At 66.6% G+C, this 55089-nt stretch carries 54 protein-coding genes and 1 riboswitch (2 of these 55 only partly in view); of the genes, 24 read left to right on the top strand and 30 right to left on the bottom strand.

The features are described 5' to 3' along the window. The 4 genes from cobO to ACP15K_RS08800 form a co-directional block, all read right to left on the bottom strand. On the bottom strand, nucleotides 1-164 hold the beginning of the coding sequence (cobO, locus tag ACP15K_RS08815; RefSeq protein ID WP_424990312.1) for a cob(I)yrinic acid a,c-diamide adenosyltransferase. Its footprint begins 460 nt before the window's first position; 164 of the gene's 624 nt are visible here — the first part of the coding sequence; the start codon lies at nucleotides 162-164; its stop codon lies off the left edge, out of view. A 94-nt stretch (nucleotides 165-258) separates the two neighbouring features. Further along, entirely contained in the window at nucleotides 259-975 is a 717-nt protein-coding gene (locus ACP15K_RS08810; protein ID WP_424990311.1) for an LrgB family protein, read from the bottom strand. Beyond that, nucleotides 962-1333, bottom strand: a complete 372-nt coding sequence (locus tag ACP15K_RS08805) for a CidA/LrgA family protein (RefSeq protein ID WP_193139991.1) — start codon at nucleotides 1331-1333, stop codon at nucleotides 962-964. Before ACP15K_RS08805 ends, ACP15K_RS08810 begins: the two co-directional genes overlap by 14 nt. A 116-nt stretch (nucleotides 1334-1449) precedes the next feature. After that, nucleotides 1450-2664, bottom strand: a complete 1215-nt coding sequence (locus ACP15K_RS08800; RefSeq protein ID WP_424990309.1) for a TsoY family (seleno)protein — start codon at nucleotides 2662-2664, stop codon at nucleotides 1450-1452. 107 nt (nucleotides 2665-2771) lie between these two features. Here ACP15K_RS08800 and ACP15K_RS08795 point away from each other — a divergent pair, with 107 nt between their 5' ends. Further along, nucleotides 2772-3116 (top strand): hypothetical protein, encoded by a 345-nt coding sequence (locus ACP15K_RS08795; RefSeq protein ID WP_193139986.1) that lies wholly within the window; start codon nucleotides 2772-2774, stop codon nucleotides 3114-3116. A 64-nt stretch (nucleotides 3117-3180) separates the two neighbouring features. Then, the gene (locus tag ACP15K_RS08790) at nucleotides 3181-4299 is read left to right on the top strand and encodes an endonuclease/exonuclease/phosphatase family protein (RefSeq protein WP_193139984.1); all 1119 of its coding nucleotides are present in this window, start codon (nucleotides 3181-3183) and stop codon (nucleotides 4297-4299) included. Here ACP15K_RS08790 and cobN read toward each other — a convergent pair. From cobN to ACP15K_RS08770, 4 genes are all read right to left on the bottom strand, one after another. Next, nucleotides 4296-8009, bottom strand: coding sequence for a cobaltochelatase subunit CobN (cobN, locus tag ACP15K_RS08785; protein WP_424990308.1), 3714 nt, complete (start codon nucleotides 8007-8009; stop codon nucleotides 4296-4298). The genes ACP15K_RS08790 and cobN overlap by 4 nt on opposite strands. Nucleotides 8010-8092: 83 nt before the next feature. Continuing rightward, a complete protein-coding gene (locus ACP15K_RS08780) occupies nucleotides 8093-8545 on the bottom strand; it encodes a GNAT family N-acetyltransferase (protein WP_193139980.1) in 453 nt (150 codons plus the stop codon). Beyond that, nucleotides 8542-9609 (bottom strand): cobalamin biosynthesis protein CobW, encoded by a 1068-nt coding sequence (cobW, locus tag ACP15K_RS08775; protein ID WP_193139978.1) that lies wholly within the window; start codon nucleotides 9607-9609, stop codon nucleotides 8542-8544. The genes ACP15K_RS08780 and cobW overlap by 4 nt, the downstream gene beginning before the upstream one ends. A 76-nt stretch (nucleotides 9610-9685) precedes the next feature. Next, entirely contained in the window at nucleotides 9686-10357 is a 672-nt protein-coding gene (locus tag ACP15K_RS08770) for an energy-coupling factor ABC transporter permease (RefSeq protein ID WP_193139976.1), read from the bottom strand. 35 nt (nucleotides 10358-10392) lie between these two features. Then, a riboswitch (cobalamin riboswitch) is annotated at nucleotides 10393-10605 on the bottom strand. Nucleotides 10606-10808: 203 nt separating this feature from the next. On the opposite strand from ACP15K_RS08770, the gene ACP15K_RS08765 reads away from it, so the two are divergent. Both ACP15K_RS08765 and ACP15K_RS08760 read left to right on the top strand, forming a co-directional pair. Next, complete coding sequence (locus tag ACP15K_RS08765; protein ID WP_424990307.1) at nucleotides 10809-14264, top strand: chromosome segregation SMC family protein; 3456 nt, start codon at nucleotides 10809-10811, stop codon at nucleotides 14262-14264. A 96-nt stretch (nucleotides 14265-14360) separates the two neighbouring features. Next, on the top strand, nucleotides 14361-14765 hold the full coding sequence (locus tag ACP15K_RS08760; protein WP_424990306.1) for a hypothetical protein: 405 nt from the start codon (nucleotides 14361-14363) through the stop codon (nucleotides 14763-14765). Between the two features lie 42 nt (nucleotides 14766-14807). Here ACP15K_RS08760 and ACP15K_RS08755 read toward each other — a convergent pair whose 3' ends face one another. The 4 genes from ACP15K_RS08755 to ACP15K_RS08740 are packed head-to-tail and all read right to left on the bottom strand — an operon-like array spanning nucleotide 14808 to nucleotide 18249. Continuing rightward, entirely contained in the window at nucleotides 14808-15983 is a 1176-nt protein-coding gene (locus ACP15K_RS08755) for a lytic murein transglycosylase (RefSeq protein ID WP_424990305.1), read from the bottom strand. A gap of 45 nt (nucleotides 15984-16028) precedes the next feature. Beyond that, nucleotides 16029-16943 carry an adenosylcobinamide-phosphate synthase CbiB gene (gene cbiB / locus ACP15K_RS08750; RefSeq protein ID WP_424990304.1) on the bottom strand — a complete coding sequence of 305 codons (915 nt, stop codon included), beginning with the start codon at nucleotides 16941-16943 and terminating at the stop codon, nucleotides 16029-16031. Further along, a complete protein-coding gene (gene cobD, locus ACP15K_RS08745; RefSeq protein ID WP_424990303.1) occupies nucleotides 16940-17884 on the bottom strand; it encodes a threonine-phosphate decarboxylase CobD in 945 nt (314 codons plus the stop codon). Before cobD ends, cbiB begins: the two co-directional genes overlap by 4 nt. Beyond that, nucleotides 17881-18249, bottom strand: coding sequence for a DUF1636 family protein (locus ACP15K_RS08740; RefSeq protein WP_193139963.1), 369 nt, complete (start codon nucleotides 18247-18249; stop codon nucleotides 17881-17883). The genes cobD and ACP15K_RS08740 overlap by 4 nt, the downstream gene beginning before the upstream one ends. 169 nt (nucleotides 18250-18418) lie before the next feature. Here ACP15K_RS08740 and ACP15K_RS08735 point away from each other — a divergent pair, with 169 nt between their 5' ends. Further along, nucleotides 18419-18781, top strand: a complete 363-nt coding sequence (locus ACP15K_RS08735; protein WP_193139960.1) for a response regulator — start codon at nucleotides 18419-18421, stop codon at nucleotides 18779-18781. Here the strand turns inward: ACP15K_RS08735 and ACP15K_RS08730 are convergent. Further along, nucleotides 18763-19752, bottom strand: coding sequence for a glutathione S-transferase family protein (locus ACP15K_RS08730; protein ID WP_424990302.1), 990 nt, complete (start codon nucleotides 19750-19752; stop codon nucleotides 18763-18765). The genes ACP15K_RS08735 and ACP15K_RS08730 overlap by 19 nt on opposite strands. A 295-nt stretch (nucleotides 19753-20047) precedes the next feature. On the opposite strand from ACP15K_RS08730, the gene ACP15K_RS08725 reads away from it, so the two are divergent. The 6 genes from ACP15K_RS08725 to cobJ all read left to right on the top strand — a co-directional run bounded on the left by ACP15K_RS08725 (nucleotide 20048) and on the right by cobJ (nucleotide 25786). Continuing rightward, the gene (locus tag ACP15K_RS08725) at nucleotides 20048-20278 is read left to right on the top strand and encodes a DUF6732 family protein (protein WP_193139956.1); all 231 of its coding nucleotides are present in this window, start codon (nucleotides 20048-20050) and stop codon (nucleotides 20276-20278) included. Between the two features lie 3 nt (nucleotides 20279-20281). Further along, the gene (locus ACP15K_RS08720; RefSeq protein ID WP_424990300.1) at nucleotides 20282-21367 is read left to right on the top strand and encodes a sirohydrochlorin chelatase; all 1086 of its coding nucleotides are present in this window, start codon (nucleotides 20282-20284) and stop codon (nucleotides 21365-21367) included. Nucleotides 21368-21439: 72 nt separating this feature from the next. After that, entirely contained in the window at nucleotides 21440-22081 is a 642-nt protein-coding gene (locus tag ACP15K_RS08715; RefSeq protein WP_424990299.1) for a precorrin-8X methylmutase, read from the top strand. After that, complete coding sequence (gene cbiE / locus ACP15K_RS08710) at nucleotides 22081-23283, top strand: precorrin-6y C5,15-methyltransferase (decarboxylating) subunit CbiE (RefSeq protein ID WP_193139950.1); 1203 nt, start codon at nucleotides 22081-22083, stop codon at nucleotides 23281-23283. Before ACP15K_RS08715 ends, cbiE begins: the two co-directional genes overlap by 1 nt. Then, the gene (gene cobI, locus ACP15K_RS08705; protein WP_193139949.1) at nucleotides 23280-23987 is read left to right on the top strand and encodes a precorrin-2 C(20)-methyltransferase; all 708 of its coding nucleotides are present in this window, start codon (nucleotides 23280-23282) and stop codon (nucleotides 23985-23987) included. The genes cbiE and cobI overlap by 4 nt, the downstream gene beginning before the upstream one ends. After that, nucleotides 23978-25786, top strand: coding sequence for a precorrin-3B C(17)-methyltransferase (gene cobJ / locus ACP15K_RS08700; protein WP_193139947.1), 1809 nt, complete (start codon nucleotides 23978-23980; stop codon nucleotides 25784-25786). The genes cobI and cobJ overlap by 10 nt, the downstream gene beginning before the upstream one ends. 112 nt (nucleotides 25787-25898) lie before the next feature. Here cobJ and ACP15K_RS08695 read toward each other — a convergent pair whose 3' ends face one another. Further along, nucleotides 25899-26198 (bottom strand): DUF1244 domain-containing protein, encoded by a 300-nt coding sequence (locus ACP15K_RS08695; protein WP_193139945.1) that lies wholly within the window; start codon nucleotides 26196-26198, stop codon nucleotides 25899-25901. A gap of 196 nt (nucleotides 26199-26394) precedes the next feature. Here ACP15K_RS08695 and pyk point away from each other — a divergent pair, with 196 nt between their 5' ends. Then, nucleotides 26395-27840: a pyruvate kinase gene (pyk, locus tag ACP15K_RS08690; protein ID WP_193139943.1), complete on the top strand. Its 1446-nt coding sequence runs from the start codon at nucleotides 26395-26397 to the stop codon at nucleotides 27838-27840. A gap of 10 nt (nucleotides 27841-27850) precedes the next feature. Here the strand turns inward: pyk and ACP15K_RS08685 are convergent, their stop codons facing one another. After that, a complete protein-coding gene (locus ACP15K_RS08685; RefSeq protein WP_193139941.1) occupies nucleotides 27851-28213 on the bottom strand; it encodes a DUF1428 domain-containing protein in 363 nt (120 codons plus the stop codon). A 196-nt stretch (nucleotides 28214-28409) separates the two neighbouring features. Between ACP15K_RS08685 and rpmI the strand changes: the two genes are divergently transcribed. The 4 genes from rpmI to ACP15K_RS08665 all read left to right on the top strand — a co-directional run bounded on the left by rpmI (nucleotide 28410) and on the right by ACP15K_RS08665 (nucleotide 32446). Next, nucleotides 28410-28610 (top strand): 50S ribosomal protein L35, encoded by a 201-nt coding sequence (gene rpmI / locus ACP15K_RS08680; protein ID WP_193139939.1) that lies wholly within the window; start codon nucleotides 28410-28412, stop codon nucleotides 28608-28610. 12 nt (nucleotides 28611-28622) lie between these two features. After that, nucleotides 28623-28985 (top strand): 50S ribosomal protein L20, encoded by a 363-nt coding sequence (gene rplT / locus ACP15K_RS08675; RefSeq protein ID WP_193139937.1) that lies wholly within the window; start codon nucleotides 28623-28625, stop codon nucleotides 28983-28985. A gap of 120 nt (nucleotides 28986-29105) precedes the next feature. After that, nucleotides 29106-29414, top strand: a complete 309-nt coding sequence (locus ACP15K_RS08670) for an antibiotic biosynthesis monooxygenase family protein (protein WP_424990298.1) — start codon at nucleotides 29106-29108, stop codon at nucleotides 29412-29414. A 104-nt stretch (nucleotides 29415-29518) separates the two neighbouring features. Then, a complete protein-coding gene (locus tag ACP15K_RS08665; RefSeq protein ID WP_424990297.1) occupies nucleotides 29519-32446 on the top strand; it encodes an error-prone DNA polymerase in 2928 nt (975 codons plus the stop codon). Nucleotides 32447-32629: 183 nt separating this feature from the next. Here ACP15K_RS08665 and ACP15K_RS08660 read toward each other — a convergent pair whose 3' ends face one another. From ACP15K_RS08660 to ACP15K_RS08615, 10 genes are all read right to left on the bottom strand, one after another. Further along, nucleotides 32630-33481 (bottom strand): SHOCT domain-containing protein, encoded by an 852-nt coding sequence (locus ACP15K_RS08660; RefSeq protein WP_424990296.1) that lies wholly within the window; start codon nucleotides 33479-33481, stop codon nucleotides 32630-32632. Between the two features lie 163 nt (nucleotides 33482-33644). Further along, the gene (locus tag ACP15K_RS08655; RefSeq protein ID WP_424990295.1) at nucleotides 33645-33770 is read right to left on the bottom strand and encodes a hypothetical protein; all 126 of its coding nucleotides are present in this window, start codon (nucleotides 33768-33770) and stop codon (nucleotides 33645-33647) included. 1 nt (nucleotide 33771) lies between these two features. Further along, a complete protein-coding gene (locus ACP15K_RS08650; protein ID WP_424990294.1) occupies nucleotides 33772-35067 on the bottom strand; it encodes a c-type cytochrome in 1296 nt (431 codons plus the stop codon). Then, nucleotides 35067-36293, bottom strand: coding sequence for a formate dehydrogenase subunit gamma (locus ACP15K_RS08645; protein ID WP_424990293.1), 1227 nt, complete (start codon nucleotides 36291-36293; stop codon nucleotides 35067-35069). Before ACP15K_RS08645 ends, ACP15K_RS08650 begins: the two co-directional genes overlap by 1 nt. Nucleotides 36294-36535: 242 nt before the next feature. Beyond that, on the bottom strand, nucleotides 36536-37129 hold the full coding sequence (gene fdh3B / locus ACP15K_RS08640; protein ID WP_193139925.1) for a formate dehydrogenase FDH3 subunit beta: 594 nt from the start codon (nucleotides 37127-37129) through the stop codon (nucleotides 36536-36538). Between the two features lie 11 nt (nucleotides 37130-37140). Beyond that, nucleotides 37141-40035, bottom strand: a complete 2895-nt coding sequence (locus ACP15K_RS08635) for a formate dehydrogenase subunit alpha (RefSeq protein WP_193139923.1) — start codon at nucleotides 40033-40035, stop codon at nucleotides 37141-37143. Nucleotides 40036-40186: 151 nt separating this feature from the next. Then, the gene (locus ACP15K_RS08630; protein ID WP_193139921.1) at nucleotides 40187-40378 is read right to left on the bottom strand and encodes a twin-arginine translocation pathway signal protein; all 192 of its coding nucleotides are present in this window, start codon (nucleotides 40376-40378) and stop codon (nucleotides 40187-40189) included. A gap of 55 nt (nucleotides 40379-40433) precedes the next feature. Next, nucleotides 40434-41042, bottom strand: a complete 609-nt coding sequence (locus ACP15K_RS08625) for a TorD/DmsD family molecular chaperone (RefSeq protein ID WP_193139919.1) — start codon at nucleotides 41040-41042, stop codon at nucleotides 40434-40436. Between the two features lie 15 nt (nucleotides 41043-41057). Continuing rightward, nucleotides 41058-41687, bottom strand: a complete 630-nt coding sequence (locus ACP15K_RS08620) for a DUF3306 domain-containing protein (RefSeq protein WP_193139917.1) — start codon at nucleotides 41685-41687, stop codon at nucleotides 41058-41060. Next, a complete protein-coding gene (locus ACP15K_RS08615) occupies nucleotides 41684-42223 on the bottom strand; it encodes a DUF3305 domain-containing protein (protein WP_424990335.1) in 540 nt (179 codons plus the stop codon). Before ACP15K_RS08615 ends, ACP15K_RS08620 begins: the two co-directional genes overlap by 4 nt. Nucleotides 42224-42516: 293 nt before the next feature. Between ACP15K_RS08615 and ACP15K_RS08610 the strand changes: the two genes are divergently transcribed. Next, on the top strand, nucleotides 42517-44475 hold the full coding sequence (locus tag ACP15K_RS08610; RefSeq protein WP_193139915.1) for a 4Fe-4S binding protein: 1959 nt from the start codon (nucleotides 42517-42519) through the stop codon (nucleotides 44473-44475). On the opposite strand, the gene ACP15K_RS08605 is transcribed toward ACP15K_RS08610, so the two are convergent. Beyond that, entirely contained in the window at nucleotides 44469-45206 is a 738-nt protein-coding gene (locus tag ACP15K_RS08605) for a hypothetical protein (protein WP_424990292.1), read from the bottom strand. The two genes, ACP15K_RS08610 and ACP15K_RS08605, sit on opposite strands and share 7 nt — an antisense overlap. Before the next feature lie 92 nt (nucleotides 45207-45298). Between ACP15K_RS08605 and ACP15K_RS08600 the strand changes: the two genes are divergently transcribed. From ACP15K_RS08600 to ACP15K_RS08570, 7 genes are all read left to right on the top strand, one after another. Continuing rightward, nucleotides 45299-45493, top strand: a complete 195-nt coding sequence (locus tag ACP15K_RS08600) for a DUF6494 family protein (protein ID WP_424990291.1) — start codon at nucleotides 45299-45301, stop codon at nucleotides 45491-45493. A 1-nt stretch (nucleotide 45494) separates the two neighbouring features. Continuing rightward, complete coding sequence (locus ACP15K_RS08595; protein ID WP_193139909.1) at nucleotides 45495-46562, top strand: Mrp/NBP35 family ATP-binding protein; 1068 nt, start codon at nucleotides 45495-45497, stop codon at nucleotides 46560-46562. Next, entirely contained in the window at nucleotides 46559-47281 is a 723-nt protein-coding gene (locus ACP15K_RS08590; protein WP_193139906.1) for a biotin/lipoate--protein ligase family protein, read from the top strand. Before ACP15K_RS08595 ends, ACP15K_RS08590 begins: the two co-directional genes overlap by 4 nt. 1 nt (nucleotide 47282) lies before the next feature. Next, nucleotides 47283-47765, top strand: a complete 483-nt coding sequence (locus tag ACP15K_RS08585) for a DUF6505 family protein (protein ID WP_193139904.1) — start codon at nucleotides 47283-47285, stop codon at nucleotides 47763-47765. Nucleotides 47766-47769: 4 nt separating this feature from the next. Beyond that, nucleotides 47770-49206, top strand: a complete 1437-nt coding sequence (locus ACP15K_RS08580) for an FAD-binding oxidoreductase (protein WP_424990290.1) — start codon at nucleotides 47770-47772, stop codon at nucleotides 49204-49206. Between the two features lie 79 nt (nucleotides 49207-49285). Next, the gene (locus ACP15K_RS08575; RefSeq protein ID WP_319022421.1) at nucleotides 49286-50056 is read left to right on the top strand and encodes an ATP-binding cassette domain-containing protein; all 771 of its coding nucleotides are present in this window, start codon (nucleotides 49286-49288) and stop codon (nucleotides 50054-50056) included. After that, complete coding sequence (locus tag ACP15K_RS08570; protein ID WP_193139901.1) at nucleotides 50046-50834, top strand: metal ABC transporter permease; 789 nt, start codon at nucleotides 50046-50048, stop codon at nucleotides 50832-50834. The genes ACP15K_RS08575 and ACP15K_RS08570 overlap by 11 nt, the downstream gene beginning before the upstream one ends. On the opposite strand, the gene ACP15K_RS08565 is transcribed toward ACP15K_RS08570, so the two are convergent. The 4 genes from ACP15K_RS08565 to ACP15K_RS08550 all read right to left on the bottom strand — a co-directional run. Then, nucleotides 50831-51637, bottom strand: a complete 807-nt coding sequence (locus ACP15K_RS08565) for a metallophosphoesterase family protein (protein WP_424990289.1) — start codon at nucleotides 51635-51637, stop codon at nucleotides 50831-50833. The two genes, ACP15K_RS08570 and ACP15K_RS08565, sit on opposite strands and share 4 nt — an antisense overlap. Beyond that, a complete protein-coding gene (locus ACP15K_RS08560) occupies nucleotides 51638-52372 on the bottom strand; it encodes a rhomboid family intramembrane serine protease (RefSeq protein WP_193139897.1) in 735 nt (244 codons plus the stop codon). A gap of 44 nt (nucleotides 52373-52416) precedes the next feature. Beyond that, nucleotides 52417-54024, bottom strand: coding sequence for a VPLPA-CTERM-specific exosortase XrtD (xrtD, locus tag ACP15K_RS08555; RefSeq protein WP_424990288.1), 1608 nt, complete (start codon nucleotides 54022-54024; stop codon nucleotides 52417-52419). 111 nt (nucleotides 54025-54135) lie between these two features. Next, on the bottom strand, nucleotides 54136-55089 hold the 3' portion of the coding sequence (locus ACP15K_RS08550) for a hypothetical protein (RefSeq protein WP_193139893.1). The gene runs 570 nt beyond the window's last position; the window shows 954 of its 1524 coding nt (coding positions 571-1524); its start codon lies beyond the right edge, outside the window — the gene reads right to left on this strand; it ends in the stop codon at nucleotides 54136-54138.

The following is a 55089-nucleotide window of genomic DNA, read 5'->3' as shown; positions in this document are numbered from 1 at the left end:
ATCCCGAAGGCGGCCGAGCTTTTGCCCTTGCCCTTGCCGGTGTGGACGATGATCAGCCCCTTCTGGTCCGACTTGGTGGCCATGATCTTGTCACGGGCAGCCTTCTTCTTGGCCATCTTGGCGGCGTGGCGGGCCAGATCGTCCTTCGGGGGCGTATCGGTCATGGGATCCTCGGGTCAGGGTGTTGGGCAAGCCGGGTGTCGCGGGGCAGAATACCCGCGCCTGCGGTGGCGTCCACCACCGTTGTTGCGCAGCGGGTCAGGCAAACAGCCAGCCGATGATATAGGGTGCGGCCAGCGCGGTGAACACGGCGTTCATGCCCATGCCGATCCCGGCGAAGGCCCCGGCGGTGGGGTGGACCTGCAGCGCCCGCGCGGTGCCGATGCCGCTGGCAGAGACGCCGGTGGCAAACCCGCGCGCGCGATAATCCTTCACCCCAAGCGCATTAAAAAGTGGCGTGACGATGACCGCGCCCAGAATGCCGGTCAGGATCACCAGTGCCGCGGTCAACGAGGGTGCGGCGCCGATCTTTTCGGCCACGCCGATGGCGATGGGGCTGGTGGCGGCCTTCGGTCCCAGCGACAGCAACGAGACCCCCTGCAGGCCCAGCAGCCAACCAACCCCAAGTGCCGTCAGCATCGATACCAGCGATCCCGCCAGAAGGGCGGCGACCATCGGCAGGGCGGTGCGCAGGATGAGATGGCGGTTCCAGTACAGCGGCAACGCCAGCGAGACCGTGGCCGGCCCGAGCAGGAAATGCACGAACTGCGCGCCTTCGAAATAGGTGCCATAAGGCGTGTCCGTGGCCAGCAGCAGCCCCGACAGCAGGATGATTGCGATCAGCACAGGGTTGACGGTGGTCTTGCCGCCCGAGGCCTTGAACAATGCGTCGCCCACCAGATAGGCGAGGATGGTCAGGGTCAGCCAGACCAGCGGCCCTTCCAGCAGGTAGATCCAGATGTCAGTTACCGGCACGGGGCGCCTCGTCGGTGTTGCGCAGCAGTTTCAGCATGCCCGCAAAGGCCAGCGCCCCGGCGCTCAGCCCGGCCACGGTCGACACCACCAGCGCCGCCAGCAAGGCCGGGCCGTCCGGACCCAGGCGGTCCAGATGCGCGACGACCCCGACGCCGGCGGGCACGAACAGCAGCGACAGGTGGTTCAGCAGCCCCTGCGCCAGATCCTGCACGATCTTGCCAACCTGAGGGACGGTCAACAGCAGGATCGTCAGGAAGATCATTCCCAGGACCGGACCGGGCACCGGCAGGCCAAGCGCCCCCGCCGCGACTTCGCCGGCCAGTTGGCAGGACAGGAGGATGGCCAGGGCGTGTATCATCGGGAAACCTGTTGAAAGAGCGTCCCGCCAGACTAAGGACCGTGGCCCGGAACACAAGCGAAGGCCCGCAGCCGGGGAAGGCTGCGGGCCCACGGGGACCTGCGTGTCAGGGTTCTTTATTCGGCAGGTTGGGCCAGCGGCATCGGGCTGGCCCGGAAGTGACGGCGGTTCAGGTAGAAGACCAGCGCCACCATCGCCAGTTGCACGCCCACGGCAAGACCCGAGATCGCCCAGTAGGCCGTGCCGAACTTGGTCACCAGACCGGCGGCCACCAGCCCCTTGTTCAGCCAGAAGTGCATCATGACCGACAGGCCGACACCGGGGCAGACCAGCGCATAGGCGCCCGCCGAGGTCGCCCGACCGACGACGAACCGCGACCAGTAGCCGATGCGCGCCAGTACGAACAAGCCGAAGATGGCGAACAGAACCTGCACCGACAGGATGCGCGACAGCATCACCAGGGTTTCTCCGGCGCTGCCATGAACCTCGAAGGTGGTGTGCAGCCCGTGATCCTGCCGCAGCATCAGGATGCCCAGCACCGTCAGGATCGGAATGATGATCATCAGCGTGGGGGCGGCCTCGGGGGCGACGCCTTTCTCCATCATCGCGTGAATGCCCATAACCAGCGCGATCACCGCGATGACGCCGGCGGACACCAGGAAGAAGGTCGACAGGACGACACTGACACCCACGGTCAGCGGATTGGTCGACATGGCGGCAGGCGCGGACATGCCGACGCCGACCATCGCCAGTGCGAAGGCGGGCAGTTTCTGCGCGAACGAGTTGTTGGCGCCGTGTTCAAACCCGCCCTTGCCGATCACCCGGCCGAGGAAGGCCCCCAGATGCCGGAAGGCCATCCAGCCGATGGCCAGGAAGGCGATCATCGCCAGCGGGAACAGGTATTCGGTGATCGTCCACAATCCGGGCACGAAGACCAGCCCGGCGATGAAGGCACCGTTGACCGCCATGGCCAGCGCCAGCGGCATCGCCATCATCTGGGTTTCGGCGTTCGAGGCCCGGAAGGCCGCGAATCCCTCGGCCCGGACAAAGCCGCGCAGGTGGCTCAGGTTCCAGACCAGCGCCTTGATGTTGAGGAAGAAAAAGACGGCGATCCCGGCCATGGCGAGGATGATCATCCCCTGCATGGCCGTGCTGCCGGTGGCAAAGGCGGCCATGATGTCTTCGAAGACGGGCACCGGCTTGCCGGGATGCGGCACCCAGAACATCAGCCACATGAAGAAGGTGACGGTCAGGCCGCCGGCCCCCACGGAGGCAAGGAAGTAAAGCGGGGAATAGGCCTGTGCGGCGGCCGGAGCGATACGGGAGGTCATGAGTCGTTCCTTTCATATTCGTATTTAAGAATATGAATAGCGATTCCGGCATGGATTGCAAGCCCCCCTTCACCCGCACTTAACCCGCATCGGTCAAAGCTGTGCGCATGTACCGGGTTCTTCTTCTTGTCGTCAGCTATTTTGCCTATGGCTGCACCAGCGCCAGTCTTCCGATGATGGGGGCCGACACCACGCGGCTTGCGATTGGTGGTCATGACTTCGTGGTGCGCCACACCGACCAGCGTGCCGAAGTTGTCCGGGCCAACCCGGCGGTGGCTGCGCGATCCGACATGCTGGCCCTGTCGAAACTGGCGATGGAACAGGCCTCGGGCTGCAAGGTGCGCGATGGCACGCTTTATGGCGATGCGGTGCTGGCCGAAGCGATGCTGGCCTGTCCGGCGGCACCCTCGGCTCGATTGCTCCCGGTGTGGACCTTCGATGATCGGCAATAACCAGCCCCTCGCGGCGGGACCGTGCTAGACTCGCCCCTAAGCTGTTGCCACGGGGGAGAGGCCCATGCCGTCCTATCACGACCTGCGCCCGGACGCGGATTTCGTCGACCGCGACTATGAACGGGTGTTTCCGCGCATGACCGTTCCCGAACGGGCCCGCTGCATCGACGGGCTGCTGCGCCTGCGCGCGGTGTTGAATGCAACGGTGGCGCCGCGCAAGACCGAAGGCAACCTGCTGGTCGCCAGCTGGAACATCAAGGAATTCGGCCACACGACCCAACGCCTGCCGGAAGCCTATTTCTACATTGCCGAAATCCTCGGCGCCTTTGACCTGATCGCCGTGCAGGAGGTGAAGTCGACGCTGACCGACCTGCATCTGGTGATGCGCCTGCTGGGGCCGGGCTGGCGCTATCTGGTCAATGACATCACCGATGGCACCAGCGGCAACAGCGAGCGGTCGGCCTATATCTTCAACGCCGGACGGGTGCAGCTGTCCGGGCTGGCGGGCGAAATTTCCCTGTGGGACGAGATCACCCGCGACAGTCCGCTGGGTCTGCGCCAGTTGAAACGCGCGCCCTATGTCACCGGGTTCCGCGCCGGCTGGAAGGAATTCGCCATGGTCAACCTGCATCTGCATCCCGGCGATGATGCCGACGACGTTGCCCTGCGCGGCGAGGAAATCCGGCTGCTGCTGAAAGCCCTGAAGGCCAAGCGGCGCGAGGTCTGGTCCGACAACCTGATCCTCGTGGGTGACTGGAACCTCTATGAAGACGACGATCAGGCCGCGCTGCAGGCGCTGGCCGACGCGGGCTATCGCGAGTGTTCGGGGTTGCAGGGCAAGCGGACCAACGTGTCGCGCTCGCAGGCATACGATCGCATGTTCTTCACCCATAACACCTACTTCCAGATGGAAGAGGCCAGCGACGGGCTGGAACGCGGCGACGTGCTGGACCCGTTCGATGCCGTCTACCGCGAGGGCGACCTGCGCGCCTATCGCCCGACGATGCTCGCGCAATACGGCGGGTCGCGCGATCTGGCCGGGGATGACGCGGCACTGGCGCGCTATTTCCGCCATCCGTGGCGCAAGAATCAGTTGTCCGATCACTTTCCGATCTGGGTGTCGCTGGTCACCGATCAGGCCGACAGGTTCCTGAAGGACAAGCGTGACGCGCTGGCGGGCTAGCCCGCCGCGCCGCCGCGCAACGCCTCGATCCGTGCGCGCGCCGAGTTTGACCGCGGCACCCAGAGGCCCCGGTCGATGGCCTCCTGCAAGCGGTCGGCAATCTCGCGCAGGGCCGGGGCGTTGTGATCCCCGATGAAACTGCGGGTGGCGTCATCTTCCAGGAAGGCGGCCTCGACAGCGTCAAAGTGATGGCCCTTCACCGCGCCGGTGGTGGCGGCAAAGGCGAACATGTAGTCCACCGTCGCGGCAATCTCGAAGGCCCCCTTGTAGCCGTGCCGCTTCACCCCCTCGATCCACTTGGGATTGACCACGCGTGAGCGCACGACGCGGGCGATTTCCTCGTCCAGCGTGCGGATGACGGGGCGTTCGGGGCGGGAATGATCGTTGTGATAGATCGGCCTTTGCACCCCTTGCAGATGCGCCACCGCCGCCGCCGCGCCGCCTTCGAACTGGTAGTAGTCGTCGCTGTCCAGCAAGTCGTGTTCGCGGTTGTCCTGGTTCTGCACGATGGCCTCGGTCTGGCCGAGGCGGGTTTCAAGCGCGGCGCGGGCGGGGGTGCCCTCGGCACCCTTGCCATAGGCGTAGGATCCCCAGGTCAGATAGGCTTCGGCCAGATCGACGGGATCCTTCCACAGCCGTTCGTCGATCATCGCCTGCAGCCCGGCCCCATAGGCCCCGGGCTTGGCGCCGAAGACCCGGAACTCGGACCCGGGGCCTTCCGTGCGGGCGCGGACAGCGGCGGGGTTGATGTCGTCGGGTTCGTCCAGCGCCATGACCGCGCGGGCGGCGCTGTCCACAAGGTCGATCTGCTGCGGGAAGGCATCCCGGAAAAAGCCCGACACCCGCAGGGTCACATCCACGCGCGGCCGCCCCAGCGCGGTGTGCGGGATGATCTCGAAGCCGGTGACGCGGCGGTTGGCACTGTCCCAGCGCGGCTTGACGCCCATCAGGGCCAGCGCCTGGGCGATGTCATCGCCCCCGGTGCGCATGTTGGCGGTGCCCCAGGCGGTCAGCAGCAGGCTGCGCGGCCAGTCGCCGTGATCCTGTAAATGCCTTTCGATCAACAGGTTGGCCGATTTCCACCCCAGCGCCCAGGCAGTGGGGGTGGGGACCGCGCGGCTGTCCACAGAGAAGAAATTCCGCCCCGTGGGCAACACGTCCAGCCGCCCGCGCGTCGGCGCACCCGACGCGCCCGGGGCGACGAAGTGCCCATCCAGGGCGGTGAGGAGCCCCGTCCCCTCCGCCGGGCCGCAGGCTGACACCATGGGCGCGACCTGTTCATGCGCCTCGGCCAGAACCGCAGCGCTGGCGGGGCCGGGGGCTTGGGCTGTTCCGTTCAGCAAGGCCGCCGAGAACAACTCCAGCCGTTCCACCGTGTCGCCATGGCTGCGCCAGCGTGCGCCGTCCAGGTCGGCCAGCGCGGCGGGGCGCGGCCCGTCCCAGGGCGCGGCCATGTCGCAATCCAGCGGATCGAAATCCATGCCGAAATCCCCCGCCAGCGCGCGCGGCAGAGATGCGTTCTTCCCGGCACCATCGCCGCGCGGCAGGCGCAGCAAGGCCTGCACCAGGTCGCGGTGCAGCCGTCCCTCCGGGGCCTTTCCAAAGATGTGCAGCCCGTCGCGAATCTGCGCCTCTTTCAACTCGCACAGCCAGGCGTCCAGCTTGGCCAGATCGCGATCTTCATCCTCGCCGGTCATACCCGCGTCCTGTCCAAGCCCGGTGGCGGAACACAACGAGACGATCTCGCGGCGCAGGTGGTCGATGCGGCGCGGATCGACACCTGCCGCTTCGTAGTATTCGTCCACCAGCGCTTCCAGATCGCGCAGGGGGCCATAGCTTTCGGCGCGCGTCAGCGGGGGTGTCAGGTGATCGATGATCACCGCTTGCGCGCGCCGCTTGGCTTGCGTGCCCTCGCCGGGATCGTTGACGATGAATGGGTAGATATGCGGCATCGGTCCCAGCACCGCCTCGGGCAGACAGTCCTCGGACAGGGCCAGAGCCTTGCCCGGCAGCCACTCTAGGTTGCCATGCTTGCCCATATGGACGATGGCCTGCGCACCCTGGTGCTGCCGCAGCCAGAAGTAGAACGCCAGGTAGTTGTGCGGCGGCACAAGGTCGGGACTGTGATAGGTCTCTTCCGGGTCGATGTTATATCCGCGCGCGGGTTGGATGCCGACGGTCACCTTGCCGAACCGCAGAATCGACAGGGCAAAGCCGTCGGGGCCCATAAACGGATCGGTCTCGGGGGCGCCCCAACGCTCCTCGATCCGTTGCCGCACGGCCAGCGGCAGGACGTCATAGGCGGTACGATAGGCGTCCAGCGACAGCCGTTCGCCACCGTGCCGTGCAGCGCGGTCGGCCAGCCAATTGGTCGGCCCCTTCAGGATGGCCTGCATCAGGGCGTTGGAATCGCCGGGTGCGTCCTGCACGTCATAGCCCGCCTTGGCGAGCAGGCGCAGGGCGTGCACCGTGGCCGCAGGGGTGTCCAGCCCGACGCCATTGGCCAGCCGTCCGTCCTTGTTGGGATAGTTGGCGAGCACCAGCGCCACCTGCCGGTCGGCGGGGGGCGTGTTGCGCAGCCGCGCCCAGTTGGCGGCCAGATCGGCCACGAATTCCACCCGGTCGCCGCGCGCGCGATAGGTGGCGATGGGGCATTCGGTGGCGTCGTCGAAAAACGCTTCGCCCTTGAAGCTGATGGCGCGCGTCAGCACCCGCCCGTCCACTTCCGGCAGGGCCACGTTCATGGCGATGTCGCGCGCTCCCAGCCCGGCAAGCCCCTGTTCCCAGCTGTCCTCGCTGGCGCTGGACAGCACCACCTGGAACACCGGCGCGCCCTGCGCGGCGGGGCCGGCGAGGGGGTTCGATCCCCCCGAGGCGGCCTCTCCCGTGTGCGGGCTGCCCACAGCGAAGGCCGTGCCGTTCAGGATCACGTCGGGCGGGGCGGCGTGGAACAATTGCTCCAGCGTCGCGACGCTGACCGGATCCTTCAGCGAGGCGACGAAGATCGGTAGCGGGTTCAGTCCACGTCGCGCCAGCGACCGGATCAGCCGGTTGATCGGATGCAGCCCGGCCCCCTGTACCAGCGCCCGATAGAAGATCACCGGCACCACCGGCGCGCCCTCGGTCCAGGTATTGCGGGCTGTGTCCAGGTCCGAGATGCCGGCGCCGGGCCAATAGACCCCGGCGCGCAGCAGGGGTTTCGCCGCTTCGGGGCGATCCGCGCGGTCTTCGATCATGGCCTGGGCGTAGTCCAGGAAATGGGTCGCGTTCGCGGGCCCGCCTTCGACCAGATAGGACCAGAGCGCCTCCCAATCGGCGCGGGGCACCGTGGACAGGCGCCACAGATCATCGTCGGGCTTGTCGTCGCCGGGCAGGGCGGCGAAGGCGACGCCGGCCTCGTGCAGATGGGCGGCGTATTGCTCCAGCCCATAGCGCCAGTAGCCCAGCCCCCCCAGCACCCGCGCCACCACCAGTTTCGACCGACGGGCGCAGGTCTGGATGTGCAAATCCACCGACATTGGGTGGCGCAGGTGCATCAGGTTGGCCAGCCGCAGGGAGGGGGCATCGGCGCTTTCCGCCCGCGCGGCGCTGAGGGCTGCCAGTTCGGTGTCGGCGGCGCTGAGCACCACCAGATCGGCGGGGGTCTGGCCCAGATCGACGGGTTCGACCCCGTCATCCAGATTTCCGGGTGTGGCGGCAAGCAGATGCATCGGCTGGGACTTTCAGATCGGGAGGCGGCACCCGTGGCGGGGGCGGGTGCCTCCGGCGGGAGTATTTGGGCCAAGAAGAAGGCTCAAGCCAGGCGCTTTTCGAAGAACAGGTTGTAAGGGCCGTCGGTATAGGCGCCAAATGGCGGACAGGGGCGGAAGCCCGCGCGGGCATAGAGGCGGTGGGCGGCAGGGAGTTTCGAGCCGGTCTCCAGCCGCAGGAGCGGCAGGCCAAGGTCGCGGGCGCGGGTCTCGACCGCGTCCAGCAGGGCTGCGCCGATGCCGGTGCCGCGGGCGGTTTCGGCCACGAACATGGATATTACCTCGCCGTAGCCGGGGTAGTGCGCGAGGGCGGCGCAGCCGACCGGGGTGTCGGTTTCGCCTTGGGCCAGGAAAAAATGGATGCCGGGCGCGCGCAGGGCGTCCAGCGACAGGTAGTGGTTGGCCTCTGCTGGAAACAGCGATTGCATCAGCGCGTGGCTGGCTTGCAGCAACGGACGGGCCGCCTCCGGCGTGCCGGGGACGACCCGCAGGGTCATGCCCGCAGCGCCGCGTCGATGGCGGCGCGGTCAAGGCCGCTTTGGCCGATGACCACCAGGCGGGTTTCACGCGGCTCTTCACCACCGAAAGGGCGGTCGAAATAGCTGTCCACGCGCGGTCCCACCGCTTGCAGGGTCAGGCGCAGCGGTTTGCCGCTCACGGCGGCAAAGCCTTTCAGCCGCAGGATGTCATGGCTGCGGATGACCTGCGCCACCTGTTCGGCGAACGCCTTGGCATCGGAGATTTCCGGGCGCGTGACGGTGAAGCTTTCGAAGTCGTCGTGGTCGTGGTGATGGTGGTGATCGTCGTGATCATCCTCGTCATCATGATCGTGGTGGTGATGATGCGGCGCGCTGCGCGCGTCCAGATCATCCTCGGCGCTCGCACCCTGGCCCAGCAGCACGTCGACGGGCAGCGCCCCCATGGCGGCGCGGATCACCTGCACCCCGGCGCGGGCCTCGGCTTTCAGCTTGCCGGTCAGGGCTGCGGCCTCGGCCTCGTCCAGCAGGTCGGATTTGTTCACCACGATCATGTCGGCGCAGGCGATCTGGTCTTCGAACAGGTCTGACAGCGGGGTTTCGTGGTCGAGGTTCTCGTCCAGCTTGCGTTGGGCATCCACGGCCGCCACCGAATGGGCGAACCGGCCTTCCGAGACCGCCTTGCCATCGACCACGGTGACCACCCCGTCAACGGTGACGCGGGTGCGGATCTCGGGCCAGTTGAAGGCCTGCACCAACGGTTGCGGCAGCGCCAGGCCCGAGGTTTCGATGACGATGTGGTCGGGGGCGTCTTCGCGGGCCAGCAGCTTTTCCATGGTCGGGATGAAATCATCGGCCACGGTGCAGCAGATGCAGCCGTTCGACAGTTCCATGATGTCATCCTCGCGGCAGGTCTCGTCGCCGCAGCCTTTCAGGATGTCGCCATCGACACCCAGGTCGCCGAATTCATTGATGATCAGGGCGATGCGCTTGCCTTCGGCATGGGCCAGCATGTGGCGGATGAGCGTGGTCTTTCCGGCACCGAGAAAGCCGGTGACGACGGTTGCGGGGATCTTGGCGGGCATGGGGGAATTCCTTGGTGCGGAAGGCAGAAGGCCGGAGCTGTCGCCCCGGCCCGGTCTGTCACCGATGGTGCCTGTTTCAGGCGGCGTTGTAGAGGCGCGGGGTCACCAGGCCGGTCCGGTCCAGACCGCGCAGCGATTTCGCGCCGGCCAGAATGGCCAGATCGACCAGCGGCTCGATTGCCACGACCAGCATGTAGGCCGCGCCGAAGCTGGCCACCGAAGCGAAGGCACCGAAGCCCTGACCGTAGAAGGCCCAGAACGCCACCCAGGCCACGACGCCGCCCTGGTAGGCAGTCGAAAGCGCCAGCGCCTGGCTGTACTTCAGGTCCACATAGGCGGTGCCGGGGGCGATGATGCGCGCGGCCAAGGCTTTCAGGGCAAACAGCGGCACCAGCAGCGTGGTCACGTTGATGAAGTATTGCGGCAGGTCGAGCGGGGCAAAGAACAGCCCCTGCAGCAGCAGCCCCAGAGCCAGTCCGAGCGCGGCAGGTGCAGCCCCCAGCAGCAGGAACAGGGTCGAACCCAGAATGAAGTGCACTTCCGACACGCCGACCGGGAAATGCGGCAGCAGCTGGAAGAACGAGAAAACAGCCGCCGTGGCCATGGTCGAGCGTGCCACCAGCGAGGCCAGGCCACCGCTGCGCAGGGCGTCCCAGCCCAGTTTCACGGTGACGCCCGCGGCGCCGGCGGCGGTTGCGTAGCTGAGCGCGATCTTCGCGCCGTTCACGATTCCGGGTTCGATATGCATATGTCTTGTCCCTCTTCACCGTCCACCCGACGGCTTGGTTGTTGTTGCGTGCGGCAGGTCTCCTGGCTCGCGGGTCGATGGGCGGCGCCGCCTTCCCGGGTTGCCCCAGTGGCCCTTGGCGCGCCCTCACCGCTGACAGTCGCGGGGGCGGCTGTGGCAGCCGGCCCCAATTGGGTCGCCGGTTCCACATTCCCATTTGATCCCCTGGCGCTTTGCGCCGTCAGGGAACCACACCCGGCGTTTGTCCGGCATGGCGGGATGCGGGTCAAGTCCGTTAGCGACACCAGCACGTGCGGTTGCGTCGGAGAGGGGCGGGTTTTTCACTGTGCTGTCAACAATATGTGGGTGTTTTGCGCGAATGGGAAACCAGATCGTGGGTTGAGCGTTGACAGAAGGCCGCACAGACCGAACAATTGGGGGCAATCAAGAATCAGGCTTCAGGCGGACCTTCGTGCAGTTTACCCGGCTCCGACTCAACGGCTTCAAAAGCTTTGTCGACCCGACCGATCTGGTGATCGCCGCCGGGTTGACAGGCGTTGTCGGCCCGAACGGCTGTGGCAAGTCGAACCTGCTGGAAGCCCTGCGCTGGGTCATGGGCGAAACCCGGCCCTCGGCGATGCGCGGCGGCGGCATGGAGGACGTGATCTTCGCCGGGGCCGCCACGCGACCGGCCCGCAACTTTGCCGAGGTCAGCCTGTCGATCGACAACGGCGAACGGCTGGCGCCCGCCGCCTTCAATGACACCGACTTGATCGACATCGCCCGCCGCATCACGCGCGACGCGGGCTCGGCCTATAAATGCAATTCCAAGGACGTGCGGGCGCGGGATGTGCAGATGCTGTTCGCCGATGCCTCTACCGGGTCCCATTCGCCCTCGCTGGTGCGGCAGGGGCAGATCTCGGAACTGATCAATGCCAAGCCCAAGGCACGGCGGCGGATCCTGGAAGAGGCGGCGGGGATCTCGGGCCTGTACCAGCGGCGGCATGAGGCTGAACTGAAGCTGCGCGCCACCGAGACCAACCTCGAACGGATCGAGGATGTGGTCGAACAACTGGCCGGTCAGTTGGCGCAACTGGCGCGGCAGGCCCGGCAGGCGGCGCGGTATCGGGCGCTGGGACTGGAACTGCGCACCGCCGAGGGGCTGCTTCTGTACCGGCGCTGGCGCGAGGCCGATCAGGCACTGCAAGCGGCGCGTGACGCCCTGCGCGGGCAGATGGTCGATGCCTCCCGCGCCGAGGCGGCCAGCCGCGAGGCGGTGGAGCGCCGCGAGACCGCCGAGGAAGCCCTGCCACCCCTGCGCGACGAAGCGGCCATCGCGTCTGCCGTCTTGCAGCGGCTTGAGGTCGAGCGCGACACGCTGAAGGCGCAGGAATCCCGGGTGCGGGATGAGATCCAGACGCTGGACAACCGCCTGACCCAACTGACCCGCGACCGGGAGCGCGAGGCGGAGTTGAACGGCGATGCCACCCAGACGCTGGCGCGACTGGCCGAGGAGCGCGAGGCACTGGCCGAGGCCGGCGACGGTCATGACGACGCCATGGAAGCTGCAAGCGAAGCCGCCGAGGAAGCCGCCGATGTTCTGGCTGAGCGCGAATCCGCCCTGACCGCCCTGACCGAGGATGTCGCCCGACTGGCGGCCCGGCATCAGGCCGTGGATCGCCTGCTGGCCGACAGCCGCACCACCCTGTCGCGCAGCGAGGCCGAGACCGAGAAGGCCCGCGCTGCCGTGCAGGAGGCCCGCGCCGCCGTCGAGGCTGGAGAGCTGGCCGAGGTGAAGGCCCGCGCCGATCAGGATGCCGCCGAAGAAGCGCTGTCGGAGGCCGAGGAGGCCCTGTCCGATGCCGATGCCGAACGCGCCCGCCTGCAAGCCACCGAAGCCGAAGCCCGCGCCGCGCGCAGCGAGGCCGAGGGCGAGGCCAAGGCGTTGCAGGCCGAGGTCGCCGCGCTGCGCCGCCTGGTGGCCCGCGAGTCCGGCTCCGGCGCGCAGGTGCTGGACGTGGTGCGCGTCGAGACCGGCTATGAAAAGGCCTTTGGCGCAGCCCTTGGCGACGATCTGAAAGCACCGATCCTGGGGCAGGGGGGCAGCAGCGGCTGGGCCGATCTGCCGGGTTATTCCGCGCCGCAGGATTTGCCCGCCGGGGTCACGGCGCTTGGTGCGCATGTGACGGTTCCGGGCGTCTTGCAGCGCCGGATGGGCCAGATCGGCGTGGTGACGGCCGAGGCCGCCCCCGCGATCCTGCCCAAGCTTCTGCCGGGGCAGCGGCTGGTGTCGCTGGACGGCGATCTGTGGCGCTGGGACGGCTATTGCGCGCGGGCCGAAGATGCGCCCTCGGCCGCGGCGCTGCAATTGGAACAGCAGAACCGTCTGGATGCGTTGGAAGCAGCGTTGGAGACGGCCGAGGACAAGGCCGAAACCGCCGCCGATCTGCACGCCGATCTGGCGCAGGCGCTGACCGATGCCTCGCTTGCCGACAAGGCCGCCCGCGAAGCCCGCCGCGCGGCTGACAGCCGCTTGGCCGAGGCCAGCCGCGCCCAAAGCCGTGCCGAGGCCGACCGCAACCTGGCGCGCGGCAAGGTCGACAGCCTGTCGCTGGCCGTGGCGCGGCACGAGGAAGCCGCCGAAGCCGCCCGCCGCCAGTTGCGCGATGCCGAGCGTCAGGCCGGGGATCTGGAAGACCTCTCCGCCGCCCGCGCCCGTGTCGAGGACGTGCGCACCACGGTCGAGGCCGCGCGCATCACCATGATGTCGCGCCGCACCGCGCTGGACGAATTGCGCCGCGACACCGTGGCCCGCAAGAACCGGCTGGCCGCGATCTCGCGCGAGATGACCACCTGGCAAACCCGGCTGGCCAATGCCGAAACCCGGATCGCCGAATTCGCCCAGCGGATCGAAGAAACCGAAGACGCGCTTGAGGTGGCCCGCGCCGCGCCCGAGGAACTGGAAGCCCGCGCCGAGGATCTGGCCGAGGGCATCGCCAAGGCCAGCGCACGCAAGTCCACCGCGCAGGCGCAACTGGCCGCCGCAGAAACCGCCTTGCGCGAGGCCGCCGAGCTGGAGCGCAGCACAGAACGCGCCGCCGGCGAGGCGCGCGAAACCCGCGCCCGTGCCGAAGCCCGCGTCGAGGCGGCCACCGAGGCCGCCGAAGCCGCCGTCGCCCGCATCCGCGAAGAAGCCGACCTGTCCCCGGCGGAACTGCTCGACACCCTTGAGGCCGACCCCGAGCGGATGCCGCCCTCGGAAGAGATCGAGGCCAGCATCGCCCGTCTGCGCCGGTCCCGCGACGCCCTTGGTGCCGTCAACCTGCGCGCCGAGGAAGATGCCCGCGACGTGCAGCAAGAGCATGACACCCTGCTGGCCGAACGCATCGACCTTCAGACTGCCATCGGCAAGCTGCGCAACGGTATCGCCGGGCTGAACCGGGAAGGCCGTGAGCGTCTGCTGACCGCCTTCGAACAGGTGAACGCCTCGTTCGCGACGCTGTTCACCCATCTGTTCGGCGGCGGCGAGGCCAAGCTGGCGCTGGTGGAAAGCGACGATCCGCTGGATGCGGGACTGGAGATCCTGTGCCAGCCGCCGGGCAAGAAGCTGGCCACCCTGTCGCTGCTGTCGGGCGGCGAGCAGACGCTGACCGCGCTGGCCCTGATCTTTGCGGTGTTTCTGGCCAACCCGGCGCCGATCTGCGTGCTGGACGAGGTCGACGCACCGCTTGACGACGCCAATGTCACCCGCTTCTGCGACATGCTGGACGAGATGACCCGGCGCACCCAGACCCGCTTTCTGATCATCACCCACCACGCGGTGACCATGAGCCGGATGGACCGGCTGTTCGGGGTGACCATGGCCGAGCAAGGGGTCAGCCAATTGGTGTCGGTCGACCTGAAGAAGGCCGAAGCCCTGGTGGCCTGACAGGGTTAACATACTGAATTACATATATTTGTTTGCGTTCTTTGTTTGAAGCGTGCGCGTGAATGGGTCACTTTCCGCAAAGGAAAGGGGGTCGATATGCGCAAGGTTCATATTCGACGCGTGGTGCTGTTTGTTCTGGCGATGACCTTTGGATTCACGGCGGCGGTGATGGTGCAATCGCAGGGGGTCACCGGACAGAAACCCAGCGACGTGTTTTTCACCGAGGATGGGCTGGAAAGCCAGATCACCGGTGTGCGGCTGCGGTTCCAGGATGGCGGCGAGGCGCGGTTCTTCGCGGATCATCGCTATGCCTATCTGCCCGGTGACGGGCGCGACGAGCGTCGCGGCACCTGGGAGGTCTATGATCGCGGGCAGGTCTGCGTGCGCTTCGACAGCGGTGCGGCGCGTTGCGACACACTGGTGCGCAGCGCCGACCGGATGGTGCTGATCGCCGCCTCTGGCGACCGCTTCCCGGTGCGGTCGCTGTTGTCGCTGCGGTAAGGGCGGGACGCCTCCAGCGGGAGTATTTCTGCCAAGAAAAACTCAGAGCCGGGCCAGAAGATCCGGTGTCGGCCAGGCATCTGCGGGCAGTCCGAGGCGCTGTTGTTCCTGTTGCACGGCGGCACGGGTCTTGGCGCCGAGAATACCGTCGATGCCGCCCACGTCATGGCCGCGCCGGGTCAGCTTCTGTTGCAGTTGTTTGACCTGGCCGGCGGACAGGGCGGGGCTGGGGTTGCCGGCGTTGAACACCGGGGCGCCTTCCAGCCGTGTCGCGAAATAGGCGGCGGTGGTGACATAGACGAAGCTCTTGTTCCATTCGAACAGCACGTGGAAGTTCGGGTAGGCAAGGAAAGCCGGGCCGTTGCGGCCCTGGGGCAGCAGCAGGTCGGCTTTCATGTTGCCCGAGGGCAGTTTGCCCCAGCGCGGCGTGACCCCGGCGCGGGACCAGTCGCGCACCGTCTGGCCCTTGCCCAGACCGCTGTCGGACCAGTCGAGGCTGGCGGGCACCGTGACTTCCTGCAGCCAGGGCTCGTTCTTGCGCCAGCCAAGGCCGCGCAGCATCTTGGCGCCGGAGGCCAGTGCATCGGCGCTGGAGGTTTTCAGCCGCACATGCCCGTCGCCATCCGCATCGACGCCGTTGGTCAGGATGTCTTCGGGCAGCATCTGCACCTGGCCAATTTCACCGGCCCAGGCGCCGGTGGTGGTGGCCGGGTTGAAATCGCCGCGCGCGGTCAGCTCGATGGCGGCGAAGACTTGCGGTCGGAACAGTTGCGGGCGGCGGCAATCATGGGAAAGCGTGAGCAGCGCGTTGCGGGTGTTGAAATTGCCCTGCACCGCGCCGTAGTCGGTCTCCAGCGCCCAGAAGGCCAGCAGGATGCCGCGCGAGACGCCCGGGTTGCGTTCGATCTGATCAAACAGGGCATCGTAGCGTGCAGTGTTCTTCGCGCCGTTCTGGATGCGGTTGGGGCTGATGACGCGCCGGGCGAAATCGGTGAAGGGCAGCTGGAAGATGCCTTGCGCGCGGTCGGCTTTCAGCACTGCAGAACTTTGCTGGGCGCCGGACAGAAAGGCTTCGGTGGCGCGGCGGTCCAGCCCCTTGCGCGCGGCCTCTTGCCGGATGCCGTCGAGAAAACCCGAGAAGCTGCCGCCGCAGGGGGTGGCGGCCTGCGCGGGCAGGGCAAATCCGAGGGCGAGGAGGGCGGCGGGGATGAGGCGCATGGGGGGGCTCCGGGCTGTTTTCCCGACCCTAGCAGACCAGGCGGCTCAGACCAGTGACAGGATCGCGAGTGTGGCCAGCAGCAGCGCCCAGACCTGCCACAGCACGCGGACCGCAGCGTCGATCTGGACCGGGCCGGGGGTGCGGATGCCCTCGGGCCAGACCCAGGGGAAGGGGCGCAGGGTGCCGTCATAGCTGCGCGGGCCCGACAGGGCCACGTTCAGGGCAATGGCCATGGCGGCTTCGGGCCAGCCGGCGTTTGGGGATCGGTGCAGGCGGGCGTCGCGCCGGATGGCCTGCCACTGACCCCGGCGCGGTTTGCGCAGGGCGATGAACGCGGCGGTCAGCCGGGCGGGGATCAGGTTCAGCAGATCGTCGAAACGGGCGGCGGCCCAGCCGAAGTCCTCATGCCGGGGGGTGCGATAGCCGATCATGCTGTCGGCGGTGTTGGTCACCTTATAAAGCAGCAGCCCCGGCAGACCACCCAGCAGGAACCAGACGGCCGGGGCGACGACCCCGTCGCTGAAGTTCTCGGCCGCACTTTCGATGGCGGCGCGGCTGATACCGGGGCTGTCCAGCGTTGCGGTGTCGCGCCCCACGATCCGGGCCACGGCGCGGCGTCCGTCCTTCACAGAGGTCCGCAGGGCGAGCGCCACATCCGCCACGTGATCAGCCAGGCTGCGTTGGGCCAGCAGGATGGCGGCCAGCAGAATCTCGATCACCGGGCCACCAGGCAGGGCAGCCAGCATGGTGCCCAATGCGAGGGCGCCTACCGCCAGGGCGGCCATCAGGACGCTGCCTTTCAGCCGCTTTCGTGTGCCAGTGTTGAAGCGCCGGTCGGCCCAGCCGATCAGCCGCCCCATCAACACCGCCGGATGCGGAAGGCGATCCCACAGCCAGCGCGGCTCTCCCAGTGCTGCATCCAGCAGCAGGGCCAGGGTCAGCGTCAGCGCTTGGCTCACAGGGCGGACTCCAGCCGGGTCCAGTCGGCCTTGGTGCCGGGCAGGCCCAGCCGCACCCAGCGGCGGGAATAGGGGAAGATGCGGGTCCAGATCCGGTGGCGCGCCAGCCGGTCCTGAAAGCGGGCGGCGTCTGCAACCTGGTAGAGCCGGAACAACGGCGTGCCGCCCACGATGGCGCCGTGGTTGTGCATCAGCCGGTCCAGACGTGCGGATTCTTCTTCCAGCCGGGTGCGCGTGGCCGTGGCCCAGGCGGAATCCTCCAGCGCCTGCCGCCCGATGTGCATGGCCGGACCGGACACCGGCCAGGGCCCCAGCATCCGCGCCAGTCGATCCACCAGCGCCGGATCGCCGATGGCAAAGCCCAGCCGCAGCCCGGCCAACCCCCAGAACTTGCCGAAACTTTTCAGCACAAGAGTATCAGGGCGGGAGGTTTCTGCGATCAGGCTGCGATCGGGCGCGATATCGCAGAAGCTTTCGTCGATGATGCGCAGGGCGGCACCGTCCAGATCAGCAGGGAGCCAAATGCGGCCATCGGGGTTGTTGGGGTGCACCAGAACCCGCGCTGCCGGGTCGGTTTCGGACAACTCCCATCCGTCCTGCACGAAGGCAGCGGCATGTTCGTTGTAGGTGGGGGTGGGGATATGCACGCGGGCCGCAGGGGCAAGTTGTGGAATGCGTGCGATCAGGGCCGAGGCGCCGGGCGCGGCCAGGGCCGCCGCGCGCGCGGGCACCGACCAGAAGCGCCGGGCGGCATTTACCAATGCCTCTTGCGCGGATGTGTCGGGCAGGGCGGTCCAGGCCTCGGGCGGGATCCGGGTTACCGGGTAGGGGCAAGGATTGATGCCCGTGGACAGATCCAGCCAGTCGCGCCGCTGCCCGCCATACCGGTTGGCGGCGGCATCGACGCCGCCACCGTGATCGCGCCCGCTTGTTTGGGTCATGTCTGTGGCAGGGGCGGGTGGCGGGTGGTGAAGTGCCCCTTCACCTCGGCGGGCCAGGAACGATAGGGCACCTGGCCGGTGTCGCTTTGGGCGTGCAGGGTCGCATAGGTCACCAGGGCGCGGGCAGTGCCCGCTTCGGGCACGAAAGCGCCCAGCGTGTAGTTCAGCTTGCCCTCGGCCTGGATCGTCACGTTGCAGGCGCGGCTGCACCCCATCAGGCAACTGTGACGGCGCACCGCAACCTCGGGCTGGTCGGCGGCGGCGGCCTCGACCAGATCGGCCAGCCGTTCGCCGTCTGTGACCGGATCCCCCTCCTGCCAGGTGTCGGTCTTGCAGGTGTCACACACCGTGATCCAGGTGGTCATAAGCGTCCTTCCGGCGGGCCGCGGGCAGGTCAGATAAATAAAATGTTATCTTTCCTTAACGGGCAGGCCATCATCCTTAACCAAGTGTTAATAATTTGGGCGCCATGTCGGAAAGATCGCTGCAAAGCGGAAACCGCTTTTGGTCCTTTTTCCTGCGCTGGACGCCTGAATGACCGTACTGATTGTCGAAAGCAACCCGCATCTTGCCGGGGTCTGGAGCCGCCATATCGAAAGATGCGGCCGCCGGGTGATGGTTGCGCACAGCCAGGAGCAGGCCATCAATGTGCTACAGCGCACGCCTGTCTCCATCATCCTGCTGAACGTCATGCTGGACGAGGGCAGCGCCATCGCCGTTGCCGATTACACCTCGTACCGGTTTCCCAAGGTCAAGGTGCTGTTTGTCACGGCCGCGAACTTCTTCTCGGACGGGTCGATCTTCAACCACGTGGCCAATGCCTGCGCCTTCATGCCGGTCAGCACGCCGCCAGATGATCTGGCGGCGATGGTCGAGCACTACGCCGCGCGCGACTGATCCCGCCCATGCGGTTCGGTCCAGTCGATCTCCGGGTTGATCGGCAGGATGCGGTTCGGATTGATGGTGTCGTGGCTGTAATGGTAATGGCGCACGAAGTGATCGGGCCGGACCGTCTCGGCCACACCCGGCCACTGGTACAACTCCCGCGTATAGGCCCAGAGGTTTGGATAGTCGATGAGCCGCTTGCGGTTGCACTTGAAGTGCAGGTGATAGACCGGGTCAAAGCGCACCAGGGTCGGGAACAGGCGCCAGTCGGCCTCGGTGATCCGGTCGCCCATCAGGTAACGGTTTGACGACAGGTGATCCTCCAGCCAGTCCAGCGTGTCGAACGCCGGATGCACGGCGGCGTCATAGGCCTCCTGCGAGGTGGCAAAGCCGGACTTGTAAACGCCGTTGTTCAGGGTGCTGTAGATGCGGGTGTTGACCGCTTCGATATCCTCGCGCAGTTCGTCGGGCCAGTAGTCCTGGGTGTTGCCGGTCAGCCCGTCGAAGGCGCTGTTGAACATGCGAATGATTTCGGCGCTTTCGTTCGACACGATGGTGTCGCGCTGGGTATCGTACAGAACCGGCACGGTGACCCGGCCACTGATCTTCGGATCGACATGGGTATAGACGTCGCGCAGGAAGTCGCGCCCGCCAAGGCTGTCGCCGGTGGCACCGGGAAAATCGGTGGAAAACGTCCAGCCATCGCCCAGCATGTCGGGATGAACCACCGAAACACCGATGTGATCGGTCAGGTCCTTCACAGCCCGGAAGATCAGGGTGCGGTGGGCCCAGGGGCAGGCGTAGGACACATACAGGTGATAGCGGCCACTCTGCGCCGGAAAGCCGCCCTCGCCCGAGGGGCCGGCGCTGCCGTCCGGGGTGATCCAGTTGCGGAAGGCCGCGGTGCTGCGCTTGAACGCCCCGCCGGTTTTCTTGGTGTCATACCAGGTGTCTTCCCAGACACCGTCCACGAGTTGTCCCATGACTTATCTCCATTTGCTGATCCATAGATAGGATATCGGGGGCGCCTGTCTCCCCCAGTGCAGGCGCAGCCTCCCTGCGTGGGCGCACATCTGCCTGCGTCGCTCGCGCGCGCCAGCTCGCCGCGAAAGCGATTGCGCGGCTGCGGGCAGCCACCTATACCGCCCCCAGACGACGCCACCGGGCCAGAGAGGTTGGCGAAGGACGGTCGACCCAATCAGGGGGCCTGAACTCGCATCGTCATGCATGTGCCGCACGCCGGACATGTCAGGCCCGCATTGAACCGGAGCCGACGCCATGCGCACTGTCCTTCTGTCCTGCCTTTCCCTGTTGGCCGCGGCCTCGATGGCCCAGGCCCATCCCGGCCATCTGGCGGACCTCGCCGGCCACGATCATTGGGTTGCGGGTGCGGCCATCGGGGCTGCCATCGCCCTTGGTGCATGGGCCGCCCTGAAAGGCCGCCGCAAGGATCAGCCCTCCCAGGGCGACGCCGATGACAACCCCGCCGCTGACCCGCAGGAGGCCTGAGCCATGACCAAGACAGGCGTGATGATCTGCGGGCACGGCTCGCGCAGCCAGTCGGCAGTGGATGAATTTGCCACGCTGGCGCAACAGCTTCCCGACTATCTGCCCAAGGACTGGCTGACCGACTACGGCTACCTCGAATTCGCCAACCCGGTGATCCGCGACGGGCTGGATCGGCTGCGCGAGGCCGGTTGCGACCGTATCCTCGCGGTGCCGGGCATGCTGTTCGCGGCGATGCATTCCAAGAACGACATTCCCACGGTGCTGAACACCTATGCCGCGACCCATGGGATCGAGGTTTCCTATGGCCGCGAGCTGGGCGTCGACCCCAAGATGATCGCCGCCGCCGCCGCCCGTATCGAAGCGGCCGAAGCGCAGGCCAACGCCGATCACGGCCCCGTCGCACGCCATGACACCTGCCTCGTGGTCATCGGGCGTGGTGCCTCGGACCCGGATGCCAACGGCAATGTGGCCAAGGTCGCCCGGATGCTCTGGGAGGGTCTGGGCTTCGGTTGGTGCGAGGTGGGCTATTCCGGCGTCACCTTCCCGCTGGTGGAACCCTGCCTGACCCATGTGGCCCGGCTGGGCTACAAGCGCGTCATTGTCTTTCCGTATTTCCTGTTCTCCGGCATTCTGATCGACCGCATCTACGGCTTCACCGACCAGACCGCCGCCGCGCACCCCGAGATCACCTTCGTCAAGGCCGGCTACCTGGGCGATCATCCGAAAGTTCTGGAAACCTTCGCCGAACGCATCACCGAACAGGTGGGCGAACAGCCCCCGGAAAACTGCGCCATGTGCAAGTACCGCACCCAGGTGCTGGGATTCGAGGGCGAGGTCGGCGCGGTGCAGGAAAGCCACCACCACCACGTGGAAGGGCAGGGCGCCTCCGCCCCCGGCTCCAACGTGGCCGATTGCGCGCTGTGCGACAGCTTCTGCACCGGCGAATGCCGCCTCGACGCGGACCCCCACCACCATCATCACGACCACGACCACGCTCACGGTCATGACCATCACCACCACCATCACGCCCCCTATCCCCACGCCGACCACCCGCTGGGGCCGGAAAGCGCCCGCAAGACCCGCGCCTGATTTCTTCTTGGCCCAAATACTCTCGCCGAAGGCGGCCCCCCGGCTGCCATTGGCGCAACCCTTCGGATCCGCATGCGCCCCTACGAAAAAGACCCCAAGGCCATCTACGCCCAAAGTTTCGCCACCGTGCGGGCCGAGGCGCGGCTGGACCGCTTTCCGGCCGAGATGGAATCGGTGGCCGTGCGCCTGATCCATGCCTGTGGCATGATCGAGATCGCTGATCGTCTGGCCTTCTCGCCCGACGCGGTAACCGCCGGGCGCGCCGCCCTTGCCGCAGGGGCACCGGTGATCTGCGATTGCGAAATGGCCGGGGCCGGCATCATCCGCCGCTACCTGCCGCCTCTTGCCGAGATCCTCGTCACCCTCAACGACCCGCGCGTGCCGCAGATGGCGCAAGACCTGGGCACCACCCGCTCGGCGGCGGCGGTGGAGCTGTGGCGCGACCGGCTTGAAGGTGCTGTGGTGGCCATCGGCAATGCTCCCACAGCCCTGTTCCACCTGCTGGAGATGATCGACCGGGGCGGCCCCAAGCCTGCCCTGATCCTCGGCTTTCCGGTGGGTTTCGTCGGGGCCGCGGAATCCAAGGCCGAACTGGCGGCGAACTCGCGCGGCGTCCCCTTCATTGCCCTGAGGGGGCGTCGCGGCGGCTCGGCGCTGGCATCCGCCGCCGTCAACGCGGTGGCCGCCGGTCTGCCGGAACTGGAGGGCGGGTGATGGTCGGAAAATGGCTCGATATCATCGGCATCGGCGATGACGGCATGGCCAGCCTGCTGCCCGGCGCGAAGGACCGCCTGCAATCTGCGGAACATGTCTTTGCCAGCGACCGCCTGCATGCGCTTACCCCGGGTCTGAGCGCCCAACGCCATTCCTGGCCCAGCCCGTTCTCGGCGCTGATCGACGATCTGACCGCCCTGCGCGGCAAGAAGGTCGCGGTGCTGGCCACTGGCGATCCGCTGTGGTTCTCGGTGGGCGCGCGCATCGGGCGCGACATCGACCCGGCCGAGATTCGCTACCATCCGCAGTTGTCGGCCTTCCAGCTGGCCTGTGCCCGGCTTGGCTGGTCGCTGGCGGATGTGGAAACCCTCACCGCCCATGGTCGCCCGCCCGAACAGATCCTGCCCTTCGTCGGTCCCGGCCAGCGCCTGCTGGTGCTCACCGCCGATGGCCAGACCCCCGCCCGCATTGCCCGCCTGCTCAGCGAACGCGGCTATGGCGCTTCGGTGCTGACAGTGCTGGCGCACATGGGCGGCGACAACGAGCAGCGGGTCGAGGGGCTGGCGTCGGGCTGGACCCAGCGCGTGCCCGATTTCCACACGCTGGCCATCGAGTGCATCGCCGATGAAAATGCCCAGATGCTGGCCCGCACGCCGGGTCTGCCCGATGATGTCTTCGACCATGACGGCAAGATGACCAAGCGCGAGGTGCGTGCCCTGACGCTGGCCAAGCTGATGCCCAAACGGGGGGCGCTGCTGTGGGACATCGGCTGTGGTTGCGGCTCGGTCGCCATCGAATGGATGCGCGCGGCCCGCGATGCCCGCGCCATCGGGCTGGACCCGAACCCCGACCGCCGCGCCATGGCCGCCGCCAACGCGCTGGCGCTGGGGGTGCCGAAGCTGGACCTGATCGACGCCGCCGCCCCCGACGGGCTGGCCGAATTGCCGGTCCCGGACGCTGTGTTTATCGGCGGCGGCCTGTCCGAGGACACCGCCGAGGTGGCCCTGATGGCGCTGAAGCCGCTGGGCCGGCTGGTGGCCAATGCCGTCACGCTGGAAAGCGAAGTGCTGCTGATCCGCCTGCACGCCCGTTTCGGCGGCGAGCTGACCCGCCTGTCCGTGGCCCGCGCCCGCCCGGTGGGCCGCCTGACCGGCTGGGACAGCTTCATGCCGGTCACCCAGTGGAGCCTGCTGAAACGATGACCGCACCCGGCACGCTCTATGGCGTCGGGCTGGGCCCCGGCGATCCCGACCTGATCACCCGCCGCGCCGCGCGTCTGATTGAAGGCGCGCGCGTGGTGGCCTATCCGGCCCTGGCGGGCGGTGACAGTTTCGCCCGCGCCATCGCCGCCGACCTGATCCCCGCCACCGCGCGCGAGATCGTCATGGAAGTGCCCATGACCCCGGCCCGCGCCCCCGCGCAGGCAGCCTATGATGCTGGGGCGGCCCGGATCGGCGAAGCGCTTCAGGCTGGTGATGATGTGGTGGTTCTCTGCGAGGGCGATCCGTTTTTCTATGGCTCCTTCATGTATCTGCACGCCCGCCTCGCGCCGCGTTTCGCGGTAGAGGTCGTGCCCGGCGTCACCTCGGTCACCGCCTGCGCCGCCCGCGCCGGTCTGCCGCTGGCGGCCCGCAACGAGACCCTGACGGTGCTGCCCGGCCCGCTGCCCGATGCCGAGCTGCGCGCCCGCATCCGCGACGCCGATACGCTGGTGCTGATGAAGGTGGGCCGTCACCTGTCGCGCCTGCGTGCACTGCTGGCGGACGAGGGCTTGCTGGGCCGCGCCGTCTATGTCGAACGCGCCACCCTGCCGATCGAGCGCCGCCTGCCGCTGGCCGAGGCGCCCGACCCCGCCCCCTATTTCTCGATGATCCTCGTGACGAAAGGCGCCGACCCGTGGCTGTAACCCCCGCCGTTCTCTGCATCAACCGCTCTGGCGAATCCGTGGCGCGCCGCATCGCCGATCATCTGGGCGTGCCCCTGCATGGCCGCGCCGGACGCGTCGATGCCCCGGATGTGACCTTTGACAATGCGCTCGACCACGTGCGCACCCTGTTTGCCGCCGGAACTCCGGTGATCGGGGTCTGCGCCTCGGGCATCCTGATCCGGGCCGTGGCGCCGCTGCTGGTCGACAAGCGCCGTGAACCGCCGGTGCTGAGCGTGTCCGACAATGGCGCGGTCGTGGTGCCCCTGCTGGGGGGGCATCATGGGGCCAACCGCCTTGCGCGCGACCTGTCCGACCTGCTGGGCGGCGTAGCGGCTGTGACCACCGCTGGCGACGTGGCCATGGGCGTGGCACTGGATTGCCCGCCGCCGGGCTACCGGCTGGCCAACCCCGAGGATGCCAAGCCGGCCATGGCCAGCCTTCTGGCCGGTGGCGGTGCCCGCCTGACTGGAGAGCATCTGTTCGATCTGTCCGATGCCCCGCAAGGCACGGTCGAGATCGCCGTGACCGAAGCCCCCACCACCCCCGGTCCCGACCGGCTGGTCTATCATCCGCAACGCCACGTGCTGGGCGTCGGTTGCGCGCGCGGCGCCGATCCCGCCGAGCTTTGGCGCCTCGTGCAGAACATGCTGAAACAGGCCGGGGTCGCCCCCGGCGCCATCGCCGCCGTCGCCAGCCTTGACCTGAAAGCGGATGAGCCGGCAATGCTGGATCTGGCCGCGCGGCTTGGTGTGCCCTTCCGGCTGTTCACCGCCGCCGAACTGGAAGCACAGACCCCGCGTCTGGTTACCCCGTCGGAGGTGGTTTTTGCCGAGGTCGGTTGTCACGGCGTCAGCGAAGGCGCGGCGCTGGCCTGTGCGGGCCCGGACGCGGAATTGCGGCGCGCCAAGATGAAAACCGCCAACACCACCTGTGCATTGGTCCGCGCGCCCGAGGTGCTGACCGATCTGCCGGGCCGGGCCCGCGGCAAGGTGGCGCTGGTGGGCATCGGTCCGGGGCAGGCCGACTGGCGCACGCCGGAAGCCAGCCGCCTTGTGGCCGAGGCCGAGGAACTGGTGGGCTATGGCCTGTACATCGACCTGCTGGGACCGATCGCCCATGGCAAGCCGCGCAGCGATTTCCCCCTTGGCGGCGAAGAGGCCCGCTGTCGTTATGCGCTGGAAGAAGCCGCCAAGGGCCGCAACGTGGCCCTGATCTGCTCAGGCGATGCCGGGATCTACGCCATGGGCGCGCTGGTGTTCGAGCTTCTGGATCGCGGTCCCGACGCCGGCGGCGTCAGCGATGCCGCGCGCCGGGTCGAGGTCGTCTCGGCCCCCGGTGTCTCGGCCCTGCAGGCCGCCGCCGCACGGGCCGGTGCGCCGCTGGGCCATGATTTCTGCGCGATCTCGCTGTCAGACCTGCTGACCCCGCGCGACGACATCGTAACCCGGCTGAAAGCGGCCGCCGAGGGTGATTTCGTCATCGCCTTCTACAACCCGGTGTCGAAACGCCGCCGGACGCTGCTGGCCGAGGCGCGCGAGATCCTGTTGCAGCATCGTCCCGCCGATACGCCGGTCCTGCTGGCCAGTTCGCTGGGACGGCCAGAGGAAACCCTGCGCTATCGCAAGCTGTCCGAACTGGATGTGGATGAGGTGGATATGCTGACGGTTGTTCTGGTGGGATCGTCGCAATCGCGGCTGGCCCAGCTTGGAACCGGTGCCCGCATGTTCACCCCGCGCGGCTATGCGCGGCGGATCGACGGCGATTTGCGCGCGGGGTAGGGGGCGCTGCCCCCGCCGCCCTGCGGGCGACTCCCCCGGAGTATTGTGGCCAAGAAGAAATGAACCAGGCTCTTCTTCTTGGCCCAAATACTCGCGCCGCAGGCATGAAATCTCAGCCGTGCGCCTTGTGGCTGATCTCGAAGGCGGCCTGCTGCTCGGGGCTGGCTTCGGTCTGGAATTTCTCTTTCCATTCGGCATAGGGCATGCCGTAGAAGGCCGTTCGCGCCGCTTCCTTGTCCATCTCGATGCCGCGCTCGCTGGCCGCGTCCTGATACCAGCGGCTCAGGCAGTTGCGGCAGAATCCCGCAAGATTCATCATGTCGATGTTCTGCACGTCCGTGCGCGTCGCCAGATGGTCGCGCAACCTGCGAAAGGCTGCGGCTTCAAGTTCGATACGGGTCTGGTCATCCATCTGCTGTCCTCCTGTGGGTGATTGAGATATAGGCACAGGGACGCGTGGTTGACAGGCGAAAGCTTGCCGCCTGTGACCCGGCCGCGACTGTTTGCGCGGCAAATGCGGGCAGATCGCGACTCCTGCGTTGTTTCCCGAACGGAAATGGGGCATGCAGGCGCCAGTTTGATAACGCTAACAGTCTGGGAGAGACCGGATGCGGCGCAGCCGAAATGTTAAAATCGTGGCCACCCTTGGTCCGGCCTCGAATGACTACGAGATGATCAGTGCCCTGTTCGAGGCCGGAGCCGATGTGTTCCGCCTGAACATGAGCCATGGGGAACACTCGGAAATCGCAGAACGTCACGCGATCATCCGGAAGGTCGAGCAGGACTATGGTCGTCCCATCGCGATCCTTGCCGACCTGCAGGGGCCGAAACTCCGCTGCGGAGTGTTCGCCAATGACAAGGAAATGCTGGAAGTCGGGCAGAGCTTCCGCTTCGACCTGGAAGACAAGAAGGGCGACGCCAACCGCGTGACCCTGCCGCACCCCGAAATCTTTGCTGCGCTGAAGCCGGGCAAGACGCTATTGGTCAACGATGGCAAGATCCGGGCCGTGGTCGAGTCCTGCGGTGCGGATTTTGCCGATTGCAAGATCATTGCGGGCGGCGAGATTTCCAACCGCAAGGGCGTGAACGTGCCCGACGTGGTGCTGCCGTTGGCGGCCCTGTCGGAAAAGGACCGCCGCGATCTGGAATTCGTCTGCGAGTTGGGGGTCGACTGGCTGGCCCTGTCCTTTGTCCAGCGCCCCGAGGATGTGACCGAGGCGCGGATGCTGACCAAGGGTCGCGCCGCGATCCTGTCCAAAATCGAAAAGCCCGCGGCGGTCGAATCCTTCGACGAGATCCTCGAAGCTTCCGACGGCATCATGGTGGCGCGCGGGGATCTGGGGGTCGAACTGCCGGTTCAGGCCGTGCCGCCGATCCAGAAGCGTCTGATCCGCAAATGCCGTTCGGTCGCCAAGCCGGTGATCGTCGCGACCCAGATGCTGGAATCGATGATCGAAAGCCCGATGCCGACGCGGGCCGAGGTGTCCGATGTTGCCACCGCCATCTATGAAGGCGCGGATGCGGTCATGCTGTCGGCCGAATCCGCTGCGGGCAATTTCCCGGTCGAGGCGGTTCAGACCATGAACAATGTCGCCATCGAAGTGGAAAGCGATCCAAACTATCGCGAAGTGATGGAAGCCAGCCGCATCTTTACCCGGCACAGCGTTGCCGACGGCATCGTGCATGCGGCGCGGGAACTGGCCGAAACCTCGGGCGTCAAGGCGATCTGCTCGTTCACCCATTCGGGCACCACCACGGCACTGGTGTCGCGGGAGCGGCCGCGGGTGCCCATCGTTGGGCTGACACCGTTCCGCAAGACCGCGCGTCGCCTGTGCCTGCACTGGGGCGTGAACTGCGCTGTCACCGGCGAGGTCGATCGCTTCAAGATGGCCGTTGTCAGCGCCGCCCGCACCGTGCGCGAGATGGATCTGGCCACCCACGATGACCAGATCGTGGTCACCGCAGGTGTGCCATTCAATCAGCCGGGCACCACCAACATCCTGCGCGTGGCCCCCTGTGAAGAGCGTTTGATCTTCGACAACGAACCGGGCTGATCCGGCGGGCTCAGTCGAGCCCGTCGATCAACACCTCGAAGCCGCCGAAGATCATCCGCTTCCCGTCAAAGGGCATGCCGTCCGCAAAGGCGGCCTGCCATCTTTCGTCCGTTTCCATCGCCTTGAAGGCGGCATCGGCGACGGCCTTGTCGGTCCATTCGATATAGGCGATGGCCACGGTCTCGCCGGCTTCTGCCTTCACCGCCATCGGGAAGGAGGTCAGCTTGCCGTCGGGAACATCCACGCCCCAGCACTCCTTGTAGCCGATGGCCCCGGCTTCCTTCCACAATGGAAGCATCTTGCGTGCCGTGTCGAAATAAGCGTCCTTGTTGGCATCCGGCACCGCTGCCAGCATTGCACTGATATAGGCCATGAGTTGTTCCCCCTGTTCAAACCATGGTCCAGCCTGCGGGCAGACCGGGCTTCAAGGCAAGGGAACTATAGCCGGATTTCCTTGTTTTGGGCTTGCCTCCCCACCGCACCGGGGCTATACGCGCGCTTCGACCACGCGTCCGGCCATGTGGCATGCCGAGTCGCGTGACAACCGCCCCAATGAAGAGGATCCGGAAATGCCCAAGATGAAGACGAAATCAAGCGCCAAGAAGCGCTTCAAGGTGACGGCAAACGGCCGCGTCGTGGCTGGCCAGGCCGGCAAGCGCCACGGCATGATCAAGCGGTCGACCAAGTTCATCCGCACGGCCCGCGGCACCACAATCCTTTCCAAGCCCGACGAGAAGACCGTCAAGGGCTACATGCCCTACGCGCGCTAAGGAGGTCGGAATATGTCTCGAGTCAAAGGCGGAACCGTCACCCACGCGCGTCACAAGAAGGTCATCAAGGCGGCAAAAGGCTATTACGGCCGTCGCAAGAACACCTTCAAGACCGCAGCCCAGGCCGTCGACAAGGCGAATCAATACGCCACGCGCGACCGTCATAACCGCAAGCGCAACTTCCGCGCCCTGTGGATCCAGCGCATCAACGCCGGCGTGCGCCTGCACGACGCCGACCTGACCTATTCGAAGTTCATCAACGGCCTGTCGAAAGCGGGTATCGAGGTGGACCGCAAGGTTTTGGCCGATCTGGCCGTGCATGAGCCCGACGCGTTCAACGCGATCGTGGACCAGGCCAAGGCCGCCCTGGCCTGATCCCGCTGCACAGCGATGCCTTTTCAAAGCCGCCGGTTTTCCGGCGGCTTTTTCGTGTCGTCGGAGGTCGGCGCCGACCTGTGCTAGACTGATAAGGCACTGTCACAAAGGAGGTGCCGCATGATCATCCGTATCTTCCGCGCCGGCATTGCCCCCGACCGGGCGGCCGAGTTCGAGACCTTCCTCAGGGAGACCGCCTTGCCACTGGTGCGCGACCAGGACGGCTGCCTGTCGGTCCACGGCGGCGTGCCGCTTGAGGGCGCCGAGACCACCGAGTTCTGCGTCGTCATGGTCTGGTGCGATGAAGACGCCCTGCGCGCCTTTGCCGGCGATGACTGGCATCAGCCTCATATCCTGCCCGAAGAAGAAGATCTCGTCCTCACCCGGGCCCTGCATCACTATCGCAGCACCGACAGCGTCCTGCTCTAGGTCTTTCTTCTTGGCAAAAATACTCCCGCCGGAGGCGCCCGCCCTAGGGGTGAGAACAAAACGGGAATATACTGCGGTGTCCCTGGGGATTCGGAGCCGCCTTCATGTCCGTGGAACTCTGCATCACATCGAATTTCACCTTCCTGACCGGTGCTGCGCATCCCGAGGAATACGCGGCGAAGGCGGCGGAGCTGGGGTTCGAAGCCTTTGCCATCGCCGATGAGAACTCGGTGGCGGGGATCGTGCGCGCACATGTGGAGTTGCGCGAAATCGCCCGCCATGTGCGGGACCGGGCGACGGCGCTGGCCGAATACGGGCCCATCGGTCCGCCGCTGCCTGCGGGCCACCCGCATCGGCTGGCGCCGATCCTGACCTGCGTGCCGCGCCTGCTGCCGGCGGTGACGCTGGCCCTGCGCTGCGGCAGCCGGGTGCTGGCCCTGCCACGGGATCGCGCGGCCTGGGGGCGGTTGTCGCGGCTGTTGTCGCGCGGGCGGCTGCGGGTGGACAAGGGGTCTTGCGATCTTGGGCTCGAGGATCTGCTGGAGCTGGGCGCGGGGTTGGAGCTGCTGCTGCACCCTCCACGGGATCTGCCGGTGCCGGGCGGCGCGGGCGGGGGCTGGCCACAGGCGGAACGACTGGCGCGCCGCTTCCCGCAGGCCTGCGCGGTGCTGCTGACCCCGCAGTACGACGGGCAGGACCGGCCCCGCTTTGCCGCCATTGCTGCGCTGGCCGCGCATCTGGGCCTGCCCACCGTGGCCGCCTGCGCGCCGGTGTTGCACGACGCCCGCCGCCGCAAGCTGGCCGATGTGCTGACCGCCATTCGCACCGGCTGCAAGGTGGCCGATCTGGGCCGCGCCGCACAGGTTCATGCCGAACAGCGCCTTCGCAGCCCGGCCGAGATGGCACGGATCTTTGCCGGCCATGAAGACGCGCTGGCCCATGCCCGGACCATCGCCGGGCGCATCGGCTTCTCGCTCGACCAGTTGCGCTATGACTATCCTTCGGAAACCCGCGATGGCGAAACTGCGCTGGAACGCCTGACGCAACTGGTGCAGGCCGGTCTGTCCTGGCGCTATCCGGGCGGTGCGCCCGACAAGGTGCACGCCCAGATGGCGCATGAGCTGCGCCTGATCGGCAAGCTGAACTTCGCCCCCTATTTCCTGACCGTCCATGACATCGTCGATTTCGCCCGCTCGCGCGGCATCCTGTGTCAGGGCCGCGGCTCGGCGGCCAATTCGGTGGTCTGCTACCTGCTGGGGGTGACCTCGGTATCGCCCGAGATCGGCACCATGGTGTTCGAACGTTTCGTCTCCGAGGCGCGCAACGAGCCGCCCGACATTGATGTCGATTTCGAACACGAGCGGCGCGAGGAGGTGATCCAGCACATCTATCAGCGCTATGGCCGCCACCGCGCCGGGCTGACCGCCACGGTCATCCATTATCGCGGCAAGCGCGCCGTGCGCGAGGTGGGCCGCGCCATGGGCCTTTCCGAGGACACGCTGGGCGCCATGTCCAGCCAGATCTGGGGCTGGGGCGGCGGGGCGGGCTCGGCGATCAGCCGGATGCGCGAGATCGGGTTGGATCCCGACGATCCGCGCCTGATGCAGACCATGGCGCTGGTGCAGGACATTCAGGGCTTCCCCCGGCACCTGAGCCAGCACGTCGGCGGTTTCGTCATCACCCAGGACCGTCTGGACGAACTGGTGCCCATCGAGAACGCCACCATGGAAGACCGCACGGTCATCTGCTGGGACAAGGACGACATCGACGCGCTGGGGATCCTGAAGGTCGATGTGCTGGGGCTGGGCATGCTCAGTTGTATCCGCAAGGGCTTTGACCTGGTGGCGCTGCATCACCGGCGCGACCTGACGCTGGCCAGCCTGCCGCCCGAGGATCCGGCGGTCTACGACATGCTGTGCCGGGCCGATGCCATCGGCGTCTTTCAGGTGGAAAGCCGGGCGCAGATGAACTTCCTGCCCCGGATGAAGCCGCGCTGCTTCTATGACCTGGTGATCGAAGTCGCCATCATCCGCCCCGGCCCGATCCAGGGCGATATGGTGCATCCCTACATCCGCCGCCGCAACGGCGAGGAGGAGGTGCGCTTCCCCTCGGACGACCTTGGCCAGGTGCTGGGCAAGACCCTGGGCGTGCCGCTGTTCCAGGAACAGGCGATGCAGATCGCCATCGTCGGCGCCGGGTTTTCCCCGGAAGAGGCTGACCGCCTGCGCCGGTCCCTTGCCACGTTCAAGAAGCACGGCAATGTCTCGGAATTCCGCACCCGGTTCCTGAAAGGCATGGCAAAGAACGGCTATGACCGCGATTTCGCTGAACGCTGTTTCGGGCAGATCGAGGGTTTCGGCTCCTACGGGTTTCCCGAAAGCCACGCGGCCAGTTTCGCGCTGCTGGTCTATGCCTCGGCCTGGCTGAAATGCCATCATCCGGGGATCTTCGCCTGCGCGCTGCTGAACTCGCAGCCGATGGGCTTCTATGCTCCGGCACAGATCGTGCGGGACGTGCGCGCCCATGGGGTCGAGGTGCGCCCTGTGGACGTGAACGCCAGCTTCTGGGACAGTGTGATGGAACCCGACGGGCGCGGTGGGCTGGCCCTGCGGCTGGGGTTTCGCCAGATCAAGGCGCTGAAGGAAGAGGACATCACCTGGCTGACCGCCGCGCGCGGCAACGGCTATCGCAGCCTGGCTGACGTCTGGCGCCGCGCCGGGGTGCCGCCGCGCCAGATCGCCCGGCTGGCCGAGGCGGATGTCTTTGCCAGCCTCGGGCTGAGCCGTCGCGAGGCGCTGTGGGAAGCCCGCGCCATCACCGCCGAGAAGCCCTTGCCGCTGTTCGAGGGCGATCTGGACGGCGAGGGGATCTTGGAGCGCGCCGCCGATCTGCCGCAGATGACGTTGGGCGAGGAAATGGTCGAGGATTACGTCGCCCTGCGCCTGTCGCTGCGCGCCCATCCCATGGGATTGCTGCGCGAAACGCTGACGCCGGGATGGCGGGTGGCGGCGATGCTCGGGTCTCACCAATGAACAGGCCCGCCTGTGCGCCAGAGCCGCCATCGCGCTGTGTGGCCTGACCGAACCGCCCCGGCCCCGCAAGGGCAAGCGGGCGCGCGCGCCCGGGCTGCGCCCCCTTGCAGGCCCGCGCCGGTCCGGCCCTGTCGGCCCCACGCGACGGCGGCTCCGGCGAACAGGCTGAGGGCTGTGCCCCTGTCAGAGCCGGGCCAGAAGTTCCGTCTTCTTGGTTTCGAACTCTGCATCGGTCAGGATGCCCTTGTCGTGCAGGCTGGCCAGTTGTTCGATCAGCGCGAAGATCTCGCTGCTGTCGGCGCCAGCGCCCGTGCGGGCCGGTGGGGTGGTCTCGGCTGGCTTGGGCGCAGGTTCGGGTGTCGGCTTGTCTGCGGCCGGGGCCGGGGTCGGGTCTGCGGCAGGCGGTTGCGGCGCGGGCGCGCTGCCCTGGGCCGGAACGACCGGCAAGTCGGCAACGCGCACCAGACCGTATTGGCTGGTGAAGGTGATCGACTGGTCGCCGCCCTGCTGCTGGGAAAAGCCGCTGATCTGGTGATCGCCGATGTCATAGACGGTGATCTGGCCATTCAGGTCGATGGCCAGCCGCCGGGTGTTGGGAAAGACCGCATAGCGCAGGTTGTTCTGGCTGCCGACCGAGGAGGGCGCGCCAAGGTCCTGTGGCCAGCCCGCGCCGCCGCCATAACCGCCCTGCACCGAGAAACTGCTGCCATTGCCCTGGCTTTGCGACTGGCTGGACATGGGCGTCGGGCGTGTCGCGGGCTTGAACAGTTGCGTCCCGGCCAGCGCGTTGGACAGTTCGGTGCAGACCTGGTCGACGGTGAATTTCAGCGAGATGTTGAACATGTCGCCGACCATCACCATGCCGCCCATGGACCATTGGCCCATGCCCCCCAGTTCGGGGTGCGAGAATTGTGCCTGCATGCCGCCGCCGTTGTTGATCGCCACCAGCAGGGTCAGCACCGCATCCGGGGACAGCCCGTAGCGGCTTGCGATGTCATTGACGGTGCTGGTGCCGTCGGGGGTGAGAAGTGCCATTTGGCGTGCCTTTCCGGCCGGGGTGGGGGCGAGTCGCCCCCTGTTTCCCCTGCGCTAGCACGCGGACCGTACTCGGGCCATGGTTTTCGCTAGCCGGACGCCGATGCCTGCAGATGCGGCGGTTCCCGGCCACGAATGCCCCGGGTCTGGGCAAAAAAGGCGCCTATTTCAGCCGTACCGAGTCGCTGATGGTGCGTTCGGCCGCGGAAAACCCTGCACGCTGCAGGATCTGGTCTGCCGCAATGGCGATGACGATGACGGCGGCAAACGCCAGGAACATGATTTTCATGTCACTCTCCGGTCGGTGAGGTGGCGCGGCGCAGGAAGGCGATGAGATCGGCACGATCCTGCGGGGCGGTGATCCGTTGCATGGGCATCTTGGTGCCCGGAATGAAGTGGTCGGGGCCGAGATCGAACAGCTTGTCGATGGTGGTTTCATTCCAGGCGAAACCGGCCTCGATCAATGTCCTGGAATAGCTGTAACCGGGCAGAGCGCCGGCCGGGCGACCGAACACACCGTGCAGGCTGGGCCCGGCGCGCCGCGCGCTGTCGGGGGTCAGGCTGTGGCAGATCGAGCATTTGCGGGCGAACTGACGTTCGCCATTAGACATCTCGGCGGGGTCGCGCAGATAGGGACGGTCGGGGGCGGCCATGGGATCCTGATCGTCCAGTGTGTCCAGCGGCCAGGAATACACCGTCGGATCCAGTCCGGCGGCATGGATGTTCTGCCCGTCGGGCGAGAACGCCAGCGCCCAGATCGGTCCGGTCAGCGAGGCCCGGAAATCGCCCGCAATGCGCCAGGTCTGGGTATCAAGTACCATGATGTAACCTTCGCCGTCGCCCACGGCCAGCCGCTGCGCGGCAGGGCTGTAAGCCATGGCCAGGATCGGGCGGCGGTCCAGGGTGAAATCGGCCAGGGCTGCACCGGTGTCGGGATCGACGATGCGCGTCACCCCGTCCACCGCGCCATAGGCCAGCCAGTCGGGCGTGGCGATCAGGGTGTTGACCCCGAACCCATTGGTCAGAAGCTGCCGGGTCTCGGCGCCCGTGCTGGTATCCCAGTAGCGCACGGTGCCATCGACCCCGGCCGAGATCAGGCGGCGACCCGCTTCGGCAAAGCTCACCGCGTTGACGCCGCTGGCGTGGCCGCGCAGCAGGGTCGGGGGCGTGTCTGAGGTCAGGTCGAGCAGGGCGATGGTGCCATCCCAACTGGCGCTGGCGGCGCGGGTGCCATCGGTGCTGACCGCCAGTCCCATCACCTTGCCCTTATGCTGGAAAAGCTCGGTGGCGGTGCCGCCGGGCAGCGACCACAGCACCACCCGGAAATCGTCGCCGGCCGAGATCAGCCGGTCGCGGCCCGCGAAGGCCACGGTGTTCACGGCGGCACGATGATCGTCCAGCCAGCGCGGGGCCGTGCCCTGCCACAGGCCCACGGCATTGTCGAAACTGGCGCTGGCGATGGTGCCGTCCGGGGCCACGGCCAGCCCCTTGACGGGGCCGCCATGGCCTTTCAGCGTGAAGAACTCCGACGCTTGCGCCAGCCCCGGCAGGGCCAGCGCCAGAAGCAGGGCCGCGGCACGGGGCATCACTCGGCGGGGCTGTGCTGTCCGCCGGAGGCGGTGGCGGTCTTGCCCTTCTCCTCCAGCTCCTTGACCCAGAGGCCGTGGTGTTCCCGCGCCCATTGTTCCTCGACCTCGCCCGAGCCCATGGCGTCGAACGCGCCCTCCATGCCGACCGAGCCCAGGTAGATATGGGCGATGATGATGGCCATGAACAGGAAGGCAACGATGGCGTGCCAGGCCTGGCTCAACTGCATTTCCTGATGCGGCGGCATCTGTTCGGGCAGGGTGCCAAGGCCCAACCAGCCGGGGATCGGCGTGTCGTTCAGCACAACGAAGGTCTTGGCGAACATCGGCAGTTCGAAGGGAAACAGCAGCGACAGGCCGGAAATCGAGATCGACACGCCAAGTACCACGCAGGACCAGAAGATGATCTTCTGGCCGCCGTTGAACTTGCGGGCGGGCGGATGGACGTTTTTCGAAAACAACCCGCCGGCGACGGCGAACCACTTCAGGTCATGGCGGTTGGGAATGTTGTGGACCAGCCACATGACGGTGATCATCACCAGCCCCAGCATGAAGGCCCAGGCCACGTTGTTGTGAATCCATTTCGAGATCAGCGCCAGTTGCGCATAGGCATCCTTGCCCAGAAGCGGGATCAGCCCCTTGCGCCCGAAAAATACGATCAGCCCGGTGAAGGCCAGCAGCAGGAAAGAGCCCGCGAACAACCAGTGGCCGAAGCGTTCGATGCTGGAAAACCGCAAGATCTTGCGGCCGGTTTTCTCGCCATCGATGCGGATCTTGCCGCGCAGCAGGTAGAACAGCAGCAACAGGCCGATCATGCCCAGCAAGGCGTAGCCGCCATAGGTGGCCAGCGGACCCTGGCGGAACTCCAGCCATCTCATGCCGCTGTCCTGGATCAACACGTTCGAGGCCGGGCCGTCGTTGGACACCGTCACATCGGCACTGCCATAGCGCAGGGCGCGGTAGACTTCCGAATCCGAGGCCCCGCCCAGGGTGCCCAGTTGCGCGGCAATGGCCGCTGCGGCATCGGGATCGCCGGTGGCGTTGCGGCGGAAGCTGTCGTCGATCTTTTCGCCGCGCTGGCGGGCAAGGATGTCTTCCAGCGTCTGGGCGCCGCCGGTGCCACTTCGGTCCGGCGCGGCGGTGGTTTCGGGGGTGGCCTCCTGCGCAGCGGCGGCCGTCAGGCTGCCCAGGCAAAGGAACAGGGCCAGAACTGCGTGTTTGAGCATGGTCACTCTCTCCATGACATCGGTGTGCCGCATGGGGCGCGGTGGGATCGGGTCGGACCCGGCCTTTCCCTGGCGTAGCAACCGCGGGGCGCTTGCCCAGCGGGGTCAATTCGGGGCGTGGTCGCTGCTGTCAGGATCAGGATCCGGGGCAGGGCCGCGCGAAAAACGATGGGTCAAAGGGTCGGGCGGCGGCCCTTGCAGGAAGGGCCGCCGCCGTGTTTCAGCCTTGGAAGAAAGCCGGCTCAGCCGCCTTTCTGGTCATAGGCGGTGCCCCAGCCCCAGGCGCCGGAGCCGAAGCCACGGGCCACCACGCGTTCGCGGTAGATGGCCGAGACCACGTCACCATCGCCGGCCAGAAGTGCCTTGGTCGAACACATCTCGGCGCAGAGCGGCAGTTTGCCCTCGGCGATCCGGTTGCGTCCGTACTTCTGGAATTCGGCGGTGGAGTGGGTCTCTTCCGGGCCACCGGCGCAGAAGGTGCATTTGTCCATCTTGCCACGGGATCCGAAATTGCCCGCCTGCGGATATTGCGGCGCGCCGAAGGGGCACGCGTAGAAGCAATAGCCGCAGCCGATGCACAGATCCTTGGAATGGAGCACCACGCCTTCTTCGTTCTGGTAGAAGCAATCCACCGGGCAGACCGCCATGCAGGGCGCGTCCGAACAGTGCATGCAGGCGACCGAGATAGATCGCTCGCCCGGATTGCCGTCGTTGATGGTAACGACCCGTCGCCGGTTGATGCCCCAGGGCACCTCGTGCTCGTTCTTACAGGCCGTGACGCAGGCGTTGCATTCGATGCAGCGCTCGGCGTCGCAAAGGAACTTTGCTCGTGCCATTGGTGTCCTCCTTATGCCGACCAGATTTTGCAGAGAGTGGTCTTGCTCTCCTGCATCTGGGTCACGCTGTCATAACCATAGGTCTGGGCGGTGTTGGTGGATTCCCCCAACACGTAGGGATCGGCGCCCGCGGGGTATTTCGACCGCTGGTCCTCGCCCTGGAAGTGGCCGCCGAAGTGGAAGGGCATGAAGGCAACGCCTTCGCCCACCCGGTTGGTGACCATGGCCATGACCTTGACCTTGCCGCCCTCCGGACCTTCGACCCAGACCTGTGCGCCGTCCCGCACGCCAAGATTGTTGGCGTCGCGCGGGTTGATCTCGACGAACATGTTCTGCTGAAGCTCGGCCAACCAGGGGTTGGACCGGGTTTCATCACCGCCGCCTTCGTATTCGACCAGCCGCCCCGAGGTGAGGATCATCGGATATTCCTGGCTGAAGTCGTTCTTCTGGATCGACGCATAGAGCGTCGGCAGACGATAGAACTTCCGATCCTCATAGGTGGGATAGTCGGCCACCAGATCGCGCCGCGGCGTGTACAGAGGCTCGCGGTGGATCGGCACCGGGTCGGGGAAGGTCCACACGACCGCACGCGCCTTGGCATTGCCGAAGGGCGCGCATTCATGGGCGATGGCGACCCGCTGGATGCCGCCCGACAGGTCGGTCTTCCAGTTGGTCTTGGCACCGGCCACGGCGTCGATGGCGGCCCGTTCCTCGTCGGTCAGATCGCCATCCCATCCCAGGTCCATCAGCATCTGCATGGTGAACTCGGGATAGCCGTCCTGGATTTCCGATCCTGCCGAATAGACACCTTCTGCCAGAAGGTTGTCGCCGTCGCGTTCCACGCCGAACCGGGCGCGGAAGGTCAGGCCGCCTTCGGAGACCGGCTTGGACATGTCATACAGGTTTGGCGTGCCCGGATGCCCCATGTCGGCCGTGCCCCAGCAGGGCCATGGCAGGCCATAGTAGTCGCCGTCGGCCGGGCCACCGATCGCCTGCAACGTGGTGCGGTCGAAGGTGTGCTGGTTCGCCATGTGCAGCTTGATCCGCTCTGGCGACTGGCCGGTATAGCCCACCGTCCACATGCCGCGATTGAACTCGCGGGTGATGCTTTCGACGTTGGGTGTTTCGGGATCTTCCATCTCGATGTTGCGGAAGAACCGGTCGCCCCAGCCGAACTTGTTGGCGAATTTGGCGATGATGACGTGATCGGGCTTGGACTCGAACAGCGGTGCCATCACCTGGTCACGCCATTGCAGCGAGCGGTTCGAGGCGGTCACCGATCCGCGGGTCTCGAACTGGGTCGTGGCCGGCAGCAGGTAGACGCCATCGGTACGATCGTGCAGCACGGCCGAGACGGTCGGGAAGGGATCGACCACGACCAGCATGTCCAGCTGCTCCATCGCCGTCTTCATTTCCGTCATCCGGGTCTGCGAGTTGGGCGCGTGGCCCCACAGAACCATGGCGCGCACCGCATTGGGCTGATCGGTGTTGGCCGGATCTTCCAGAACCCCGTCGATCCAGCGCGACACCGGGATGCCGGTCAGGTTCATCAGGTTCTTGTCCTTGCCATCGGCGCCCTGCACCGTGGCAAACTGGCCTTTCAGCCATTCGGGATCTTCTTCCCAGACACGGGCCCAATGCGCCCAGGCCCCGGCTGTCAGACCGTAGTAGCCCGGCAGCGTATGGCTGAGAACACCCAGGTCGGTTGCGCCCTGCACGTTGTCATGGCCGCGGAAGATGTTTGTGCCGCCGCCCGAGGTGCCCATGTTGCCAAGGGCAAGCTGAAGGATGCAATAGGCACGGGTGTTGTTGTTGCCGTTGGTGTGCTGGGTGCCCCCCATGCACCAGATCACGGTGCCGGGGCGGTTGTTGGCCAGCGTCCGCGCCACCCGGCGCAACTGGCTTCCGGGCACGCCGGTCACACGTTCCACCTCTTCAGGGTTCCATGCGGCAACTTCTTCGCGGATCTGGTCCATGCCCCAGACACGGGTGCGGATGAACTCGCGGTCCTCCCAGCTGTTCTCGAAGATGTGCCACAGGATGCCCCAGATCAGCGCCACGTCGGTGCCGGGACGGAACCGCACGTATTCGTCGGCATGGGCTGCGGTGCGGGTGAACCGCGGGTCGCAGACGATGACGGGTGCGTTGTTCTGTTCCTTGGCGCGCAGGATGTGCACCAGCGAAACCGGGTGGGCTTCGGCCGGGTTGCCGCCGATCACGAAGATCGCCTTGGAGTTGTGGATGTCGTTGTACGAGTTCGTCATCGCCCCGTAGCCCCAGGTGTTCGCAACACCTGCAACCGTGGTCGAGTGACAGATCCGGGCCTGGTGATCCACGTTGTTCGTGCCCCAGTAGGCGGCGAACTTGCGGAACAGGTAGGCCTGTTCGTTGTTGTGCTTGGCCGAGCCGAGCCAATAGACGCTGTCAGGGCCGCTTTCTTCGCGGATCTGCATCATCTGGTCGCCGATCTCGTCGATCGCCTGTTCCCAGGAAATCCGGACCCATTCGCCGTTTTCCTTTTTCATCGGGTACTTCAGGCGACGTTCGCCATGGGCATGTTCGCGGACCGCAGCACCCTTGGCGCAATGGGCACCCAGGTTGAACGGGCTGTCCCAGCCGGGCTCTTGCCCGATCCAGACCCCATCGCTGACCTCGGCAATCACGGTACAGCCGACCGAGCAGTGGGTGCAGACCGATTTGATGGTCTCCACTGCGCTGCTGATGGCGGCCTGGGCCGATGCGCGGGTCACGGTTCCGCCGGTGGCGCCAATGGCCGCCAGCCCGCCGATGGCCAGTCCCGATCCGCGCAGGAAGGCGCGGCGGTCGACGGATGTCTCGGCGATGTTATTCAGGATACTTGTCCGCTGGGAGCGTCGCGCAACCCCGTTGGTCTTTTTCCTCAGCATGTTTCTCTCTCCTCGCTGGCGCAGGCACGGGGCCGTTGCGGGCTTGGTGTTGCAAATCCTTGAAGCGGTCGGGCGTCACGCAACCAGTTGCCTCAGGGTCGGGGGTGTCAGCGTCCGGTCGGGCCGGGCGGCAACGGATCGGGCAAGCCGGTCAGAACCGGGCGCTGTCCAGATAGGCGCGGGTATGCGCGGTGTCCTGCATCCGGGTTTCACCGGTGGGCGCCTCGTCAGCCTGGGCGGCCGTGCCGCCCACTGCCGCAGCAGCAATCGCCGCCGGGGCCGAAACCGAAGCAAGCTTGAGGAAGTCGCGCCGGCTGGCACCGTCCTCTGTCTTGTCGCTCATCGCGTTTCTCCTTTGGTTGCACCGCGCTTGTCGGCACGGCAGGAATGGCAGGGCGTCACGCCTCTGCCGTCATTCGGAAGGCTTCGCGCTCGATCTCCATGAACACCCGGCCGATGGTGCCGACCGAGGCATAGAGAACCGAATGTTGCGCCGCTTCCAAATCTGAAAAGAAATGCCCGGCCCAGGGGCCGATATGCTTGTTCCAGAACGTCTTTTGCACATTCAGGGCTGCCGGCGCCCCGAAGCGGCCCAGGATCAGCCCGGACATCATCTCCATCAACGAGGCGATGTTGTCTTCGGGTTCATAGACGTTTTCGGCCCGCGTGATCTGTTGCGCGGCCATGTCCTGACGCAGTTGCGCCAGCGGTTTCTCGTTCAGGAAACCGGTCAGGTAATAGCTGGCATAGGGCAGCAGCTCGCCCCGGCCCAGCCCGATGAACAGTGCGTTGAACTCGGTCTCGACGGCCTTGGGCTTGGAGACCCTGGCTACCCGTGCCAGCGTGCCGATGGCTTGTCCCAGATCGCTGTCATCGCCCGAAAGCCCGGCGCATTTCTTCAGCATGTCCACCGAGGCCGGCGCCGCCAGAAGCGCCCCCAGAAAATCGTAAAGATCGGCGCGTAGCCGGTCTTCTTCAGCAATCTCAAGGGCCGTGGCCATGGTCATCGGGTCTCCTTCCGGTCAGTCGGCAAAGGCAAAACGCATCCGCCGCCGCGTCGGGGCGGCCAGCGGATCGGGATCAACGGGGTCGGGTCGTGCTTCGGGTGCGTCCTGCGCCAGCGCGACGGTGTGCTGTTCTGGGTTGGTGGGCTGTTGCGATGTATCGGCAAGGTCTGTTGCTTCGACCTCGTCCTCCTCCTCGGTGGCCTCGGCCGCGACGTCTTCGGCGACCGCGTCTTCCGGTGCGGCCTCCTCGTCCTCGCCGGTCAGCATCCGAACCATGCCCTTGCCGACCTGATAGACGGTTTGCATGTTTTCGACGATGGTGGCGGCATCGGTGTAATCCTCGCCATAGTCCACAAGCTCGTCGAGGTTGGCCAGAACGGGGTTGCTCAGCCACAGCTTGCGCAGGGCGCGGCGGCGAATGCGTTCGGGCACGCGGCGGGCGAGAAAGGCGGTGAAGTCGTCGCCTTTGGACAGGCTGTCGGGGTCGGGCAGATCCAGTTCGGCCAGAATCTCGGCGTCGGTCTTGTCGTCCAGCGCGGCCTGTTCATCGGACTGTTGTGCGGCGTCCACGGCCTGCAATTCAGCCGCCTGTTCGGCTTCAACGGCAGCTTTGCGACGGGACCAGAAATCGCTGCGCGCGGTCATTGCAGACCCGCCTTCCGACGCGGCGCACGGTAAACGTCGGTCAGTTGTTCGATGCGCGAGTCGCCGATGCCATCCTCGACCAGATCCACCCGCTTCTTGTCGCGGCGGCGCTTGATGAACACCTCGTCCTCGTGGTGGGCAGTGATGAAGTCCTGCACCCAGGCGATCAGACCGGCGCTCATCGGCACTTTCTCGACGATCTCTTCGCCGCTGTCGGCATAATCCTGCGCCTCGTAGGGCGAGGCGGTCATCAGATGCACCTCATAGGGCATCCGGGCGTCCGTCGCGGTGGCTTCGCGCAGGACCACGTAGATGCACGGCGGGCTGTCGGCCAAGGCTACGAGATAGGCCTCGGTGTCCGTGGCCCAAAGGGTCAGGGGCACCGTATCTGCATGGTATTCCACGGCGTCGCCGTCGCGGCGCAATTCGCGCCAGTCGACCGCCTGCGCGCCGGGCAGGATGCCGGACGCGGTCCAATGCCACTTTGCCCACCGGGTGACCCCGGGGGTGCGGCGCATGACGACACCCAATGGCATCGCCTTCGATGGCGTTGCAGAATGCAAGCCGGACCTCCCTGACGCGCATTTGGTGCGCTGTCTGAAAACTATGGCGCGTTCGCCCCGCTTCCGGCAAGAAAATTGTGCCAAATCCTAACCATCCGTGACGAATGGACCCGCGATTTCACCGCTCGAGATGGAAAGTTCCGGACAGGGGGCGACGAAGGTCCTATCCGGCGGGGGTGGCGCCGGTCGGCGCTTTACCCTGCCTCGGGAATGTGCCTACCTGCGGCAACGACGCGGCGGGTAACGCTGCGAGGGGGGAAAGACACATGACGAAATCGGTCCTGCTGTGTACCTGTCTGGGCAGCCAGACACTGGACGCCAAGGCATTGTCAGAGGCCACCGGCCTGCCCTGCGCGCGTCCCGTCGAAGCGCTGTGCACCCGCAATCTGGAACAGGCCGCGCAGGCGCTGGAGGCGGGCGAGGTTGTACTGGCATGTCAGCAAGAGCATGCTTTGTTTGAGGAATTGGCCGAAGAGCTTGGCGCCCCCGAACCGGTTTTCGTTGATCTGCGCGACCGCGCCGGTTGGTCGGACGAGGGGGCGAAAGCCGGCCCGAAGCAGGCCGCGCTGCTGGCCGAGGCGCTGCTGCCGCGCGCCGCCCGCAAGACCCTTGATGTGACCTCGGAAGGGCTGTGCCTGATCGTCGGCGCGGGCGAGGGGGCGGTGCAGGCCGCCGAACAACTGGCCGCTGCCCTGAGCGTGACCCTGTGTCTGACCGACGCCACCGATCCGCCGGAAACCCGCGATTTCGACGTGGTGCGCGGGCAGATCAAATCCGTTTCCGGGGCGCTTGGCGGCTTCGATGTGCGCCTGGATGCTCTGCAACAGATGGAGCCGGGCGGTCGCGGGGCGCGCCGATTCGGCCCGCCGCAGGATGGCGGGCGCTCCCGATGCGACCTGCTGATCGACCTGACCGGCGGCCCGGCCTTCGTTCCGGCACCGCAGAAACGCGAAGGTTACCTGAGGGCCGATCCGCGCGATCCGCTCGCCGTGGCCCGTTTGTTGACCGAAGCCGTTCAAATGTCGGGGATTTTCGAGAAACCGCTTTACCTGCATCTGGAACCGTCTTTATGTGCGCATACCCGCGCCGGGCAGGTTGGCTGTTCCAAATGCCTGAATGCCTGTCCGGCCGGAGCTCTCACCCCCGATGGCGATCATGTCAGCGTCGACCCGATGGTCTGCGCCGGCTGCGGCATGTGCACGGCCCTGTGCCCGTCGGGTGCGATCAGTTTCGAGGATCCGTCGTTTGAAGATCTGACCCGCCGGATCGAAGTTCTCTCCCGCGCGTATCGCAGCGCCGGCGGCACAGCCCCCCGGTTGCTGGTCCATGACGCGGACCACGGCGCCGAGATGATCCGTCTGGCCGCGCGGCATGGCCGTGGGTTGCCCGCCGATGTGCTGCCGCTGGAACTGGATCGGATTTCCGGGTTTGGTCATGCAGAACAGCTGGCGGCGCTGGCCTGCGGCTTTGTTGCCGTCGACCTTCTACTGGCCCCCACAACCGAACGCGAGGCGCTGGAAAGCGAAACCCACCTGGCCGCGGCCATCGCCGGGCCGGGCAAGCTGCGGCTGCTGGACCCGGCCGAGCCCGACGCCCTGTGCGATCTGCTGTACGGTGTCGCCCCGGCGGCCCCGGCGCCCGCGCCGGTTCTGCCCATGGGCAGCCGGCGGCAGGTGGCGCGTCTGGCCGCCCAGGCGCTGAACCCCGGCATCGAAGCACCGCTGCCACTGCCCGACACCGCGCCCTATGGCGCAGTCCTGGTGGACACCGATGCCTGCACCCTGTGCCTGTCCTGCGTGTCGCTGTGCCCCTCGGGCGCGCTGCTGGACAATCCCGACCGGCCGGAACTGCGGTTCCAGGAGGACGCCTGCCTGCAATGCGGCATCTGCCGCACGGTCTGCCCCGAGGATGCCATTACCCTCAAGCCGCAGCTGGACCTGTCCGACGCAGCCCTGTCACAGCAGGTGCTGAACGAGGAAGAACCCTTTGCCTGCGTGGAATGCGGCAAGCTGTTCGGCGTGAAATCCACGATCGAGAAAGTCACCGAGAAACTGGCCGGCCAGCATGCCATGTTCGCCCGGCCCGACGCGCTGCGGATGATCCAGATGTGCGACGACTGCCGCGTCAACGCCCAGTTCAAGGCCACCGACAATCCCTTCGCCATGGGCGAGCCGCGCCGCCCGCGCACCACCGACGACTACCTCTCGGACCGCAAGGATCACTGATGCTGCAAGGGCGCGCCCAGATCGGCCGGTGCCAGCACGGACACGAAGGCCAGGATGGCTTCCAGATCGTCGAGGCTCATCTCGACCGGCGCGATCGGCGACGGCAGGGTCTCGGGGAAGGGCGGGGTGACCCCGGCAATCTGGGTGAAGGCGCCATGCGGGTTCAGGGCATAGAAGGCTTCGAACCGCCGCGACCAGTCGTCCATCGACCGCAGCACGCCGAAAGACGGGGTCGAGCCCAGCCCGTTCATCCGGTTGCGCGCGCCGACCACATGGCAACGCCCGCAATGGGAATAGGACAGAACCTCGCCCCGTGCCGCGTCGCCGTCGAACACCGGTGTGGTGTCATCCACGGCCCCGGCTTCGGGGGCGCTGAAGGCGATATCGCCGTCCTCGGGTGTGAAACTGGCAATGGTGCGGCGACCCACGTCCGAGCGCAGCCAGTCGGCAAAACGTGCCGCGTGCGGGCCTTCGACGCGGGCCACGGCATAGCGCGCCTGCGGCGATTGCAGCACCGCCGCCCCGCCCGGCGCGGCGGTCAGTTCCATCTCGCCATCCGCGCCCAGCGTCACCCGTACCCCGGTCTTCAGGGCGAAACGCGGCAGGATGTACCGCCACAGCCCGCTGTCGGCGATCTCGGACGGGACCGTCAGCAACAGGGTCTTGTCCTGCGCCAAGGCGGGATGGAAAAAGGTCAGGCTCAGCCCGAGAGCGAGCATTTTCAGCAACATGCGCAACAGGCTTCTCCCTTAGACAGCCTGCGCATCAGGCTAGGCGCGAACAGCCGCGTCCGTCAATTGGCACGTAGAACCGGAGAGACCCGATGAACGACGACTTCAACATGAGCATGCGCAAATTCCTCAAGCAGGTGGGCGTGACCTCGCAGCAGGCCATCGAAGAGGCCCTGCGCGACAAGGGGGCCGCACCGGGCCAGTCCTATGAGGCCAAGGTGGTCCTGACCGTCGAAGGGCTGGATCTTGAACACGTGGTGACCGGCAAGATCGGGTCCGGGTCCTGAGATGGCCGCGACGCGGGACGCTGTACTTGAGGCGCTGAAATCCATCCATGTGCCCGGTGGCGGCACCGACATCGTGGCCGCAGGCGTGGTGCGCGCGCTGGATGTTTCCGACGGGGTGGTGCGCTTCGTGCTGGAGGTGGCCGCGCAGGAAGCCGCGGCCTATGGCACGATCAAGGAGGCCGCCGAAGGCGCGGTGAAGCGGGTCGAAGGCGTCACGGCGGTGTCCATCGTGATGACCGCCCATGCCGCCAAGGCCCCGCCGCCGGACCTGAAGCCGGGACGGCGGGCCGAGCCGGATGGCCCGCAGCCGGTGCCGGGCATCGCCCGGATCATCGCCGTAGCCTCGGGCAAGGGCGGGGTCGGGAAATCGACGGTCTCGGCCAACCTGGCCTGCGCGCTGGCCGCCGAAGGCCGCCGCGTCGGGCTGCTGGATGCCGATGTCTACGGCCCCTCGCAACCGCGGATGCTGGGGGTGTCGGGCCGGCCGGCCTCGCCCGACGGCAAGACCATCCTGCCAATGCGCAACCATGGCGTCACCATGATGTCCATCGGCCTGATGACCAACGACGATCAGGCGGTGGTCTGGCGCGGCCCGATGCTGATGGGGGCGCTGCAACAGATGCTGACGCAGGTGCAGTGGGGCGCGCTGGACGTGCTGATCGTCGATCTGCCGCCCGGCACCGGCGACGTGCAGCTGACCCTGTGCCAGAAGGCGAAGATTGACGGCGCGGTGATCGTCTCGACGCCGCAGGACGTAGCGTTGATGGACGCGCGCAAGGGCGTGGACATGTTCCGTCAGTTGAACACGCCGATCCTTGGCATGATCGAGAACATGTCGACCCACATCTGTTCGCAATGCGGCCATGAAGAGCATGTCTTTGGCCATGGCGGTGTTGCTGCCGAGGCCGCCAAGATGGGCGTGCCCCTGCTGGCCGAGATCCCGCTGGATCTGCAAATCCGGCTGGCCGCCGATGGCGGTGCGCCGATCGTGGTGACCCAGCCCGACGGGCCGCAGGCGCAGGGCTTTCGCGATGTGGCCCGCAAGCTGGTGGAGGCCGGGCAGGCATGACCGATCTGGACGCTCCTCCTGGCGACCCGGTGTTTCCGCCGCTGTTTTCCGGCCTGGCGGTCACCGGCGCAACCGATCCGTTCGATACCGCCCGGATGCAGGCCGCGCGCGGCTGCGATGCCGGGCTGGTGGTCCACAACGTGCAGGCCGACCGGCTGCGCGCCGCCGTGGTTCTGGCCCCCGAGGTGCCGCTGGCACAGGCATTGTCCATGCTGCCACTGGCGGCGGTGGGGTTCCAGAATGCCCTTGGCGCGCTGGCTCCGCCCGAAGTGGCGGTGCATGTGGGCTGGGACGGGGCGCTGTACCTGAACGGTGCGCGCTGCGGTGGTCTGCGGGTGGCGGCGGCGACCGATGCCGCCGATGCCGTGCCCGACTGGCTGATCCTCGGGCTGGATCTGCCGCTGATGGAACTGTCGGAAGATCCCGGCCTGACCCCAGATACCACCACGCTGTATTCCGAAGGCTGCGTCGACGTTCAGCCGGTCCACCTTCTGGAAGCCTGGACCCGGCACATGCTGGTCTGGATCAACCGTTGGGAGGACGGCGGCGCCCGCGTTCTGCATGACGACTGGCGCGGCATTGCCCGTGACATCGGCGAACAGGTGGACATCCGGGGTCGCCGCGGCACCTTCCTGGGGGTGGATGAGGACTTTGGCCTGTTGTTGCGCGATGCCGAGACCACCCATCTGATCCCGCTGACGACGCTTCTGGAGGACTGACATGAAACTCGCCCGCGCCATCCACTTCGACGATAGCGACCGAAACGTGTTCCACACCCCCGCCCGCACCGGCGAATGGGCGGTCTCAGGCGGGTTTGAATTCTCCAACTGGTCCGAGGCCGATCTGGCCGGCAAGGCGCGACAGGCCTTTGCCAACGGCTGGCTGGGCATCGAAACCTTCGGCCGGGTTACCGTGGTCGCCGTCACCCAGGTCGAACCCGCCGAACGCACCGCGCTGGAGCAATGCCTCGCCGCGCATTTCGTGGCCTATTACGGCGCGCCCTCGGTCGAGGCCGCCCTGCCGGTGGCGCGAGAAGAACTGGACCACATGGCGGCGCTGTGCGACGAGCATCCCGCCAACACCTTGCTGACTGTCAGCCGCGAGTTGACCGAGGCCGGCGTCCGGGAAAGTTATCGGTTCATCCCGCCGCAACAGGCCGGGCTGGACCAGTTCGCCATCCACGGGGATGCAGAGCCGGAGTAGACCCATGCCTTCAGACACCGTCACCCTGCCGCCGCGCGACGCAGCGGCAGTTGCCGGCGTGATCGACACCCTGCGCGGCCAGATGGGCGACCGGGTGCAGACCGGCGCCGCGATTCGCGCCCAGCACGGCCACACCACGACATGGCTGGCAACACAGGCCCCCGACGCGGTGGTCTTCGTCCACAACACCGAAGAGGTGCAGGCGGTGGTGCGGGCCTGTGCCGCCGCCCGCGTGCCGGTGATAGCCTATGGCACGGGAACCTCGCTGGAAGGGCATCTGAACGCGCCCGCCGGTGGCATCAGCATCGACATGTCGGCCATGGACCAGGTGCTGGAAGTCAACGCGGCCGATCTGGATTGCAGGGCGCAGCCCGGCGTGACCCGTTCGGCCCTGAACTCCTATCTGCGCGACACGGGGCTGTTCTTTCCGGTCGATCCCGGCGCCGATGCCTCGCTGGGGGGCATGGCGGCGACGCGGGCCTCGGGCACCTGCGCGGTGCGCTATGGCACGATGCGCGACGCGGTGCTGGGGCTGAAAGCGGTGCTGCCCAACGGCGAGGTGATGACTTCGGCCCACCGGGCGCGGAAAACCTCGGCCGGCTATGACCTGACGCGGCTGCTGGTCGGCTCGGAAGGCACGCTGGGCATCATCACCGAACTGACCCTGCGGCTGCACGGCATCCCCGAATCGATCTCGGCGGCGACCTGTTCGTTCCCAACCGTCGAAGACGCCTGCAACACCGCCATCGAGGCCCTTCAGATGGGGCTGCCGATCGCGCGGATGGAGTTGATGGATGCGCTGTCGGTGAAAGCTGTAAACCTGCATTCCAAACTGGGCCTGCCGGAAACGCCGATGCTTCTTCTGGAATTCCACGGCTCGGCGGCTGGGGTGGCGGAGCAGGCGGAATCCTTTGGCCTGATCGCCGAGGAACACGGCGGGCAGGGGTTCCGCTGGACGGCCAACCCGCAGGAACGGGCCAAGCTTTGGCAGGCACGCCATGATGCCTATTGGGCGTTCCACACCCTGATTCCGGGGCTCAAATCGGTCTCCACCGATGTTTGCGTTCCGATCTCGTCGCTGGCCGATTGCGTTGGCCGCGCCCGGGACAAGGCCGCCGGGATGGGCCTGATGACGCCGGTTCTGGGCCATGTTGGCGACGGCAATTTCCACATGCTGGTGCCGTTGGACGACAGCGATGCCGGTCAGGTAGAGCGGGTAAAGAGCTTTCTGAACTGGCTGGCCGATCTGGCCATTTCCCTCGACGGGACCTGTACCGGCGAACACGGGATCGGACAGGGCAAGATGCCCTACCTGACGCGCGAACTGGGGCCCGAGGCCATCGCGGTCATGCGGGCGATCAAGGGGGCGGTGGATCCGCTGAACATCATGAACCCCGGCAAGATTTTCGATCTGGGCAATGGCGGGCCGTTGCAGGCCTAGGGCAACCTGCGAAACGGAATGGACATTTGCGCCGGGTCCCGGCATGAAGATGCGCCTTGGGAACCCGGCGGAGGTGCGCGTGGCCCTGTTATCTGCAAACTCGGTTTCGGTGTTCCGGGACAGCCGTCTGGTTCTGGACGGCGTGGACATGAGCGTCGATCGCGGCGAGATCGTGACCATCGTCGGGCCGAACGGCTCGGGCAAATCGACCCTGCTGGAAACGCTGATCGGGGCGATCCGGCCGGACCGGGGCAAGGTGGTCCGGGCGCCGAAGCTGCGCATCGGCTATGTCCCGCAATCGCTGCACATTGATCCGTCGATGCCGATGCCGGTGCATCGCTTTCTGGCGCTGCCGCACCCGCATGACCGGCTGTCCCGCGCCCGCGCGCTGGCCCAGGTCGGGCTGAGCGACGCGGTCGAGGATCAGCCGATGACCGGCCTGTCGGGCGGGCAGTTCCAGCGCGTGCTGCTGGCCCGCGCCATCCTGATGGAGCCCGATCTTCTGGTGCTGGACGAGGCCACCCGCGGGCTGGACCAGCCCGGCACCGCCGCCTTCTACGAAATCGTCGAAGATCTGCGGCAGGTGCTGAACTGCGGGGTGCTGATGGTCAGCCACGATTTGCACGTTGTCATGAGCGCAAGCGACCGGGTGATCTGCCTGAACGGCCACATCTGTTGTCATGGCACGCCCGAGATCGTGGCCTCGGCCCCGGAATACCGGGCGCTGTTCGGCATGGGCACGCGGGGCACGCTGGCCCTGTATCGCCACACCCATGACCACGCCCATGATGCGGACCACAACTGCGGTCACGATCATTCCCATGGTGACGGGGACCATCATGCTGGATGACTTCCTGATCCGCGCGGCCATCGCCGGGGTCGGCGTCGCAGTGGCCGCAGGTCCGCTGGGCTGTTTCATCGTCTGGCGTCGGATGGCTTATTTCGGCGATGCCACGGCCCATGCCGCCCTTCTGGGGGTGGCCCTGTCCTTCGCCTTTTCCTTTTCGCTGTTCGCAGGCGTGTTGGCGGTGGCGCTGGTGCTGTCGCTGGCGGTGACTGGCCTGTCAGCGCGCGGCTATCCGGTGGACACGCTGTTGGGCGTCTTTGCCCATGGCGGGCTGGCGGTGGGGCTGGTGGTGATGGCCCTGATCCCCGGCCTGCGCGTGGACCTGATGGGGGTGCTGCTGGGCGATATCCTGGCGGTGGGCAAGGCCGATCTGGCAGTGATCTGGACCGGTGCGGCACTGGTGCTGGGGTTGCTGGCCTGGCGGTGGGCGCCGCTGCTGACGGCGACGCTGAACGCCGATCTGGCCCATGCCAGCGGCATCGACCCGCGCCGCGAGCAATTGATCCTGACCGTCGCGCTGGCGGTGGTGGTGGCGGTTTCGCTGAAGGTGGTGGGGGCGCTGCTGATCTCGGCCATGCTGATCATTCCGGCGGCGACGGTGCGGCCCTTGGCGCGCACGCCCGAATGGATGGCTGCCCTGGCCGTGGCCGCCGGGGCGCTGTCGGCGCTTCTGGGGTTGTGGTTGTCGATGGTGGCGGACACGCCGACCGGGCCGTCGATCGTGGCGGTGGCCACCGGGCTTTTCGCCCTGACCGCCGGGGTCCGGGCGCGCCGGGGCTAGGCCGTGGCCTGCAGAAACCGGGGTGCTGCGCCCGGTGCCAGAACCGCGCAGCTCAGCACGCCATAGGCGAAAGCGCCGGTATCGACGCTGATTCGCCCGGCTTCGGCCACGGGCGGCACGGTGATGCGATGGCCGTAGGCGACCCAAAGCCCGTCCCGCCGCGCAACCTGGCGAAACAGCGGCGCTTCCCACAGCAGGTCGACCTCGGTCTGGTCCTCGGGCGTGCGGTCCGGATGCAGCCCGGCATGGGCGACCACCAGATCGCCGCTGCGCCAGAGCAAGGGCAGATCGCGCAGCCAGTCTATCACCGTCGCCGGGATCGCCGCGCGGGCCGCAGCGGCCAGGGCCTCCAGTTCCTCGGGATCGGACAGGCGGCGGGGGACGGTCACGCCGAAGTTCAGCAGGGTCTCGCGGCCGCCGTTGTGCAGCCAGGTCGGGCCGGCGCGGGCAGGATCGGCCAGGAAGTCCAGCATCATCGCCTCGTGGTTGCCACGCAGGCAATGCACCCAGTCCGGCGCTTGGGACTGGCGCGCCATGAGATCGGCCAGCACGGTCCGGCTGTCGGGGCCGCGATCCACGTAGTCGCCGACCAGCACCAGATCCGCGTCGGACCAGCCGCGCGCCGCCTTGTCAGATTCGATGGAGGCCAGCAGGGACGACAGCAGGCCAGCGCAGCCATGAACGTCACCCACAACATAGGCGGGGCGGTCTGGGGAAGGGGCGGACGCGCCGCCGAAATCCCGTTCGGCGCCGGGACGCAGGGCGGCAAGACCGCGCCGCAATCTGTCAATCGGGAGGGCCATTCACGCGTCGGGACGCTCTTCCGAGCCAAAGCGGCGGCGGCGGCTTTCCGGCAGAACCCGGCGGCCCCAGTAGATCGCCAGCAGCCAGCCGGTGACGAAGCCGCCCAGATGGGTTTCCCAGGCCAGGCTGCCGTGCAGCAGCAGGAAGAACACGAGATTGTACAGCACCAGGAACACCAGCGCCCGCAGCGTGACCCACAGCGGGTCGCCATAATGGCGGCGATCCAGGTAGTCCCAGCAGACCCAGATGCCCACCAGGCCGAACAGCGCCCCCGAGGCGCCGACCATCGGGGCCGGACTGTTGCTGAGCAGGCCAAACCCCGCAGCGCCACCGATGGCGCACAACAGATAGGCCACCAGAAACCGCTTCTGTCCGATGCGCTGGACGATCACCATGCCGAAGCTGGCCAGTGCCACCATGTTGACGATCAGATGCACCGGCCCGCCGTGGATGAAGGCATAGGTGATGAACATGCTGACGCTCTGGCCCGGGAACACCTCGCGGGCGCCATGCAGAAGCGAGTTGTGGAACGCCCCCAGCAGATAGGCAAAGCCACGGGTCGCGGTGCCCAGGATCAGGTTGTGGTCGCCTGCCGTCAGCGCGGCCTCGATCAGGATGGTCAGGACCATGATCGCCAGAAGCGAGATTGGCATCCCCCACAGCAGGAAGCGCGGCCCCCTGGCCGCGCCCTCGGGCCCCCAATGCTGCCCGCCGCGATAGCGGCGCGGGATCATTGCAGCCAATCCACGCCCCGAGGTGGGGTTTCGGGTACTGTCGCTCACTCGGGCACGTAGCGCGGCAATTTCTTGAGCGCTTCCGCCATGAAGGCCTGCAAACGGGCCTCTGCCGCGGCCTCGCCGCCGTCCTCATCCGCGATGGGGGTGACGAAACGTACCAGGGCACCATCCAGACGGCCCCGGGTCCAACTGTCGTAGACCACGGTGAACTTGGCCGCGAAATCATTGGTCATGCGACGGCCGCGCTGCTCGAACCAGTAGTAGACCAACTGCTTGCTCAGCCCCTTCTGGATCACCGACCGGTTGACTTCGAAGGTGCCATAGACGGTGTCGGGGAAGCTCAACTCATAAGGGGCGAGACTGAACACTTCCCAGCCACCAACCGGCAGGCAGACTTCGGGCGAATGGATGCCGCCGCCTTCTGTCTGGTTCTCGTAGTACGCGATAAAGAAGTTGATCGGCATCTCTCTGTCACGGGTGTAGTTGGCAGTGACATAGTCATCGGCATCCAGAACCGCCGCGACACTGGGCGACAGCGATTCGAACGACGCATAGCGGCCGTCAATCTCGCGCGGAAACAGCATGAAGGGCGTGCGGTCGGGCACGACATGCTGCGGGCTGGGGGCGTTCAGCCACAGCAGCGACATTGTCCCGGACATGCCGATGGCCAGGATCAGCGCGACGCTGGGCACCATGATCAGCGCCCGCGCCAGGATCGGACCAAACCCGGAGGTGTCCAGATCGATGGCGTCAGCCAGCGGCAGCGGGTTCGGCGTCAGCCGCTGCAGGCAGATCGCCATCAGGAACAGAATGCCGACACAGGACAGGAAGATCACCCAGCCCTCGAAGAAGTGCAGGAAGCCCTCGGCCTGTTCGATGCCGTAGTAGTTCACCAGAATGCCGATCATGCCGATTCGGAACGAGTTCATCAGCACGGTGATCGGTGCGGCCGACAGCAGCAGCACGGCCTTGTGCCACATCGGCCCGCGATACAGGATCGAGAACAGGTAGGAGAACGACAGGATCGGGAACAGGTAGCGCAGGCCCGAGCACGCCTCGGCGACCTGCAGCTTGTAGATGCCCAGATCAATGATGTTGCCGTCCAGGAATACCGGGATCTGCGCCAGTTCCACGAACCAGACCCCGATCTGCGAGGAAATACCCTGCAGGAAGATCGACAGTTGCCAATACATGAACTGGGGGAGGGGCAGCATGAAGACCAGATGCAGCACCGGCGCCCAATGGGTCTTGCCGCGCTCCCACCCGAAGATCACCAGCACCACGCCCATCACCCAGATGATGAAGGCATAGGCCACGATGTCGGGGATCAGCACCAGGTTGCCGAAGCCGGCGATCACCAGACCCAGAAGCAGCACCAGCAAGCCCTGCCAGCGCTGTGCATCGGGTTCGTACCCGACCTGGGGCACGCGGCGCATTTCGCGCAGGAACAGGTAAAGCGAGATGATCGGGATCAGGGGCCCGTGGCTGTATTCCGGCGTCGCCCAGTTCACGGCCAGTTCGACGAACCCGGCCAGGAAGAACGGGATCGACACAAGGATCAAAAGGACGAAGGCACCGAAGCCCACGGGGTTCAGCGGCAGGCCGGCAATCGACACGGTCGGCGACTTAGGATCTCCAATCACACTCATCCAACAATTTCCCGTACAAATATCAGCACACTCTGACCCGTCATATAATAACGACGGGTCAAAAGCATTACCCCCAACGGTAACATGATTGTTGGTCAGTTACGGTTGCGTTCAGAGATCCGATTGCCAATTGCGACCCAGCCCCAGGAAAACCGCGTTGGATTGCGCCCGGTTCTGGCTCTCGGTATCGCGCAGGCGATAGCGATAGCCGGTGTTCAGGCTCCAGTCGCGGGTCAGGGCGTGGTTGTAGGCGGCGGTGACGTTGAAGCGATCCTTCTCGGTCTTGCCCGAGTTGTCGTAGCGCTGCAGGGCTCCGCCAACGCCCACGTTGAACGAGGACACGCGGTTGATCGCCTGACGATAGCCCAGGTCCAGCGCCGAGTTGATCACGTTGTCGCCGTTCTGGTCGACCCCGGTGATCTGGGCGAAATCGGCCCAGAACTGTCCGTTGCGCAGATTGTAGGTATAGGCAAGATCGCCGATCAGACGAAGATCCGTGGTGTCGGATCCCGAAACGCCGATGTTGCCGTCCAGGCTTCCGGAAGCCCAGTTCAGCGATTTGCCGACGGTGGTATCCAAACGCAGGCCATTCTCGTCGTAGCGGGTCGAGGCCCCGAAGCGCAGATCGCCGTTCTTCTGGGCCACGGTCACGTTGATCCCGCCGACATAACCCGACTGGAACTTGTCGCCCGAATTCCGTTTCGTATCGACCTCGGAATATCCGACCCAGGCCCGCAGGCGCATCCGCTGATTGACCAGACCATCCATTCCGAAGTTCAACCGGCGGTGCGTCGAGTCCAAGTCGTCGGCGTCGTCTTCGATGCGGCGACCATAGAAGCCGCCCGCGGTCAGCTTCAGGATCGGCGACAGCGCGAAGCCGAAGTCAGCGGCGATGTCTGCGCGATCGCGGTCGTTCAGGCTGGGATCAGTGGTGTCGTAAAAATTGACGCGGGACAGATAACCGACCAGATCGAAACTGACCGGTCCGTCCTGGTTGAGCGAGGCCCCGAAGTTGCCGCGCATCGATTCGCGGCGGCCCTCGCCAAACGTGTCGTCGAAGTTGCC

The sequence above is a fragment of the Fluviibacterium sp. S390 genome (genome assembly GCF_049800695.1).
Lineage (GTDB): Bacteria > Pseudomonadota > Alphaproteobacteria > Rhodobacterales > Rhodobacteraceae > Meridianimarinicoccus.
Note: the sequence above shows the minus strand (reverse complement) of the source record. Positions and strands in the feature narration are given on the sequence as shown.

Excerpts from the sequence above, each read along its gene's own strand:
- ACP15K_RS08795 (WP_193139986.1), top strand. The coding sequence starts at position 2,772 with ATGTACCGGGTTCTTCTTCTTGTCGTCAGCTATTTTGCCTATGGCTGC.
- ACP15K_RS08780 (WP_193139980.1), bottom strand. The coding sequence starts at position 8,545 with ATGACCCTGCGGGTCGTCCCCGGCACGCCGGAGGCGGCCCGTCCGTTG.
- ACP15K_RS08570 (WP_193139901.1), top strand. The coding sequence starts at position 50,046 with ATGCTGGATGACTTCCTGATCCGCGCGGCCATCGCCGGGGTCGGCGTC.
- ACP15K_RS08655 (WP_424990295.1), bottom strand. The coding sequence starts at position 33,770 with ATGAAAATCATGTTCCTGGCGTTTGCCGCCGTCATCGTCATCGCCATT.
- ACP15K_RS08805 (WP_193139991.1), bottom strand. The coding sequence starts at position 1,333 with ATGATACACGCCCTGGCCATCCTCCTGTCCTGCCAACTGGCCGGCGAA.
- ACP15K_RS08735 (WP_193139960.1), top strand. The coding sequence starts at position 18,419 with ATGACCGTACTGATTGTCGAAAGCAACCCGCATCTTGCCGGGGTCTGG.
- cobN (WP_424990308.1), bottom strand. The coding sequence starts at position 8,009 with ATGCATCTGCTTGCCGCCACACCCGGAAATCTGGATGACGGGGTCGAA.
- ACP15K_RS08740 (WP_193139963.1), bottom strand. The coding sequence starts at position 18,249 with ATGACCACCTGGATCACGGTGTGTGACACCTGCAAGACCGACACCTGG.
- ACP15K_RS08560 (WP_193139897.1), bottom strand. The coding sequence starts at position 52,372 with ATGATCCCGCGCCGCTATCGCGGCGGGCAGCATTGGGGGCCCGAGGGC.
- ACP15K_RS08650 (WP_424990294.1), bottom strand. The coding sequence starts at position 35,067 with ATGCCCCGTGCCGCGGCCCTGCTTCTGGCGCTGGCCCTGCCGGGGCTG.
- ACP15K_RS08755 (WP_424990305.1), bottom strand. The coding sequence starts at position 15,983 with ATGCGCCTCATCCCCGCCGCCCTCCTCGCCCTCGGATTTGCCCTGCCC.
- cobW (WP_193139978.1), bottom strand. The coding sequence starts at position 9,609 with ATGCCCGCCAAGATCCCCGCAACCGTCGTCACCGGCTTTCTCGGTGCC.
- ACP15K_RS08615 (WP_424990335.1), bottom strand. The coding sequence starts at position 42,223 with ATGCCATTGGGTGTCGTCATGCGCCGCACCCCCGGGGTCACCCGGTGG.
- ACP15K_RS08625 (WP_193139919.1), bottom strand. The coding sequence starts at position 41,042 with ATGACCATGGCCACGGCCCTTGAGATTGCTGAAGAAGACCGGCTACGC.
- ACP15K_RS08720 (WP_424990300.1), top strand. The coding sequence starts at position 20,282 with ATGACCAAGACAGGCGTGATGATCTGCGGGCACGGCTCGCGCAGCCAG.
- pyk (WP_193139943.1), top strand. The coding sequence starts at position 26,395 with ATGCGGCGCAGCCGAAATGTTAAAATCGTGGCCACCCTTGGTCCGGCC.
- ACP15K_RS08685 (WP_193139941.1), bottom strand. The coding sequence starts at position 28,213 with ATGGCCTATATCAGTGCAATGCTGGCAGCGGTGCCGGATGCCAACAAG.
- rpmI (WP_193139939.1), top strand. The coding sequence starts at position 28,410 with ATGCCCAAGATGAAGACGAAATCAAGCGCCAAGAAGCGCTTCAAGGTG.
- ACP15K_RS08770 (WP_193139976.1), bottom strand. The coding sequence starts at position 10,357 with ATGCATATCGAACCCGGAATCGTGAACGGCGCGAAGATCGCGCTCAGC.
- ACP15K_RS08600 (WP_424990291.1), top strand. The coding sequence starts at position 45,299 with ATGAACGACGACTTCAACATGAGCATGCGCAAATTCCTCAAGCAGGTG.
- ACP15K_RS08580 (WP_424990290.1), top strand. The coding sequence starts at position 47,770 with ATGCCTTCAGACACCGTCACCCTGCCGCCGCGCGACGCAGCGGCAGTT.
- ACP15K_RS08715 (WP_424990299.1), top strand. The coding sequence starts at position 21,440 with ATGCGCCCCTACGAAAAAGACCCCAAGGCCATCTACGCCCAAAGTTTC.
- ACP15K_RS08590 (WP_193139906.1), top strand. The coding sequence starts at position 46,559 with ATGACCGATCTGGACGCTCCTCCTGGCGACCCGGTGTTTCCGCCGCTG.
- ACP15K_RS08660 (WP_424990296.1), bottom strand. The coding sequence starts at position 33,481 with ATGGCACTTCTCACCCCCGACGGCACCAGCACCGTCAATGACATCGCA.
- cobD (WP_424990303.1), bottom strand. The coding sequence starts at position 17,884 with ATGACCCAAACAAGCGGGCGCGATCACGGTGGCGGCGTCGATGCCGCC.
- ACP15K_RS08670 (WP_424990298.1), top strand. The coding sequence starts at position 29,106 with ATGATCATCCGTATCTTCCGCGCCGGCATTGCCCCCGACCGGGCGGCC.
- ACP15K_RS08695 (WP_193139945.1), bottom strand. The coding sequence starts at position 26,198 with ATGGATGACCAGACCCGTATCGAACTTGAAGCCGCAGCCTTTCGCAGG.
- ACP15K_RS08565 (WP_424990289.1), bottom strand. The coding sequence starts at position 51,637 with ATGGCCCTCCCGATTGACAGATTGCGGCGCGGTCTTGCCGCCCTGCGT.
- ACP15K_RS08730 (WP_424990302.1), bottom strand. The coding sequence starts at position 19,752 with ATGGGACAACTCGTGGACGGTGTCTGGGAAGACACCTGGTATGACACC.
- rplT (WP_193139937.1), top strand. The coding sequence starts at position 28,623 with ATGTCTCGAGTCAAAGGCGGAACCGTCACCCACGCGCGTCACAAGAAG.
- ACP15K_RS08605 (WP_424990292.1), bottom strand. The coding sequence starts at position 45,206 with ATGTTGCTGAAAATGCTCGCTCTCGGGCTGAGCCTGACCTTTTTCCAT.
- ACP15K_RS08610 (WP_193139915.1), top strand. The coding sequence starts at position 42,517 with ATGACGAAATCGGTCCTGCTGTGTACCTGTCTGGGCAGCCAGACACTG.
- ACP15K_RS08760 (WP_424990306.1), top strand. The coding sequence starts at position 14,361 with ATGCGCAAGGTTCATATTCGACGCGTGGTGCTGTTTGTTCTGGCGATG.
- cbiE (WP_193139950.1), top strand. The coding sequence starts at position 22,081 with ATGGTCGGAAAATGGCTCGATATCATCGGCATCGGCGATGACGGCATG.
- ACP15K_RS08595 (WP_193139909.1), top strand. The coding sequence starts at position 45,495 with ATGGCCGCGACGCGGGACGCTGTACTTGAGGCGCTGAAATCCATCCAT.
- ACP15K_RS08665 (WP_424990297.1), top strand. The coding sequence starts at position 29,519 with ATGTCCGTGGAACTCTGCATCACATCGAATTTCACCTTCCTGACCGGT.
- ACP15K_RS08725 (WP_193139956.1), top strand. The coding sequence starts at position 20,048 with ATGCGCACTGTCCTTCTGTCCTGCCTTTCCCTGTTGGCCGCGGCCTCG.
- fdh3B (WP_193139925.1), bottom strand. The coding sequence starts at position 37,129 with ATGGCACGAGCAAAGTTCCTTTGCGACGCCGAGCGCTGCATCGAATGC.
- ACP15K_RS08585 (WP_193139904.1), top strand. The coding sequence starts at position 47,283 with ATGAAACTCGCCCGCGCCATCCACTTCGACGATAGCGACCGAAACGTG.
- ACP15K_RS08630 (WP_193139921.1), bottom strand. The coding sequence starts at position 40,378 with ATGAGCGACAAGACAGAGGACGGTGCCAGCCGGCGCGACTTCCTCAAG.
- ACP15K_RS08645 (WP_424990293.1), bottom strand. The coding sequence starts at position 36,293 with ATGCTCAAACACGCAGTTCTGGCCCTGTTCCTTTGCCTGGGCAGCCTG.
- cobI (WP_193139949.1), top strand. The coding sequence starts at position 23,280 with ATGACCGCACCCGGCACGCTCTATGGCGTCGGGCTGGGCCCCGGCGAT.
- xrtD (WP_424990288.1), bottom strand. The coding sequence starts at position 54,024 with ATGAGTGTGATTGGAGATCCTAAGTCGCCGACCGTGTCGATTGCCGGC.
- ACP15K_RS08635 (WP_193139923.1), bottom strand. The coding sequence starts at position 40,035 with ATGCTGAGGAAAAAGACCAACGGGGTTGCGCGACGCTCCCAGCGGACA.
- ACP15K_RS08620 (WP_193139917.1), bottom strand. The coding sequence starts at position 41,687 with ATGACCGCGCGCAGCGATTTCTGGTCCCGTCGCAAAGCTGCCGTTGAA.
- ACP15K_RS08790 (WP_193139984.1), top strand. The coding sequence starts at position 3,181 with ATGCCGTCCTATCACGACCTGCGCCCGGACGCGGATTTCGTCGACCGC.
- ACP15K_RS08800 (WP_424990309.1), bottom strand. The coding sequence starts at position 2,664 with ATGACCTCCCGTATCGCTCCGGCCGCCGCACAGGCCTATTCCCCGCTT.